The sequence below is a fragment of the Streptomyces sp. NPDC058052 genome (assembly GCF_042885515.1).
In the GTDB taxonomy this organism is placed as follows: domain Bacteria; phylum Actinomycetota; class Actinomycetes; order Streptomycetales; family Streptomycetaceae; genus Streptomyces.
Window position 1 is genome coordinate 57,418 of sequence record NZ_JBHVRX010000013.1, and the last position, 57,671, is coordinate 115,088.

General features: G+C 69.5%; 41 protein-coding genes, 1 pseudogene and 1 riboswitch (2 of these 43 only partly in view). Of the genes and pseudogenes, 8 read left to right on the top strand and 34 right to left on the bottom strand.

All coding sequences use genetic code 11. The features are described from left to right. From ACFVU3_RS19550 to ACFVU3_RS19630, 17 genes and pseudogenes are all read right to left on the bottom strand, one after another. Window positions 1-1,066, bottom strand: partial view of a DEAD/DEAH box helicase gene (locus ACFVU3_RS19550; RefSeq protein ID WP_390067674.1) — the start only. Its footprint begins 5,540 nt before the window's first position; only the first 1,066 of its 6,606 coding nucleotides appear in the window; its start codon is at window positions 1,064-1,066; its stop codon lies off the left edge, out of view. Between the two features lie 9 nt (window positions 1,067-1,075). Next, a complete protein-coding gene (locus ACFVU3_RS19555; protein WP_390067675.1) occupies window positions 1,076-5,992 on the bottom strand; it encodes an Eco57I restriction-modification methylase domain-containing protein in 4,917 nt (1,638 codons plus the stop codon). Then, on the bottom strand, window positions 5,989-8,925 hold the full coding sequence (locus tag ACFVU3_RS19560) for a helicase-related protein (protein WP_390067677.1): 2,937 nt from the start codon (window positions 8,923-8,925) through the stop codon (window positions 5,989-5,991). The genes ACFVU3_RS19555 and ACFVU3_RS19560 overlap by 4 nt, the downstream gene beginning before the upstream one ends. Before the next feature lie 74 nt (window positions 8,926-8,999). Further along, complete coding sequence (locus tag ACFVU3_RS19565; RefSeq protein WP_390067844.1) at window positions 9,000-10,070, bottom strand: serine/threonine-protein kinase; 1,071 nt, start codon at window positions 10,068-10,070, stop codon at window positions 9,000-9,002. Window positions 10,071-10,124: 54 nt separating this feature from the next. Continuing rightward, window positions 10,125-11,447: pseudogene (locus ACFVU3_RS19570) on the bottom strand (TIGR02679 family protein). Then, a complete protein-coding gene (locus ACFVU3_RS19575; protein ID WP_390067678.1) occupies window positions 11,444-15,763 on the bottom strand; it encodes a TIGR02680 family protein in 4,320 nt (1,439 codons plus the stop codon). The pseudogene ACFVU3_RS19570 and the gene ACFVU3_RS19575 overlap by 4 nt, the downstream one beginning before the upstream one ends. Continuing rightward, entirely contained in the window at window positions 15,760-17,187 is a 1,428-nt protein-coding gene (locus ACFVU3_RS19580; RefSeq protein WP_390067680.1) for a DUF2398 family protein, read from the bottom strand. The genes ACFVU3_RS19575 and ACFVU3_RS19580 overlap by 4 nt, the downstream gene beginning before the upstream one ends. Then, window positions 17,187-18,698 (bottom strand): TIGR02677 family protein, encoded by a 1,512-nt coding sequence (locus tag ACFVU3_RS19585; RefSeq protein WP_390067682.1) that lies wholly within the window; start codon window positions 18,696-18,698, stop codon window positions 17,187-17,189. Before ACFVU3_RS19585 ends, ACFVU3_RS19580 begins: the two co-directional genes overlap by 1 nt. A 378-nt stretch (window positions 18,699-19,076) precedes the next feature. Next, window positions 19,077-19,871, bottom strand: coding sequence for a phosphotransferase family protein (locus ACFVU3_RS19590; protein ID WP_390067684.1), 795 nt, complete (start codon window positions 19,869-19,871; stop codon window positions 19,077-19,079). A gap of 4 nt (window positions 19,872-19,875) precedes the next feature. Further along, window positions 19,876-20,355 (bottom strand): NUDIX domain-containing protein, encoded by a 480-nt coding sequence (locus ACFVU3_RS19595; protein ID WP_390067686.1) that lies wholly within the window; start codon window positions 20,353-20,355, stop codon window positions 19,876-19,878. A gap of 43 nt (window positions 20,356-20,398) precedes the next feature. Beyond that, window positions 20,399-21,997: a hypothetical protein gene (locus tag ACFVU3_RS19600; protein WP_390067688.1), complete on the bottom strand. Its 1,599-nt coding sequence runs from the start codon at window positions 21,995-21,997 to the stop codon at window positions 20,399-20,401. Then, window positions 21,994-23,010 (bottom strand): glycosyltransferase family 4 protein, encoded by a 1,017-nt coding sequence (locus ACFVU3_RS19605; RefSeq protein WP_390067690.1) that lies wholly within the window; start codon window positions 23,008-23,010, stop codon window positions 21,994-21,996. Before ACFVU3_RS19605 ends, ACFVU3_RS19600 begins: the two co-directional genes overlap by 4 nt. A 6-nt stretch (window positions 23,011-23,016) precedes the next feature. Further along, window positions 23,017-23,568 carry a hypothetical protein gene (locus ACFVU3_RS19610; RefSeq protein ID WP_390067692.1) on the bottom strand — a complete coding sequence of 184 codons (552 nt, stop codon included), beginning with the start codon at window positions 23,566-23,568 and terminating at the stop codon, window positions 23,017-23,019. Beyond that, complete coding sequence (locus tag ACFVU3_RS19615; protein WP_390067693.1) at window positions 23,565-24,650, bottom strand: ATP-binding protein; 1,086 nt, start codon at window positions 24,648-24,650, stop codon at window positions 23,565-23,567. Before ACFVU3_RS19615 ends, ACFVU3_RS19610 begins: the two co-directional genes overlap by 4 nt. Continuing rightward, the gene (locus ACFVU3_RS19620; protein WP_390067695.1) at window positions 24,647-26,071 is read right to left on the bottom strand and encodes a protoporphyrinogen/coproporphyrinogen oxidase; all 1,425 of its coding nucleotides are present in this window, start codon (window positions 26,069-26,071) and stop codon (window positions 24,647-24,649) included. The genes ACFVU3_RS19615 and ACFVU3_RS19620 overlap by 4 nt, the downstream gene beginning before the upstream one ends. A gap of 203 nt (window positions 26,072-26,274) precedes the next feature. Continuing rightward, a complete protein-coding gene (locus ACFVU3_RS19625) occupies window positions 26,275-26,529 on the bottom strand; it encodes a hypothetical protein (RefSeq protein WP_390067697.1) in 255 nt (84 codons plus the stop codon). 64 nt (window positions 26,530-26,593) lie between these two features. Further along, window positions 26,594-27,778: a helix-turn-helix domain-containing protein gene (locus tag ACFVU3_RS19630; RefSeq protein WP_390067699.1), complete on the bottom strand. Its 1,185-nt coding sequence runs from the start codon at window positions 27,776-27,778 to the stop codon at window positions 26,594-26,596. A gap of 120 nt (window positions 27,779-27,898) precedes the next feature. Here ACFVU3_RS19630 and ACFVU3_RS19635 point away from each other — a divergent pair, with 120 nt between their 5' ends. After that, complete coding sequence (locus ACFVU3_RS19635) at window positions 27,899-28,453, top strand: flavoprotein (protein ID WP_390067701.1); 555 nt, start codon at window positions 27,899-27,901, stop codon at window positions 28,451-28,453. 225 nt (window positions 28,454-28,678) lie between these two features. On the opposite strand, the gene ACFVU3_RS19640 is transcribed toward ACFVU3_RS19635, so the two are convergent. The 9 genes from ACFVU3_RS19640 to ACFVU3_RS19680 all read right to left on the bottom strand — a co-directional run bounded on the left by ACFVU3_RS19640 (window position 28,679) and on the right by ACFVU3_RS19680 (window position 38,644). Beyond that, window positions 28,679-29,011 carry an HAD family hydrolase gene (locus tag ACFVU3_RS19640; RefSeq protein ID WP_390067702.1) on the bottom strand — a complete coding sequence of 111 codons (333 nt, stop codon included), beginning with the start codon at window positions 29,009-29,011 and terminating at the stop codon, window positions 28,679-28,681. Window positions 29,012-29,378: 367 nt separating this feature from the next. Next, window positions 29,379-31,307: a hypothetical protein gene (locus ACFVU3_RS19645; protein WP_390067704.1), complete on the bottom strand. Its 1,929-nt coding sequence runs from the start codon at window positions 31,305-31,307 to the stop codon at window positions 29,379-29,381. After that, a complete protein-coding gene (locus ACFVU3_RS19650; RefSeq protein WP_390067706.1) occupies window positions 31,304-32,095 on the bottom strand; it encodes a class I SAM-dependent methyltransferase in 792 nt (263 codons plus the stop codon). Before ACFVU3_RS19650 ends, ACFVU3_RS19645 begins: the two co-directional genes overlap by 4 nt. After that, window positions 32,092-32,556, bottom strand: coding sequence for a hypothetical protein (locus ACFVU3_RS19655; RefSeq protein ID WP_390067708.1), 465 nt, complete (start codon window positions 32,554-32,556; stop codon window positions 32,092-32,094). Before ACFVU3_RS19655 ends, ACFVU3_RS19650 begins: the two co-directional genes overlap by 4 nt. Further along, on the bottom strand, window positions 32,549-34,066 hold the full coding sequence (locus ACFVU3_RS19660; protein ID WP_390067709.1) for a hypothetical protein: 1,518 nt from the start codon (window positions 34,064-34,066) through the stop codon (window positions 32,549-32,551). Before ACFVU3_RS19660 ends, ACFVU3_RS19655 begins: the two co-directional genes overlap by 8 nt. A gap of 46 nt (window positions 34,067-34,112) precedes the next feature. Further along, entirely contained in the window at window positions 34,113-34,985 is an 873-nt protein-coding gene (locus tag ACFVU3_RS19665) for a GNAT family N-acetyltransferase (RefSeq protein ID WP_390067711.1), read from the bottom strand. Window positions 34,986-35,277: 292 nt separating this feature from the next. Next, window positions 35,278-37,164, bottom strand: coding sequence for a glycoside hydrolase family 15 protein (locus tag ACFVU3_RS19670; RefSeq protein WP_390067713.1), 1,887 nt, complete (start codon window positions 37,162-37,164; stop codon window positions 35,278-35,280). Continuing rightward, the gene (locus ACFVU3_RS19675; protein ID WP_390067715.1) at window positions 37,161-37,358 is read right to left on the bottom strand and encodes a DUF5999 family protein; all 198 of its coding nucleotides are present in this window, start codon (window positions 37,356-37,358) and stop codon (window positions 37,161-37,163) included. The genes ACFVU3_RS19670 and ACFVU3_RS19675 overlap by 4 nt, the downstream gene beginning before the upstream one ends. A gap of 740 nt (window positions 37,359-38,098) precedes the next feature. Beyond that, complete coding sequence (locus ACFVU3_RS19680) at window positions 38,099-38,644, bottom strand: ATP-binding protein (protein WP_390067716.1); 546 nt, start codon at window positions 38,642-38,644, stop codon at window positions 38,099-38,101. A gap of 460 nt (window positions 38,645-39,104) precedes the next feature. Between ACFVU3_RS19680 and ACFVU3_RS19685 the strand changes: the two genes are divergently transcribed. Next, window positions 39,105-40,370 carry an XRE family transcriptional regulator gene (locus tag ACFVU3_RS19685; protein WP_390067718.1) on the top strand — a complete coding sequence of 422 codons (1,266 nt, stop codon included), beginning with the start codon at window positions 39,105-39,107 and terminating at the stop codon, window positions 40,368-40,370. Window positions 40,371-40,403: 33 nt separating this feature from the next. Beyond that, on the top strand, window positions 40,404-41,306 hold the full coding sequence (locus tag ACFVU3_RS19690; RefSeq protein WP_390067720.1) for a phosphotransferase family protein: 903 nt from the start codon (window positions 40,404-40,406) through the stop codon (window positions 41,304-41,306). Between the two features lie 191 nt (window positions 41,307-41,497). Here ACFVU3_RS19690 and ACFVU3_RS19695 read toward each other — a convergent pair whose 3' ends face one another. Further along, on the bottom strand, window positions 41,498-42,832 hold the full coding sequence (locus ACFVU3_RS19695; RefSeq protein WP_390067722.1) for a hypothetical protein: 1,335 nt from the start codon (window positions 42,830-42,832) through the stop codon (window positions 41,498-41,500). A gap of 756 nt (window positions 42,833-43,588) precedes the next feature. Here ACFVU3_RS19695 and ACFVU3_RS19700 point away from each other — a divergent pair. Both ACFVU3_RS19700 and xerC read left to right on the top strand, forming a co-directional pair. Continuing rightward, window positions 43,589-43,786 carry an AlpA family transcriptional regulator gene (locus tag ACFVU3_RS19700; RefSeq protein ID WP_073224270.1) on the top strand — a complete coding sequence of 66 codons (198 nt, stop codon included), beginning with the start codon at window positions 43,589-43,591 and terminating at the stop codon, window positions 43,784-43,786. After that, window positions 43,777-45,171 carry a tyrosine recombinase XerC gene (gene xerC, locus ACFVU3_RS19705; protein WP_390067724.1) on the top strand — a complete coding sequence of 465 codons (1,395 nt, stop codon included), beginning with the start codon at window positions 43,777-43,779 and terminating at the stop codon, window positions 45,169-45,171. The genes ACFVU3_RS19700 and xerC overlap by 10 nt, the downstream gene beginning before the upstream one ends. A gap of 172 nt (window positions 45,172-45,343) precedes the next feature. Here xerC and ACFVU3_RS19710 read toward each other — a convergent pair whose 3' ends face one another. Continuing rightward, window positions 45,344-46,867 carry an aldehyde dehydrogenase family protein gene (locus ACFVU3_RS19710; protein WP_390067726.1) on the bottom strand — a complete coding sequence of 508 codons (1,524 nt, stop codon included), beginning with the start codon at window positions 46,865-46,867 and terminating at the stop codon, window positions 45,344-45,346. 102 nt (window positions 46,868-46,969) lie between these two features. Continuing rightward, the gene (locus ACFVU3_RS19715) at window positions 46,970-48,274 is read right to left on the bottom strand and encodes a GAF domain-containing protein (RefSeq protein WP_390067728.1); all 1,305 of its coding nucleotides are present in this window, start codon (window positions 48,272-48,274) and stop codon (window positions 46,970-46,972) included. 530 nt (window positions 48,275-48,804) lie between these two features. Here ACFVU3_RS19715 and ACFVU3_RS19720 point away from each other — a divergent pair. The 3 genes from ACFVU3_RS19720 to ACFVU3_RS19730 all read left to right on the top strand — a co-directional run bounded on the left by ACFVU3_RS19720 (window position 48,805) and on the right by ACFVU3_RS19730 (window position 51,408). Then, a complete protein-coding gene (locus tag ACFVU3_RS19720; protein ID WP_390067730.1) occupies window positions 48,805-48,942 on the top strand; it encodes a hypothetical protein in 138 nt (45 codons plus the stop codon). Window positions 48,943-49,137: 195 nt separating this feature from the next. Then, window positions 49,138-49,614: an SRPBCC family protein gene (locus ACFVU3_RS19725; RefSeq protein ID WP_390067732.1), complete on the top strand. Its 477-nt coding sequence runs from the start codon at window positions 49,138-49,140 to the stop codon at window positions 49,612-49,614. A gap of 195 nt (window positions 49,615-49,809) precedes the next feature. Beyond that, window positions 49,810-51,408 (top strand): serine/threonine-protein kinase, encoded by a 1,599-nt coding sequence (locus ACFVU3_RS19730; RefSeq protein ID WP_390067733.1) that lies wholly within the window; start codon window positions 49,810-49,812, stop codon window positions 51,406-51,408. Here ACFVU3_RS19730 and ACFVU3_RS19735 read toward each other — a convergent pair whose 3' ends face one another. From ACFVU3_RS19735 to ACFVU3_RS19755, 5 genes are all read right to left on the bottom strand, one after another. Further along, window positions 51,409-52,221 carry an ABC transporter ATP-binding protein gene (locus ACFVU3_RS19735; RefSeq protein ID WP_390067735.1) on the bottom strand — a complete coding sequence of 271 codons (813 nt, stop codon included), beginning with the start codon at window positions 52,219-52,221 and terminating at the stop codon, window positions 51,409-51,411. Beyond that, window positions 52,218-53,222 carry a FecCD family ABC transporter permease gene (locus ACFVU3_RS19740; protein WP_390067846.1) on the bottom strand — a complete coding sequence of 335 codons (1,005 nt, stop codon included), beginning with the start codon at window positions 53,220-53,222 and terminating at the stop codon, window positions 52,218-52,220. The genes ACFVU3_RS19735 and ACFVU3_RS19740 overlap by 4 nt, the downstream gene beginning before the upstream one ends. Before the next feature lie 134 nt (window positions 53,223-53,356). Then, complete coding sequence (locus tag ACFVU3_RS19745; protein WP_390067737.1) at window positions 53,357-54,400, bottom strand: ABC transporter substrate-binding protein; 1,044 nt, start codon at window positions 54,398-54,400, stop codon at window positions 53,357-53,359. Window positions 54,401-54,489: 89 nt separating this feature from the next. Then, window positions 54,490-54,614: riboswitch (cobalamin riboswitch) on the bottom strand. An 88-nt stretch (window positions 54,615-54,702) separates the two neighbouring features. After that, window positions 54,703-55,365: a deoxynucleoside kinase gene (locus ACFVU3_RS19750; protein WP_390067738.1), complete on the bottom strand. Its 663-nt coding sequence runs from the start codon at window positions 55,363-55,365 to the stop codon at window positions 54,703-54,705. Between the two features lie 391 nt (window positions 55,366-55,756). Continuing rightward, on the bottom strand, window positions 55,757-57,671 hold the 3' portion of the coding sequence (locus ACFVU3_RS19755; protein WP_390067739.1) for a calcium-binding protein. It continues 80 nt past the right edge of the window; only the last 1,915 of its 1,995 coding nucleotides appear in the window; its start codon lies off the right edge, out of view — the gene reads right to left on this strand; its stop codon occupies window positions 55,757-55,759.

The window sequence follows — 57,671 nt, forward strand, 5'->3', positions numbered from 1 at the left end:
AGTCGGGGTCGGTGACGACCTCTCCGGGCAGCAGCCGGTTCTCGCCGATGAGCGCGGCGTCGGGAAACGGTGTCCCGAAGACCTTCTCCGCGAACTCACGCAACAGCTCCCGATCAGACCTCTCAGGCCCGTCCAGGGCCAGGGGCGAGGAGCCGCTGGGCATTCCCCCGCCGAGCGTCGCCGATGTCGCCACAGGTGTGATGTCGCCGAGGGGGCGTCCCTCGCGGGCTGCCCCGGTGGCTGCGCCCAGGCGGCGCAACAGCATCGCCACGTCGGTGCCCTGGGCGCCGTCGTAGGTGTGGAACTCGTCGAGGACGACGAAGGCGAGGGAGTCTGACTTCCAGAGCGGGGCATCCGGAACGCGCTGGAGCAGGAGGTCCAGCATCTTGTAGTTGGTGAGCAGGATGTCCGGCGGGTCGGCACGGATCGCGTCCCGATCGGTGATCAGGTGCTTGATGGTGGGATCGCCGGCGAGGGACGTTGCACCAGTGTCGCGGCCGTACGAGCCGGGCTCGTTCGAGTCTTCGTCCGATGCCGAGCGCGGTCCGGAGGCGCCGCCGATGTAGATGCCGGCGGTGACGTCCTTCAAGGCTGCCTCGGTACCGAGGAAGTCATCGATACGGCGGGCCTGGTCGTCGGCCAGGGCGTTCATGGGGTACAGCAGCAGGGCCTTTACACCCCGCTGTCCCGCGGCGCGAGAACGGGCGCAGTGGTCCAGGATCGGTACGAGGAACGACTCGGTCTTACCGGATCCGGTGCCGGTGGTGACGATGGTCGGCTCCGGCTGACGCCCCGCCTTTGAGGACAGCCGCTGCCATGCCGCGGCCTGGTGTGTGTACGGCGTGAAGTCCTTCGGGCACCAGTCGAGCGCGGCCCCCCACCCGGAGGACGCCTCCCGGAAGGGGGTGCGCACACGCAGATACGGCCCCCGGAACAGCCTGCTCTCCGGCCGCTCCAGGAACGCGTCGAGCTCATCGCGTACGTCGTCATCGGCGAGAGCGAAGCTCGTCGTCAGGTAGGTGGCGAGGGCGCGGCGAAGGTCCTCGGCGACCAGAGAGGGCAGCATGACGGCGTCTTACCTGCTTTCTGCCGGGACGTCGGCGAGGGCCTGATCGGCTTGGGCCGAGCCGAGGAGGTTGCCGTGATCCCCGTGCTCGGCGGCGTACGTGGCGTAGTCGCCGTACTCGCCAGCAAGCAGTCGCGCGGTGAAGTCCGCATGGGCCCGGGTCATCTCGGCCTCACGGTCGGGCTTCACCCAGCCCTCGGGGACTTCGGGCGTCGGGTCGCCGGCGCGGGCGGCTTTGACCCACGCCTTGACGTAGGCCGTTTCCTCGGGGGTCTGCCGGACTCCTACGTTGTGGGTGGCCGCACCGATCTTGTGGCCATCGGAGGCGTAGAACGCTTCCCATTCGTACTTGCGCAGCACGGCGAACTGCGAGCGATACATCGCGCACAGCTGCTCAGCGCTCAGCCCAAGCATCACCGCCGCCAGGGCGTCGATCTCCACGAGTGCCATCCGCCGGTCGTACTCGGTGCGCAGCGGGGTGGTCATGGACCAAGCCGCAACGACCTCATGCAACGCGGGGCGAGCGGAGGTGGTATCGGTCCACCGGTCCCTCTCCCAGGCCGACTCGAAGAGTTCCTCCCACAGGGGGGCGTACTCACGGGTGAGGCAGTTGAGACGCAGGGTACGAAGGAGGAGGGGAGTGGTAAGTGGATGAGAAAGTGGGCTAGGGAAGCTCCGTGCTAGCTCGATATTGACCTTGGAACTACCGGAAACTTTGACCAAGTAGTCGAAGGCAAGAGAAGACCAGAGGCCAGCGACGATCCCGGTGTCTCTGTTCGATGAAAGCGCAAGCGTAGGGACTGAATCGACGTGTGTCGGTCCGGGCACCATGAGGGCGGGTTGAAGCGAGCGCTCAGTATTCGACGTGATCATTCGACGCCACATGATCCTGAAGAATTCGCCCGATGACACCCCATCCCAAGACCGTCGCGCCGCTGCGAAGTCTTCCTTTGAGCACGCTCGTGCGTAGTTGGTGCGCGGCACCACTGCTTCGGGGAGCTCCGTCAGATCCCAGTAGGTGTAGTCCTTGTTGGACTTGCAGCCAGGATTTGGCTGCTTCGCGAAGGGAGTGGCGACTGAGAAATGCGGGCCCTGGATCACGGCCTCGTCCCAAGACTCTGGGATGGTGGTTCGCCGCTCAATGATCCCCTTCTCCTTAGCGCCCTTCTCGTCAAGATCACGAGACCACCAGTAATGGTGATCGTGAAGTCGCTCGGGGAAGGCTGCGAGGATGCGAAGTGCTTGGTTGTCGTCCACTGTTACTGCCCGCAGCACCCGGGCCCACTCGGCCGGGGTACCTGGCTCATCGATGACGGCGGCCCAGCTGGCGAGAACCTCCCGGTCCACCTGGACGATGCGGTGGCGATGCGGGCGCAGATCCCAGCCACCCTCGGGGAACTGGATTCCAGGCAGAGGCCCTTCACCACTGTGGGTGAAGGACCCATCCACCGTGGAGGGGTGCACGGCGCGGGCGATCTGGAGGAAGCCGATCTCGCGTGGCGGGCCGTAGACGCTAACCCCGAAGGGCTTGTTGTTGTCGACGTCTTCGAAGAGCAGGATGTTGTTGCCGTACTGGAAGTGCCGCCTGAGCCTGGCGTAGGTGGCGGCACGGAAGATCCCGCCTCGGGGCACCGAGAAATGGTTTTCCTCGTGGATCAGGGCCGCTGTTCCAGTGGCGCTCAGGTTGCGCCAAGACCGCTCCATGAAGTTCAAGTACAGGTTGGTCTGCATTCCGGCGAGCACTGGGTGATCGACTGCCGAGCCCAGGTGCGTGTCGCTACCGACCCAGGAGGAGACGTCGGCGAGATATGCCCGCAGGGCCTCGGGTTCGGTTAGCGCCGTCGCCCGCCTCTCGGCCTTGACCTCTTCGGACGCCTGCTTCTCAAGACCGAACCAGGCGTCGTGCTCCGCTACCGCGAGGTGATCCTTCCACTCGGACTTGAGCCAAGGCGGGTTCCCCACCTGTAGGTCGAATCCGCCCTGGAAAAAGACGTGAGCGAACTCCAGTTCCCAGTGGAAGAAACCCTCCCGGGTGCTGATCGCATCGACTTCGCTCAGCCAAGGGAAGCGCAGGGCAATTACGGGCATCTCGGCGCACTGGCTCATTAGCCGGTCGTTGGAGTCGTCCACGGCAAGTTGGTCGAAGTCGCCGGTGTCACCGAAGAGGCCGAAGAGGTCGTCGTGTCCTGCGGTGCTCGCCTTCTTGATCCCCTTTGCCTTGGCGGCCTTCGCTTTAGCTGGCGGCACACCTAGGACGGCCTCGCAGAACTCCAGCCATTCGCCCAGGTCCGGGGGCTCAGGTGTGTCGCGCTGGCCCACTGGCCAGAACCAGAGAGCGCACCAGGCGTCCATGACCAGCTTCAGTCGGCCCAGTGGGGCGCCAGGCTCCTTGAGGGCTGCCTCGATCCGCTCCCGTGAGACGGCCTCTGATGATCGGGGCAATGGCCGGTCCGGCTCCACCTCCCAAACGGCGATGTCACGGCGAATCTCTCTCTCGGAGATGACAAGCCGCCGCCTGGCCAGCTCCCAGAGACGCTCGACCCTGGTGGCCAGGGCAAGCAGCCGTTTGCCCTGGGCGACACTCAGGGTGGAGGCAGCTCGCTTACGCCACTCGGCAAGCTGATCCCGGTCCTCCTTGGCCAGTTCCTTAGCCTCGTCTGAGTCGGTGACCGCTCCCCATCCCTTTGCCGGGAGCAAGAAATGATGGATCTCCTCGCCGTCCCTGAAGGCACCTTCATCCGCGCCTTCCCTCAACGGGCGGTCGACTGGGGCTGCGGCCAGCCACGCCTTCTTCTTCAGCATCTCGGCCGGGTACACCGCGCGGCGTGCGCCGATAAGGGAGTTCCCGCGGCGCAGGTGGAGGCCGAACCAGGGGGCCTTGAGGCCCTCGTGCATCGCGTTCAGCCACAGCGACACCTCGGCCAGCTCGACTGCGGTGTGGTTGAGGTCTACGCCGTAGCAGTTGTGGAGGGCCAGGTACGCCTTGACCTTCTGCAGCTCTGCCTCGTACTGGTCCGGCGGCAGCTGCATGTCTTGGCCGCGCTCTACCGAGAGCTCACTCATACGGCGGCGCAGATACTCGGCGGCGAGCTGGTTGATGGCCTCGTTGAGGAACGCTCCCGAACCGAGGGCCGGCTCGCACACCACCAGGTCGAGGATGTCGCGAGCCCTAGTGGTCTTGCCATCCTGGTCGAGCAGCTCGGCCAGCGCGTGCATGACCGTGCTACGAGTGAGCACCTCGGGGGTGTAGTACGAGGCGGAGCGCTGTCGCTCGCGACCTGAGAGGCGGTAGACGAAGGAGCCCTTCTTGTGCTCGACCCGCCTGGGTACGCCCGTGATCTCGTCGGGGCGCTTGACGAAGACCTCGTCTTCGTAGCTGTCGGCTTCGCGCTGGGGGACGATCCAGGTGCCGGCCAGCCCTTCCGATTCAGGCTTGGCTACCTCGTACAGGTCCTCGGCAGCGAAGAAGCCGGTGTACGACATCAGGCCCTCGTACACCGCGCCGAGTTGGTTGATGCCGAGCTGGGCGTAGGAGATGAAGCCCTTGCCGGCGCCGTGGCTGAGCATGAGGCGGTTCAGCACCCGCCACAGCACCTTGTTGCGCAGTCGGGTGTCAACGCGCTGGCCGTCGATGCGTACCGATCCGATCAGCGGCGTGGCATTCGTGTGGAACAGGTCACTGCGCAGGGACTCGAAGCGGATGCCATCCGTGTCCAGTCCGATGTTGTTCTGATTCTTCTCTTCCAGTGCGCGGTGCCCCTGGTCGACGAGGCGGAACAGCAAATCCAGCGACTCGTGGAAGTGGAAGCCGTCTTGAGCCTCGTCCGGAAGGTCGTACGAGACGAGTTCACCGAGTCGGCTAAGCCCGTAACCGTCTTGGTAGGCGTCGTCCTTGCTGGGCAGAATGCCCAGCTCCGGTCGGGCTTCTGCGTACAACAGGAAGAGGATGCGATACAGGTACCGCAGCGATTCCCGGGTGAGCCGGTTGGCGAGTTCAGTGCTGCCGCCGAGTTCAGCGGGGTCGGCGTCCTGGTCGTGGATGCGGTCCAGGATCTCCTGGGCGATCAATTCGACGGACTGTCGCAGTCCCTCCCGTAGCTCCTTGGAGACGCCGACGGCGTGCTTGCGGCCCTTGTCGACGAGACTGTCCAGGAACCCGGCGGCTCCGCCTGCCGTCAGCAGGGACTCCGCACCGAACAGGGCTGAGACGGCTTCCAGTTCGCCGCCGTCGGCGGCCAGGTTGCGGTCGAGCGCGGCGTCGATGCTGACGCCCAGGAAGCGGCCCTCGTGCCATGCAGTGCGGTCGGCGAGCAGCACGGCACCGCCGGCGAGCAGGAGTACGAACCTGGGCGCGTAGGCGTCCTCGCTGCCGAAGAGGAAGGTAACGGCGTCCGCCGCGCCGGTGATCTCGTTTCTGCCGTCCAGGGCGATGGGGGCGAGCAGCTGCGCGCCGCCATCTTCGATTTCGGAGGCGACGAGTTCAGCGTCTGTGCTCCAGGTGACGTCCAGCGCGATCAGCTCGACACCCCCAGGCCCCTTCACTGCGAAGGCGACGGGGACTTCGCGGGGCTTGTCGCTGTGCATTACCTCGAAGACGCCCCGCCGGACCCTGGTGTGGGTGTCGTCCTCGCGCTCTGGCGGCTCGTCTCCACGAGGGACGTACGCGAGCGCGGCGAGCAGAGCGTCGTTGAGCTTGCGCAGCTCGGATCCGCCGAAGTCGTCCGTCTCGGTGATGCGGACCTTGGCCTTGAAGTAGTCGCGGCCCAGGTTCTTGATGCCAGACCGGGACGTGGGCGTTCCGGTCCGGTCCGCCACAGTCCAGCGTTTGCGCAGGTCAGAGAGATCCTTGGCGAGGAGCTCGGCGAGGTAGTGGGCGGAGATGTACTCACCGCGGTTGATGATCGCTTCGAATGCCACGGTGGTCACGCACCCTTCTGTTCACTGGTTGTGGCGGCGGGGACGAGGACCCCGACCAGGCGGATCATCGAGTCGCCCTGGGTGGCGAGCTGCTCGATCAGCTGCTCGACCTCTATTGCGGTGGTCTCCACCCGCTGTTCCTCATGCTCGCGTCGGATGCCGAGGGTGAGCTGCTCGAACGTCGACTGGCTCGCCTTGCGCCAGGCTGCCAGGCGCTTCTCGTACTCAGCCAGCTGCTCGATCAGCGGTTCTTCCTGGGTGCTACGCAGGGTGAGTAGGTGCTGCCGTGTGGCCTCGACCGCCTGTGGCACCAGGGCACGCAGGGCATCGATGTCCCCGGCGAAGGGCCGGTTCAGCATCTTCGGCTTCACGCCGGCCCGCTCCAGGACACCGACCAGATCGTCATCGAACACGGGGCTGCCGTGCTCCAGTCCGGTCACGCAGGACCAGGCGAGGACCGTCGGGTGGCCCTTGGCGTTGGAGTACATGCCCTGCATCAGGAACACCGGCCCGGGGACGTTGGCCGTGATGACGGGCGCGGCGTTGCGGGTGAGCCGGACCAGGACCTTGTCGGTGAGCCACTCCACCACCGGGTGCTGGTCGGTGAGGTAGCTGACGTCGGGCCAGCCGGACGTTTCGCGCCGCTCCTGCTTCGTGATCGCGCCCTTGGTCCTCTCGCCGCTGCGCTCGCGGGCGCGGTCCAGGCGCTGCTGAGCGAAACCGGGGTCGAAGGTGACCCTGAGCTTGTCGAGCACTCCGCGCTCGTCCAGGTAGGTCTGCGGAAGGACGAGGAGGCGTCGCTGTAGTTCGCGGTCCGGGGCGAAGGAGAGCATCTCGGGATGGTCCTTGTCCCACGCCTTCCCGATCTTCTCCTCGGGGTTGCCGTAGACCTCGTCGAGCGCCTCCTCGACGAAGGCTCGTGTCGAGGCGAACAGCTGCGGTACGCGGTAATGGGCCCCCGACCCGTCGACGGTGTGGTGCGCCATGAAGAGGTTGAAGGGGTCGATCGGCTGTGCGGGGACGATCTCGTCGAACATCCTCCCGTCCGCGAGTCCCGACTTGATCGCGGTCTCCTCCGCCTCCTCGTCGCGCAGCCCGAGGATGGAGGCGGCCTCACCGAGCGTGCGGTGGACCTCGTCCTCGCGCTCCAGCAGCCGCCGCGAGACCAGTCGGTCGGCGGAGGGCACGTCGGGGTCCTCGTCCTGGCGGACCAGAAGCAAGGCTCGGACCTCTGGGGACATCTGCTGGCCGTACCGGTCGATACGGCCGTTGCGCTGCTCGATGGTGATCAGCGACCAGGGCAAGTCGTAGTGGATCATCTGGTGGCACTGGCGGTGCAGGTTGACGCCCTCAGAAGCGATGTCACCCGTGAGCAGGACTCGCAGCTCGCTGTCCGCCAGGCCGAAGTCCTTCACGGTCCGCTGCTGCTCGTCATCGGGCCGGCCGCCGTGCAGCTGGCGGATAGCCCCGCGCCCCTTCTCGTCGCTCACCTCGAAGCCGAGTTCACCGGGCAGGGTCTCATGGAGCATCTGCAAGGTGGCCCGGCGCTCGGAGAAGACGACAACGCGCTGTTCGGACCCCGGCCCGATCCCCATGCCCTTCAGCTCGTCGACCAGGCGGCGGAACTTCGCCGCGTCCTCCACTGTGGCCTCGCCGGCGAGCTGGCCCAGCCGCGTCAGCGCCGATCGCTCTGCGGCGCGCTGCGCACCCTTTTCCGGGTGTTTCTGTGCGTCCTCGTCGATGCGCTCGATCCGGTTCTTCACCGTCTCGGCCAACGCCTTGTGCGAGGAGAGGAAGGCTTTCAGGAGCGTATATGGGAACAGCCTGGCGCCCTTGCCGCTCACCGGAGCCGACTGGCCCGCTTCCGGCCTGATCCAGACGTCGTATAGCTCTTCGAAAATCTTTTGTTCGACGGGGTTCGCAACGCAGTCGAAGGCCACGGGCGGCTTGCGGGTGGCCCACTTGTGGCCGATCTCCGCCGAGACGTCGGGGGACATCTTGTGCCTGCGGACGTACAGGTGGTCGAGCTGCGTCTCGTCGTAGTCGCTGGTGTCGGGGATGGCGGTCGGGTCGAGCAGGCTCAGCAGCTCACCGAACGACTCGCGCTGACCGTTGTGGGGTGTGGCGCTGGCCAGGATCAGGGCGTCGGTCCTCGGGGCGAGCAGCCCCGCGAGCCGGTTGTTCTTGGTCCCGGTGTTGATCAGCTTGTGTGACTCGTCGATGACGACGGCGTCCCAGGCGACCTGCATGAGGTGGCTGCGCCAGCGGTCAGAGCGCAGGGTGTCGATGGAGATGATCGCGCGCTTGTAGTACGAGAAAGGGTTGCGGCCGGCCGGGATGTTCTGGCGGATGCGCTCGATGCCGGTCGAGTCCAGGCGTACGAGGGGGATCGCGAAACGCGTCCACAGCTCGTGCTGGAACTGCTCCAGGATGTGCTTGGGCGTGACGACGAGGATGCGCTCGCCCCTGCCCCGGCGGACGAGCTCCGACAGCAGCAGCCCGATCTCCAGGGTCTTGCCCAGTCCGACTGCGTCGGCGATGAGCAACCTCGGGCGCAGACCGCGCAGGGCCGCTCTGGCGGGCTCGCGCTGGTAGGCGAGGTCGTCGAGGAGGTGTGTGCCGACGGTGGCGAGCCGTTGTTCGGACAGTGGAAGCGGGGTCTTGCGGATCAATGCGTCGATGAAAAGCCGGGAGCGGCGGCACTCCGGGGAGTCGTCGACGACGAGGTCCGTGTCCTCGGGCCGCAGAGGGGTGACCCGATCCAGGGATTCGTGGGCGAAGAAGACAGCTCGCTGGTCTCGCACGAGTGGGGAGATGCCGCGGACGTCCAGGCGCGTGCCGTCGTGCGAGGTCTCGGACACCTCGACGACCAGCCAGTCCTCGTCCCGTGCACGGACCTGCATGCCCGCGGCGAATTTGGCTGTGCCTGCGGAGCTGGTCACCGGGTTCCCTCTTTCGATCACTGTCTATTGCCTTGTCGTGCTCTACTACCTATCCCGCTGTGCACCCGGCGGAATCAGCCGCCGAAGTCAGATCGCCGGTCGCGGATTTTTCCGCGCCAACGGTCAGCCCAGGGGGCGCCCCCGCCACTGGATGCGCCGGCGACGGCAGGTTCCGCGGGCGATACCTCGTCCCCGAGCTCCGGACCCGCAAGACCCTCCGGAGCCGACACTGACTTAGGAGGATCCGGCGGCACCGGAGGCGCACCTTCCAGCTGCAGGACGTCCGTGAGGAACGCGCCAGGCAGCGGCGGGTAAAGCGGACCACTGATCGGCACGGCGTGCTCGAGCAGCCGGTCCATGGCTGCCTCCAGCACACTGTGGGCGGTCGGCCGGTCCTCCGGAGAGTAGGACAAGGCACTGACAATCAGTCCTCGCAAGCTCTCGGGCAGGCCCGAGAGATCGGGAGGAACGTCCAGTATCCGCTGTACTGGAATATCGGCGTAAAACGGGGGGTGCCCAGTCGCCGCATGCACGAGCGTCGCGCCCAGGCTGTACACGTCCGCGGCTTCGCTCGCCTTGCGGGAGTCCATGGCCTGCTCCGGCGCCATGTACACCAGGGTGCCGACCGGCACGTCGCCGGATGTGAGGCCGGTCGCACCTCCGACATGGCAGACGCCGAAGTCGATCACACGAGTGCCCTGTGTGGTGACCAGCACGTTGCTGGGCTTCAGGTCGCGGTGGAGAAGCCGGACAGAGTGAATGTGAATCAGAGCATCGGACAGACTTGCGGCCAGCCACCACGCCCCGAGCTCACTCACGGCGCCATGCTGGTTCAGCAGTACATCGAGCGAGGGCGCGTGGACGTACTCGGTGGCGATCCAGGGCTGCTCCGCGTCCGGGTCAGCGTCCACGAGCGCCGCGGTGTGGAATCCACCGACACGCCGGATCGCCTCCAGCTCCTGGGCGAACCGCTGACGGAAGTACGGCTGGTCTGCCAGCGCCGGCTTGATGACCTTGATCGCCACGGGGCGGGGGCTGCGGTATCCGAGGTAAACGACGCCCATGGCGCCCTGGCCGAGACGCTGGGTCAGTCGGAAGCCCGCGATTTCTCGGGGGTCGTTCTCCCGCAGCGGCTCGAACACCATCACCCCCCGTTCCGCGACCGGGCAGAGGAAGGCGAATGCGCCGGACGCGATGCGTCACACGTCAACAACGCTGAGGTTATCAGCGTCACGGGCTACCTCTTGTGCCTCGCTGGATCTTATCCGTGACTCATATGACCAATCGGCCAGGAGTGTGTCGGCGACCGCCTCCTCGTAGACAGCACGGTCCTCCCTTTCCATGACCTCTGCGAGCTCTGGCTCCCAGCAGGTGTCCTGCCGCCTTCCGCTCAGCTGGACATGATCGCTGTCGGCGCGAACACCGCTGAGGTAGTCCGCAGCACTCATTCGCCAGGGTTTGGCGTGATAGCGGATACGGAGCTGATTCGTCATGTCGATGCCGGGCTAGTCGAAGTCCCCGTGGTAGAGCAAGGTGCCACCGGCTTCGACGACCAACCGCGCCAGCCGGTGAAAGGCGGTCGAGGGGCGTCCCTCGGTGCAGATCAGCGGCGGGCTGCTGGCGCCGAGCTCACCAGCGGCGCGGCGGAGCACGGCCGGATTCTCGCAGACGTACACCGTTGGCAGGTTCACGGCGATCGGAAGGGTGATGAGCTGGTGGAGGGTGATGTGGAATGGAGTGCCGTAGTGGGCGGCGTCGGTGAGCCACTGGCCCAGCCCCTGGCCGGTCGCAGGGAGGTTCAGGACGAGGACACGGCTGGCCAGGTCGTCGACGATGACGTCGAAGGCATCCCACAAATCGCGCCGACTTTCGGCCCCTGATCCGAGTGGGACTCCGCGTGCCATGGCCAAGGCCCGCAGGACCAGTGTCGGCAGAGAGCCGCGGCCGGGGTTGAGGGCCTTGGTGTCTCCTGTGGTGGCGTCGGCCAAGACGGGCAGCATGATCGGTGGAGCGTCGCTTGGCCGGTTGTAGAGGTGTTCCAGGACGCGGACGGCCTGCCTGAAGAGGTGGGTGTCCTTCTTATTGATCAGTGCGGTGATCGTGCCGTCGGATGCGAGGCCGGCCAGCCACTGCCGGTACCAGGCATGCTCGGCATGCAGCGGGCTGGCCTCGCCCTCAGCAACGATCCTCTGCCGGGCCTGATCGAGTACGGTCCGCTCATCGGCCCGAAAACGCAGCTCGGGGCCGATCCGTTCCAGGACGTCGCGGAGCGAAATGCCCGTGACGTTGCGGACGCTCTCCTCCAATGCTCCGAGGGGGATGGTGATGCGGCGGACATCGGCTGACCGGTACGTACCGGTGATGCCGATGACGGCGGTGCGTTCGGCCGAGGTCGGGTTGGCCAGGCCGATGGAGCCCTTGACCTCGCCGCCGTTGCGCTCGAGCGAGCGCCGGGCAGCAGCCAGGAGCCGGCGGAACTCGGGGGCCCGGTAGCGCTCGTATGCCTCTGTCGACCCGGTCATTCTGTCTCCTCGACTTTGTCGTTCATCGGCTCGTCCTCGGAGATGTCCGTGAGCAGTCCTGCCCCCGCGGGAACGTGCCGGCGGGGCGTGAAGCCAAGGAGTTCGGCGGCAAGATCGTCGGATCCGGGGTACTCGAGGTCATCGAGGATCTGTTCGCCGTCCCAGACCAGCAGCATGGCGGAGACGGTGTGCGACGCCTCGTCGTGCTTCATGTCGTAGTGGGAGATCTGCGGTACGTCAGGGTAGGTGATCCACAGGTCGTAACCCGTCATGAAGAGGTCGAGGTCGAACTTGGCCGTGAGGGCGAGCAGGTCGGGGCGGTACTTCTCGTCGATGCCGGCGAAAGCCTCGTCGAGGGCGATCAGCCGCGGGCAGGTGGGGTATGCGGAGCTGTACTGCGCGTGGGCGGCTGCGAAGAGCGGCAGGTGGATGGAGGCGGACTTCTCGCCGCCGGACATCACGCTGTGCTTGGCCTTGGTGAGCAGTTCTCCCTTCTTCCGCTCCTCCTCGCTCATGCCCGGCCGGAACAGCCGGAGTTCGAACTTGCGCCAGGCGCGATAGTCCAGGACCTCCGCGATCACCTGCTGGTAGCTCCTCTTCTTGTCGGCAGCAGCCCTCGAGCGGATCTGACTGCGCAGGTGGGAGCGGAGCTCGGCCAGGCCGGCCGGGCCGAGACCGGAGGCGTCTTTGTCGAGCAGCTTGTTGACGGCCTGCTGGGAGTCGGTGAGCGCGTCGGAGGTGATCCAGTTGATGCCCACGGTCGTACCGGAGGACATCGGCTTGGAGCGGGTGTCGGCGTCCATGCTCTTGACCAGGTCGCGGGCGGCGACGGTGCGATCGTGGATCTGCTCGGCCAGCCCGGTCAGGAGCCCGTCTTCCAGGACGGTCCGTTCCTTGTCTTCCAGCAGCACGCTCTGATCGGCGAGCTGTTCGGCCAGGCGGCGGGCGAAGTCCGCTACGGGGGCGGGTCCTTCGCTGTCGGTGACCCGGGCCAGGATGATGTCGCCGGCCGGCTCCCACTCGAAGAGGTAGCCCTGATCGGACTCCAGCAGGGCTGCTTCCAGCGTGGTGATCGCGGTAGAGATCTTGGACGTGACCGTCTTCAGGAGGGTCGCGGTGATCGGCCGGCCTCGGGTCGCCTCGTCGAGCGTGTTGATCAAGGAAGCGACAGATGCGGGGACGACGTTCTGGGCGGCCTCCACGCCCGTGAGGGAAGTGTCGGGCGAGGTGAGGCTGTCCATGAGGGCCTGGACTGCCTGCTCGGGGCTCGGCCACATGTCGTGCGGCAGCCAGACGGTCTCGGCGTTCGCTTCGAGGAGGCCGAGGAGATCGGGCCGGGCATAGGGCTCCAGCGTGAGCGTGGTGCTCACCTGCTCCGCCACGGCCGTGGCGAGTGATGTACGGCCGAACTCCAGGGCGTGGTCAGCCTTCAAAAGCCGGTCTCGATGCTCCTCCGCGTCCTTCTTCGCGCGGTCGTACGTCTTCTGAGCCGCGGTGAGCTGCTCCTCCGCGTCCGCGATCTGCTGCAGAATCTCTTGCAGAGGGGCTTCGAGCGTCGCTTCCTGGGTACGCAGACGTTCCTCCTGGACGGCGAACTCATCCCTACGGGCCTGTAGAGCCTCAGCCTGTTCTGAGCAGGACTCGGTCTGCGTTTCGATGATCTCCTTGCGGCCGGCGATGTCGCGCTCGGCCGCATCGGCCTGCTCGCGACAGGTGGAGAGCGCCTTGCCGGCGTCGGCGAAGTCGTCGATGGCCTGCGCGACGTTGTCCAGTTCCTCACGAAGCGTGGGCAGCCGTGCGGCCGTGGCAGCATGCCGAAGCTGCCGGTTCTTCTCATGGGTGCGCGCAATCGCCCCGTCGAGCCGCTTGCGGGCTTCGGTGAGGCGCCGGCGGGCGCTGGCGGCCTTCTCCGCCACCACCGCCACTTGACCCACCGCCTGGATGATCGGTTGGGTGCGCGGGAGCTCATGCCGGGCGCGGTCGAAGTCGTCGAATGCTTCCTGCGCGTACCTCTGCTGCTCCTCGATGCCGGCGAGCTGAGCTTCCAGGACGGTGATGGATTCTTCGAGCAGACGCAGCCGTTCGCGTCGGCGGGCGGCTCGTGCGGTGGCCCCGATGTACTCCGGCTGACCCTTGGGATGCGCACCAACCTGGATGCCGAGGCAGAAGTGCGAGCCGGTCGTGACCGCAGGAGCGCGCAGCGCGCCGTCCGTCGCAGGGACGTCGTCCGTTACGGCGATGGATGCCAGGACGGCCTGTACGGCCGCGGCGGTGACGAGCTGCTGATCTTCGACGACCAGTACGTCGGCCAGGGTGCGTCCGGTCGGCCGCTGCCCGGGAGGCAGGGGGCGCAGATAGGCGTCGGCGACCTTGTCGTGCAGTGCCTGGGCGGTCAGCGAAGGGTCGGGGTGCAGCCAGGCGGTGAGCAGGCCGGCCGCGTGCAGGGCGCCCTCCACCGCAGCCGCGTGATCGTTGGGAACGTCCTCGGCGAACCGTACAAGCTGCCACAACGGCGCACCGGGTCGCGCATCGCGGCTGGCGGGGCGCAGGTCACTGGGCGGGGGCGCGTCGTCGCCTTCCGCTGCTACGGTGTCGCGTTCTGCCCGCCTGGCTCGCAGAGCGTCCGCGATGTCGCTGCACTCTCGCTTCAAGGTCTCGACGCGGGTCAGAGCACTGGTCCGGCGCTGGTCGGTGAGGGAACGGAACTCCTCCGGCAGCGAGGCCGCTTCGGGTTCCCCCGCCACGGCGATGGCGGTACGCAGCACGTCACCGTCGGCGGCGACCAAGACCGCGGTGTCGTCACCGCTGCTCCAGCGGCTGATGAACTCCTCCAGCTCCTGGCCGGCCGTGGCGCGGGCGATCTCGAGCTTCTCAGCTGCTGCGGCGGATTGCCGCTCGGTCTCGGTAAGGTCACCGCTCGCCGCGTCAGCGTGCTCCTGCTCGCGCTCCTGGTCTTTCGCGGCGTTCTCGGACGCGCTGAGGTGGGCGCGTACGTCCTCCACTTCGCTGCGACGCGCGGCAACCCGGCCGGCAACGTCCGTGTCCAGATCGGCACCGATATCCAGTGTGTCGTTGTCGTGCAGGATGCCGCAGCGGTGCGCCGCGTCCATGAGACTGTGGGTGTGCCGGGAAGCGGCCTTGCGCAGCTCATCGTGTCTCAGGAGAGCACGCTCAGCCTCCCCTTTGAGGGCGGTCAGGCCCTCCTGGGCCCGGTTAAGGTGGCGGCCGCTCTCGGCGATGCCCTGGCGCTCATTGCGTACGCGGTCGCGCAGCTCCTTGAGACCGTCCTGCTTCTTGATGGCGTCGTGGTTCTTGTACTCGGCCAGGCTCGCGCTGAGCTCTCTGCACCGGCGTTCGGCGGTATCCCGCTCGTGCTGTGAGGAGGCCAGCTGCCGCTCGGCGGTGCGGCGGTCCTCCGCCGCCTCCATGATCGTCTCGCACTGGGCGGCTGTGTCCTGAATGCGCCCGGTGACATGGTCCACGCGGTCACGGGCATGGGCGCGCAGATAACTGGTGTATTCGCGCAGGAAGGTGCGGACCGCGGTGTCCGCCCCCGTCAGGGCGTTGAGGAGCGCTTGGATTTCGGCGAGGTTCTCGAAATCGCGGGCGGCCTGCAGGATGAGGTCCTCGTCGACGGGGCGCAGGCCGGCGGTGAGGGTGTCGGACACCTTGACCGGGTCGAGGTCCTTGGCCAGCAGAGGGCGCCGCAGCTGGAGTAGAAGGTTGACCAGCTGGTTGTAGCGCTCGCGGCCCAGCCCGAACAGCCGGTCATCGATCGCCTCCCGGTACGCCTCCGCCGTAGCGTAGGTGGCTCCTTCACCCAGGAGCTTCTTCAGGGCGTTCTCTCGCAGCGGGCGCGAGGCGGCGTCCAGCAGGCCGAAGTCGATGCCGACTCGGCCGTCGGTGACGAAGAAGAAGCGGGCCGGCGTGGACATCGGCTTGGTCACCCGCATGCCGATCCCTACGGTGACGGCTTCGAGGACCTCACCGTCGGGTGCGGTGCGGGCGAACTCCATCCACACGTAGCCGTATGCGGACTCCTGCCCTTTGTAGAGCAGGTTCGACTTCATGGTGCGCTCCTCGCCGCTGAACGGGTCGAGACGCCGCGCGTCGAGGACACCGTCCAGGACCAGGGGGAAGAGAACCTCCAGGGCCTTGGTCTTGCCGGAACCGTTGTGCCCGCGCAGGACCAGGCGGCCGTCGGCGAAGACGAACTCCTCGTCGGTGTAGTCCCATAGGCCGATCACTCCGGCGCGGGTGGGCTTGAAGCGGACCTCTGACTGGTCAGCGGTGCGGGAGTGAGGGATGAGCGTCATCGAGAGGTTTCCTCAGTGGGGAAGTCAAGAGCGAACTGGCCGTCGTGCGCGGGGCGCGGTAGGACGGCGGTGATATTGCGGTAGCGGCCGGCCGCGGGCCGGACCAGAATCCCGCCGGGGACGATGTGGACCAGGCGCAGGTCCGCCAGGAGCGCGACCGCCTCCGTCAGTAGCCCGCCGGGATCGGCCTGCCACTTGTTGGTGAAGGACGAGGGGCCGAACTCTTCATAGAGCTCGGTGATCATCTGCTCCAGCGTGCCGTCTTCCACGAAGGGCAAGCCCGTCTGCCCCTCATGTTCCGGGGCGTCCGGATCGGCCTCGGCCTCGGCCGCATGCTCGCCAGCGTCCGCGTGCGGGTCGTGGGCCAAGGCTTCGAGCATGCCCGCCTGCGGCAGGGCCATATCGATGCGGCTGAGCAGGTCTGCGTGTTCCTCTTCTGGAGTGGTGGGCAGCAGGTAGTGAAGGCTGCTGGCCCGGTCCGGGTCTTCCCGCAGGTCCGCGATCTTCGCGAGTATCAGCCCGGCAGTCCGGTTGACGGCTCCGCCGCGGCCGGGGAACCGCTTGTCCGTAAAGTGCCCTGTGGTGTCGACGAGCATGATCCCCTCGGCCCGGCGCTCGACAGGCAACCCGGTCAGCCGTGCGATGTCCTCGGCCAGGGTGGGCTGGCGCAGCGCTGTCGCGGTCTCCGCGTCGGTGTCGCTGAAGTAGACCACCGGGTACTCGATCAGCAGCCGACGGGCTCGCTGGGCTGCAAAGCGTCGACGGGGGTCGCGCCCGGTGCCGGCGGTCGGAGTGTCCAACAGCCCAGTAGCGCTGACCAGGTGCTGCAGCGGTTTGTTCGGCCGGAAAAGCGCCGCGCAGGTGTCGTGGTCGATGTCGAACAACGCGTCCCCGCGGTCGTGGTCACGGGCCCAGTCCTCCATGGAGCCATCGGAGATCCGCAGCGCACCCCGGTCGACGAGCCAGTCCATCACGTCAACGACTGCGTCCTTGTGGCCTGGTGCGGTCGCATCGAAGCCCAAGTGCTCGATCGCGTTCGCGGACGGCGTGAGCAGTTTGACGAGATCGGCGAGGTTGATCTCGATGCGTGACCTGTGCAGGCATGCCAGGATCAGGCAGAGGTAGGCCAGCCGCCGCCGGTCGAACGGTCTCTTGCTCTTCACCGTGAGGAACGCCTGGCTGGCGTCGAAGGCGTCCAGCCGCCGCAGCAGCCGTGCGTGGCGGGCACTGGTCTGCAGGGAGTAGCCGAACAGGTCACGGAAGTCCTTGGCCAGTTCGTCGGCCCATTGCAGCACCAGCGCAAGCGCCTTGGCCCGCGGGTAGCTCTCGGTGACGACTCCGTGCAGCAGCATGAGCCGGGCCGCTTGCTGGTACGAGCCAAGGTCTGCGGTCTCCACGGAGGCGGCTACGCGATGGGCGGGCATCAGGACTTCTTCGTTCGGCGTCGGCGCATCGCACCATGGGGCTTGATCTCCAGGGCGAAGCCGGGCAGGTGCAGCGTGCCGGTCTCGGTCCGCAGCTGGCTGCCGCGCTCGTTCGGGACCAGGCGCAGCGTCAGGACGTCGCTGCTGCCGGTGCCGGTACGCAGTCGGCCCGCGACGACCGTTCGCACCTGCAGGGCACGGGTCAGCAGCTTGAGCACGGCACGGGTCTCCGCCTCGTTCAGCACCCGGTCGTGCGGCCCGTGGTCCAGAAGATCCTTCGCGGCCTCACGGTCCGCGGCCCGATCCGCCAACTGCTGCTCACGCAGCCGGGCATGGGCGCCACGGCGTGTGCGGACCGGTTGCGGGCCACCCGGTGCCGGCCGCTTGCCATGTCGGAACAGGCTGATGCTGACCTCCACGCCAGGCGCATCCCACCACGTCGTCCGCGGCGAGATCTGGTCATCGTCGTCGTGGGCACCCGACAGATGACGTATCGAGCGCAGGTCGAAGGCGGCGGACACAAGGGCGTTCGCAGCCTGCTCATCCGGCGCTGCCGCTGCCCAGGCGGCAAGATGCCGGAGCTGGGTGGTCCGGCTCACTCCTCCTCGACGTGACTCCGTCACCTGCCGCAGCAGGGCGATGACCCCCGAAATAGCCGTGCGCGTAGCGCCTTGTAGATGGGCGGCCTTGGTCTCCACGGGGCCGTCCGCCAAGAACCATTGGCGCAGCCCGATCCAGCGCCGCCGCCAGTCCTCCAGTCGTGCGGACGGCCGCATCATGGGCCGCTCATCCACTGCGGCGGCCCGCTCCAGCAGGGTCTCGACCCCGGTGTCTTCCACTTCGTACACGGCCTCGGCCAGGCGTGGCGCGTAGCGCTCCAGTTCCGCTGTGAACTCACTCATGTGTGCCAGCAGCGCGTGCTTGTAGCGCAGGAACGTCTCGGGAGAGACATCCGTCGTGCGCGCCACGTCGTTCAGGGTCAGATAGAAGCGCGCCGCCCGCTGGGTCATGTCCTCCAGCACGCTGTCGAGGCGTGCGAGCTTGCGGTATACCTCGTCCCGGTCGCCCTCCCGGTTCGCTGCTGCCAGCGCCTTGAAGTCCGTCAGGATGTCCGCGAAGACCAGCCGCGACAGGTTCGCGTCCTGCACGCGGGAGCCGATGACCTCCTCCACCGCGCGGTAGACGCGGTAGCCGATCTCCGTGAACTGGTAGACCGACTGCCGGTTCCGGTACGCAGCAAGGTTGCCGCACCGCAACGGATCTTCCACTCGATAGAGGACCTGCTCGTCGTCCGAGGAGAGGTTGTCGAGCATGCCCCGCAGGTTCAGATCCGCAGCGGACGGTACCTCGTCATGCTCTGCGGCGAGCTCCTTCAACGCGTTCGCCACGTCGTCAGGGTGAACCTGTAACTGGTGTACGGCCCGCAGCACGTTCATCGCCCGCAGCACCCACAGATAGACGACGGGATCATCGCGCTGCGTGAAATTGAACAGTCGCAGGCGGTCGCTCACCGTCAATGAATCAAGATCGAATGACTCGGAGACTCCAGAGTCATCACGCTGGAACACTTACGCCGCCCCTCGTCTCGCCACGCATTGCGCATACCCTGACAGACACCACTGACAATCGAGGCCGGAAGAGACGCACCTTCCGCCCTTTTCAGAGCTCTCGGCGGAATCGAACAGCCTCGCCCCCTTCGACCGCTCCGCCGCCCCGACTCGCTGCCGCCACCCTCGCAAATCTCGGCAGCGCCCTCGCCCGCGAGCCCGTGCGCCTGAAATGGGGCGGCTGAAACCAACTTCCTGGCCGCCGATCTTCCAGAACTGCTGGATATGCCGAGTCGCCGCGCAGTGGCGGTGAACAGCGAGGGGCCTGCGACAGGTCGTGGTTCACGAGGGAAGGAGTGGGTACAGCTCTCGCCCCAGGCGAGCCCGACCGCGTTGCCGTACGTCCGGATCGGTGCTGAGGGCTGCGTCGGCGAGCTGATGAATGCGCCAGTACACCTGGACTCTGTGGACGGCGTTCGGAGCGGGCTGGTGGGCGACCTGAAGCACGTCGGTGGGGTCGGTCAGGTCGAGACGGACGGCGAGGCGGGCGAGGTCGGACAGCGGGTCGCCGAAGGCGGCGAGTTCCCAGTCGAGCAGCAGTACCCCGTCGGCCGCGGGCCTGACGAGGTGGCCCGGCTGCAGGTCGTGGTGCAGCAGTCTGGGCTCGATGTCCAGGTCCGTGGTGTCAAGCTGGCGGCGGAGAGCTGCCGCGGCGGGCGCGAGGTCGGGTGCGGCAGTCGTGTACGTGTCGAGACGGCCGTGAAGGTAGTGGTGCCAGGTCCGGTACTGCCGGGCTCCGGCTAGCCGACCGGTATGGGGGCCCGTGATGCGGTGGATGGCGGCGAGGGGGCCGGCCAGCTCGTGAAGGAGCTGGCCGGCGGGCACAGGCTCAGCGTGGACCGCGGTCTGCGCGGTCCACGCCGGTCTGTCCCCGGGGCCGGCCCCGAGGAGCTCGGGAGCCGGGGCGCCGTGCGTGGTGAGGAGGGCCAGGGCGGCGGCCTCGTTGGCGGCGCGGTTCGGGTCGCTGTAGTGCTTGAGTACATACGGCACTGGGCCGTCGACGTACCAGACGCGGTTGGCCTGTCCGGTCGTGATCTCTCGGGCACCGTCAGGGACCCTGCCGTCTATCGCCGCCACGGGTTCAGGCGACGTCGCCGAGATAGCCGGATGAGGGCTGGCCCGTGGCGAGGGCGGCGATTGGCTGCCGGAGGGCGTGGGGCAGCAGGTTCAGACCGGGAACCTTCTCCAGTTCCACCCATTCCAGACCGGTCTGCACGTCGTCTTCGGCGTGTCCGCCGAGGCGGCCGGGGTCGTCTTCGGGGGTGCAGTGGAAGATCGCTTCGATGCGGTGGGTGCCGGCCTCGGTGTCGGCGTGGTCATGGTTGGCGCCGATGTACTCGCGCAGCCACAGAAGCTTGTCCACGGTGACGGTCAGGCCGGTTTCCTCGTGGACCTCGCGGCGGGCGGTCTGGTTGAGGGGTTCGCCGGGGTTCTGGCCGCCGCCGGGCAGGAAGTAGCAGTCCTGGCCCTCCCAGTTGGCTCGTTGGAGCAGGACCTGACCATCGTGGACGACGACGGCTTTGGCGGAGGTGCGGATGGTAGGCGTGACAGGCTCGGCCACGAGTGGGCTCCAACTCTGCTTCGGTGGTGGGTGGGAAGGGTTGTCAGCGTTCAGTCTTGCCGAAACCGCGGTGGCGTCCGGCCGCCTTCGCGAAGATCAGCTGCCAGGGTCCGGCCAGTCGTACGAATGGCTGGAACGGGCTGGCTGCCACCAGCGATGCAAGGTGTGCCGGGGACGTCCGGGGCAGGGCGGCGAGACCGGGCGGTGGGATGACGGCCGCGTGCAGGGCCGGGGCGAGGGCCAGTAGCCGGGCGGTGGCCACGGGGCCGTGCAGTAGCACACCGGCCGTTGCGGCGACCGTCCAGACGGGCCCGGCCCACCAGGCGGACAGGACGGCCGCCGCCATCAGCGGGGCGCCGAGCAGCCAGGCGGCCTCGTCCGCCCATTCCCGGGCCACCAGGACCATCTTGGCTGGGCGGGAGAGGGTGGTGGGAAGGTGCGCGACGGCGGCAGCGTGGCGGTCCGGGCGGGCGGAGGCGGTGAAGGCCAGCGCGTGGAGGTTGGCCAGTCCGGAGGGTTCGGTGTAGGGCTCGTCGAGGACGGCGACGGTGGAGGCGGTGAGGTCGGCGCCGAGCAGGGACAGCCGGTGCCCGGTGCCGAGGTCTTCCATCGGTTCGGGGAAGCCGCCGAGCGCTCGGACGGCAGGGAGATGGACGGCCATGCCGCAGCCCACCCCGTACACCATGGGCCGCAGCCACACCCGGACCGCCTCCGGCAGACTGGAGGCGGCCAGGAAGCGGTGGAGGCGGACGCGGGCGAGTTCGATGCCGAGGGAGCGCCGCAGCTGGTAGGCCCATTCCCCCTCCAGTAGCAGACCGACGGGGCCGGCCGGGAAGGGGCGGCGGGCCAGCAGCGGCAGCCGCTGCTGCTGGATGAGGGCCGGGGCGTGCCGGGTGCGGGTCCGGTGCGCGGTGGCCTCGGTGGCGAACGCCTGAAGGGTGCGGTGGTCGGGGGCCGCGTCGGCGTCGTAGACCACTGCGTACGTGTCGTCTGCGTGCTCGTCCTCCCTCCACCCGAGCGGGCCGAGAACCCGCTGCAGGCGGTCGAGGGCGAAGTTGAGCTGTCCGGCCTTGCGTCCGCCGATATCGGGCTGGTGGAGGTGCACCAGCGGCAGCCCTCCGTCCGGCAGGCGGGCGGCGAGGGCCGTCACGATGTCGGCGGTGGTCGGCTCGGTGTCGAACAGTTCGGTCAGCACCCGTAGCCGGTCGGCTGGTCGTTCGGCGTTGACCGTCTCGGCGACCTTGCGGCAGCGGGCGGCCGGGAACAGGCCCCGCAACTGCCCTGCCTCCAGCGGGGCGTGGGCTGCCAGGGCCGCAAGCCGGTCGCGGTGTCCGGCGCGTGCGGAGACTTCGCGTTCGGTGGTGATGACCACGACGGCGGCGCGGTCGCGCGGGTAGTCCAGTGCCCTGAATGCGGTCACCGTCTCCTCCGCGATGGTCTGCTCGCGCAGCATCGGCAGTAGCACCACCAGCCACGGCACCGCGTCCTTCCCCGCCTGCGTCCCAGTGGGTGTGCTATCGGCGGAGGCGAGGAGCCATCTCGCGCATACCTCGACCGCGATCAAGGCCCACAGCGCGCGGGCCAGCAGCAGTGTCAGCAGGACGGGCACGGTGGCCTGCAGCCACATCTCGGCCGTGGTCACCGTGCTTCCTCCATCAGTCGGTAGACGCTGCGCATTTGGTCGGCGACGAGGGGCCAGGCGAACTGTTCCGCCCGTTCGCGGGCGGAGGCCCGCCTGGCGGCGTGCGCGGCGGTGCCGGTCTCGGCGAGGACCTTCTCCACCGCCTCCGTCGCCGCGACGGCGTTGCCGGGTGGGGGGAGCTGGGCTGCCTCTCCCGTGTAGTGGCGGATGCCGCCGACGTCGGTGGCGACGACCGGCGTGCCGCAGGCCATCGCCTCCAGGAGCGCGTTGTTGGCGGTCGCGTCGAGTAGCGGCAGCAGCATTACGGCTGCCTGCCGGTACAGCGCGACCAGGGTCTGCTCGGCGACTCCTTCGAGGACGCGAGCAGCCGGGTGCCAGGCCCGGGTACGGGCCTGGCGGGTGACGACGACCAGCTCGACGCCGTCGCTGTAGCGGCGGTGCAGCCGGTCGTGGACCGCATCCAGGACGGTCCAGTCCCGCAGCCACCAGCCGACAGTCAGCACCAGCGGCCGGTCCGACGGTGGCGGTGCGGGCGCCGGAGTGAAGGCGGTGGTGTCGATCCCGTGGGGTACCAGGTGTACGCGGTCGGCGGGCACCAGGTCGGCGAAGAACGTCTGCTGGTGCGGGTCGAGGACGACGATGCGTTCGGCAGTCGGCGCGAGCTTTCGCCACGTGCGGGCCGGCAGGTGCTGCTGGAGGTGTGTGGGCGGCTGGTGATAGGTGACGGCGGTCGGGCCGAGGCGGCGGCGGGAGAACCAGTATTGCTCGTCCCCGTACAGCACGTGGGCGGCCGAGCGAGAGGCCAGCAGGTGCAGGTCGGTGGCGAAGTGCTCGGCCGGGTAGAAGGGCAGCGGGCAGCTTCGGGCGAGCAGGCGGTGGGCCTGACCGGCCGCCCTGGTGGCGAGCGGTCCGGACGGTGGGGTGATGCGGCGGACTTCGGGGAGGTGGTCGAGAAGGCGGTCGTAGCCGCCGTGGGCGGTGTGCCAGGGGACGCGTACGACGGAGGCGATCACGGCGGCTCACGCCTCCTTCGGGGCGAGTAGACCGAGGGACCGCAGTCGGCCGGTGACGGCGTGGGGGCGGTTGAGGTGGACGACGGGCTGGCCGTCGGCCTGGTCCGGGCGGAGATGTTCGGCCCAGCGGCGGCGGTGCCGGCGGTGGTGGGCCGGGCCCCACCACAGGATCGAGTCGCGGGCGAGCAGGTGGCTGAAGGTCTCCCGGTTGCCGGCGAACAACTCCTGCTGGGTGCCGGCCCGCCGGAGCGAGCGGCGGATCAGCCGGGGCAGGCAGACCCTCAGCGGCAGGTCGAGCCAGATGACGAGTTCGGCGCGGGCCAGCAGCCTCTCGCCGACTTCGCCGCCGTAGTTGCCGTCGGCGATCCAGATGTCCGAGGCCAGGGCGTCTCGGACGCGGGCGTGGAAGAGCTCTGGGCCGACAGGGGTCCACCTCGGTCCCCAGAACAGCTCGTCCAGGTCGAGGTGGGGCAGTCCGGTGTGGGCGGCGATGGCGGTGGCGAGGGTGGACTTCCCGGAGGCCACCGGGCCGACCAGCGCGATGCGCTTGGGTATCACGGGAGCCTCCTTGTGACGGCGTCTGCGATCCGTTCCAGCAGGTGAGGGGTGCGCACACCGGCGGTCACCTGCATCGCTGGCACTCGGGCGACCAGGTCGTCCATGACGTCGGCGGCCTGCCGGGCCAGTTCGCCCTCGGGACGGGTGCGGTCGGCGAACCACGGGTGCAGCCAGTCCTCGTCGTGCGGGGTGCAGCACACGGCGGTGAGCGCGGCGCGAGCCGCCGTCGCGCCCGGGAAGGCGATGCTGATGTCCCGGTCGTCGTCATGGAGCTGCGGGAGCACGACGAGCCGCAGCGGGGCGCTTTCCCTCACACGGACGGTGAAGGCGCCAGCGAAGTCGTGCGGGGTGTACGAGGCTTTGCGGGACGTGCCGAAGTCGGTTGGCAGCACGCTGTGCGGCGGCAGGCTGCTGTTCGGGGCTAGCGCGGACAGGGTGCCGCCGGCGATCCGGACCGAGATCGGTACCCCGACCACTTTCGCGGCCGACTCGGTGACCAGTACGCGGTCAGAGCCGACGAGGTCGGCGCGATGGTGGGCGGCCAGGGCCGTGAGCAGGGTCGTCTTGCCGGCCCCGGATGGGCCGACGATCAGTACCCCGTGGTCGTCGACCGTGGCGGCTGCGGCGTGGAAGGCGGTCCAGCCCCGGTGTTCGGCACAGCGCAGGACGACCTCGCGGATCACCCGCAGGGCATACCGCTCGCCGCGGTCGGTCCCTGGGTGCAGCACGATGTGCAGCCGACCCGTCGCGTCGCGGGCGAACAGGTGATCTGCCGGCAGGTGCGAGGCGGGGTCGGGCCTCCACCAGCGGACCTGCCCGAGCCGTGAGGACAGGTACGGCTCGCCGCGGAACGGCAACACCTCCAGCGACTGTGCACCGGCCAGACGGGCCCCATGGTCGCGAAAGAGGTCTTCGCTGTGGTGTATGCGTATCTGCGTGAGCTGCCCGCACAGCGGTGCTGGCGAGGTCTCGGGGGAGAAGTTCAGCAGGTGGATGCTCTGGTCAGCGTGGAAGGTCTCGTCGGTGCGGACGTCGAAGCAGTGCCCGGCGAAGGCGACCGTCCCGTTGCTGCGGCTGCTCACCTCCGTCCCCCCGCTGTCGCCATGGCGTCGGGTGCCTGCATGAGGAGTTCTTCAGTGGTGCCGTGCACCAGGCGTCGGGCGATGTCGATGCCCATCTTCACGGCGTGGTCCATGTTGCCGATCTCGTACCGCCACGTCCCGAACCGGCCTCGTGAGTAGATCCCTTGGGACTCCATCCACGGCACCACTGTGTCCAGGGCCTCATCACGGTCGAGGGTGGGTATCGGGTAGGCGTAGTCGATCAGTTCCAGGTGGGTACTGGCCAGCGGCGCGTCCTCGGGCACGAGGCCGTGACGCCGCAGGGCCTGGTCGCAGTCGCGTATGAGCCGGTGGCGGTCCAGCCGGGTCCCCGGCAGCAGAGAGGTCTCGGTCATCCACGCGCTGAACGCCGTTGTGTCGGCGCCGGGGACGTTGGCGGGCGCGTACTTGCTGAAGTTCGTGGCCCGGTAGAACGGCACTTCAGGCTGGGGGAAGTACAGCCAGGACCGTTCGTCGGTGGTGGGGGCCTCGTAGCCGAGGCCGACCATGGCCACCGTGGTGTGCCGCAGCCGTCCGGCTGCCGCTCGCACCGTGCCCGGGGCGCCGGCCGTGATGGCGGAGAGCTGGTCAAGTGGACCGGTGGCCACCAGGTGGTCGAAGCCGATGAGCTCGCCGTCGGAGAGCGTGACGGTGCGGGCGGCCGGGTCGACGGCGACCGCGCGGACTGACGTCCGCAGGCCGACGTCGAGCCGTGCGGCCAGGCGGCGCCAGATCTCTCCGGTGCCGCCGCGGGCGGGGAAGGCGAAGGTGGCGTTGGGTCCCCACCGGAGGGCCGGCGGGGCGGTCCCCGAGAAGGCAGCCAGGATTTCACTGGGATCGACCGGGGCGACGCGTTCGGCGACCCAGGACGAGGCCATCTGCTCAGGAGGCATCGCCCAGACCTTGGAGTTGTACGGGCCGAAGAACCGCTCCACCAGGCCCGATCCGTACATCGCCTGCAGCCACGTGGCGAAGTCCATACCCGCGGCCATTCCCTCCTCGCGCCGTTGGCAGGCGCGAAGGAGATCGTGCACACACGCCTCGGCGTCCTCGGCCGGGAGGCGATGGAGGTACTGCTGGAAGGGGTAGGGCACCCACCGGTCGCGGAAGCGGATGTAGGAGGACCGGTCGTGATGCAGCAACTCGTCGGGGGCGAACAGCTCGGCAAGCAGCTTGTCGAACTCGCCGAAGTGGGAGAAGACGACGTGCCCGCCCAGGTCCCAGGTGAAGCCGGCCGGATCGACCACGGACGAGGCAAGTCCGCCGGGCAGAGGGGCCGCCTCCAGCAGCGTCCAGGAACGGTGACCCAGCCGCTTCAACTCGTCCGCACAGGCCAGGCCACAAGGGCCGGCGCCGAGAATGACAATCCTCTCGGAGGGTAAGGCGTGCGGTGAATCGGGCATGAAGCCTCCTTCGATCGGCAGGCGGTAAGGCTCTGGCCCGCGTCCGGCGGGCGGCGGTGACAGTACGGGGGGCGGGGTGGCCCCACTGCCGATGCACGGGGAAGCGGCGGGGACACCCCGCTCGGCGTCGGCTTCGACCACGAGGGGTTGGTGCGTGAGCGCGGGCCGCCGACAGGGTTCGGCCGGCGCAAGCCGGAGGAGCCTTAGGTCGCCGACCCCTCGGTGTCCGGGTCCACGTGTGCGTTGTGGATGTGGAAGTAGGCCACCTCCACCTGCTCCTCGAAGCCCTTGTCGTCCGCGAGCGCCTGGAACATCGTCTCGCTGACGGACCGGCAGTAGTCGCAGGTCTCCACGTCAGCGGGTCCCTCGCGGCGCGCCATGGCCGCACGGGCCTGCTCCACTGCTTCGGGAGACAGCCCGTCCAACAATTCCTCGGTCAGGTCCGTGTCATCGCTCACGCCGCCATCGTGGCCACTGAGGACCCTGGAAACTCTTTCACTTGAGCGAGAGTCCCAGCTGCCCCTACATGCCGATCCAGCCCGCCATGTTCCGCAGAGGCTCCGGTGTCCGGCGGGAGAGGTGAACGAGCCCGCGGATCGTCTCCCTGGCACCAGGGTGATAGCGGGTCTGCTCCGGCGCCGCCCGCCGCGCCGCCCAGAGCGACCTCAACGACGGCTCTGCTTTGCCCAGTTCCATCTCAATGCGGGCCCGGTCGATGAAGAAGTGCGCGCGGCGGGACGTCGCGATCGAGGCCGGCAGCTTGATCGCCTTGGCTTGCCGCAGCGCCTCGTCGTACTGACGCATCTCCATCGCCACGGTCATTTCGTGCAAGGCCACGTTCGCTGGGCCGAAATTGAGCCAGTGCACCTTGCTGGCGTCGCCGACCCGCCCCGCGTACTCGCGGGCCCGTGCGATGTGGTCGGCGGCCGCGCTCGCGTCCTCCGCCCGCGCCGCCAGCACGGAACCGCCGAGATGAAGCTGGCCAGCGACGGTGAGGGCTTCGCGGGTCGAGTTGCCTGGGTCGAGCAGTCTGTGGCCGGAGCCGACCAGGCGCAGGCCGATGCCGTACTCCCCTTCGCGGAAGTAGACCAGCCCCCGGAAGTACTGCCGCATGGCCGCCAGGCAGGGATCCGAGGCCCGCTCCGCGGCCCAGCCGAGCCGGTCGAGGGCGACGCTGGCGAGATCGAAGTACCCCAGCTTCACCGTGACGTCGTGCGCGGTGCGGTAGGCGGAACCCAGGGCCCGCCATAGCTCCGTCGTCGGCGAGCGCCAGCACAGGACGGTCAGCTCCGTGATGACGTCGGGAAGGGCTGCCGCCGCCGCGTGTAGGTGGGTGGCGCGGACATGGGCACACAGCACCTCGGTGGCAGTGACGAGCTCCTCGGCCGTGCGCGTGGTGACCTGGGGATCGTCGCCGAGGTCGTACAGGTCGAGGGACTCGCGAATCGGCCGGATGAGCTCCGCCAGCCGGTCCTCCTGCATCTGGGTTATGTACGGCTGACCCGTCAACACCGTGACATCGATCCGCAGCGCTCGCGCGACGGCCGCGACGAAGTCCGAGGACGCCGGCCGGGCTCCGCACTCGACCTGGGTGAGCCAGCTGTACGAGTACGGAATCCGGTCCGACAGCTCCCGCTGCGTCAGCCCCGCCAGCCTCCGTTGCTCCTTGATCCGCGTACCGGTGTGGTTCCCGTCCCGCGTCGGCATACCGGACTCCCGTCTCTGACCCGTCACCCGGAACGCTACGCGCTGCTCTCTGCCGCGAGAGGCGGATTCACAAGGGACTCCGCCGAGTTGGCGGCCACCTGGCTGTGATCGGATACCCTCATGACCACTCCGACCCTGTACCTGTTCAGCAGCGCGGCCCCGCCCGTTTTCGACGTCGCTCGCGTTATCGAGGAGGCGCAGGCAGACGGCTGGGACGTATGCCTCGGTCTCACCCCGACGGCCGCCCGCTGGCTCGCCGATTCCCTCGACGGCCTCGCCGCTCTCACCGGCCACCCCGTCCGCTGGGACTACCGTCTCCCCGGACAGCCGGACGTGTGGCCGAAGCCGGACGCCGTCATCGTCGCGCCGGCGACCTTCAACACGATCAATCAGTGGGCGCTCGGGATCACGGACAAGTGGCTCGTCGGCGTAGTTGCCGAGGGCATCGGCAAGGGCATCCCCATGGCGATGATGCCGTGCGTGAACCGGGCATACGTCGCGCACCCGCAGTTCGAGCGCTCGATCGACGCCCTACGGAGCGCCGGGGTCCGGGTGCTGTACGGCGAAGGCGGCTTCATCCCGAACGAACCGGGCCAGGGCAATCCCGCCACGTACCCGTGGCGGGCCGCCCTGGACGCCGTCGCCGACAAGCTCGGCCCGACCTCCATCGCCTAGGGTCCTTCCCACCGCGCCGGAACGGAGTCCACGGGCAAGGCCCTGGCCCTTGCGACCCGCGGGACGCAGAGCGGCCGGGTCCGCCCCCACCTCACCCAGGCCCTCCTTTTGCTCCCCGTGAGGACGAGGCCCTGGAACGGATCAGGGGTGCTTGAGGCTGGGAATCGGCCATGAGATTGAAGGCCCCAGCGCGGGTCGCTCCGTCCAGATGGTGCGACCCCGGCGTTACGCGCTGCCGCCTACTGCCGGGCGAGGGCCTGGTTCATCTGGGTCATGATGCCGAAGGCCGTTCCGATGGCCGCCACGATGCCAGACACGGCACCATGAGGCGAGCTCGGCCGCTGTGTCGAGGACGAGGTTAGGACCGGCGGCGGTGAGGTCGTCAGCGTCGGCGTATCCGTAGCTGACGGCGACGGCCTGCAGGTCGGCGGCGTGGGCGTGACGGACGTCGCTGCCGGTGTCGCCGACGTAGGCAGTCGCACCGTATTGCCGGTGTACCAGCTGGAGTTTGAGCGCCTTGCTACCGGCCTCGTCTCGTGAGAGCAGCACCTGCGGCATCGCGTCCTCGTCGAGGTTCCTTCGCAGCAGGCGCTCGACCGTGGTGCGGTGGCTGCCGGTGACGATGCCGTACCGGGACCGCTCGCGAGTTCGCCGAGGATGCCGACAAGGTCGGGGATGACACCGCGCTCTTCCTCGCCGGCGGTGAGGTCGGCCAGCCGTGCGTGCCGCTGCCAGAAACGCTCGGCCGTCTCGTACGGGATCCAGCGGGTCAGCGACTGGCTGAGCACGCCCCGGTAGATCAGCGGCAGCTCCTCCGGGCCGGCCAGGTCTGGCAGCTCCCACAACTCCATCTCCCCTCGGACGGTCTGGTAGGCGCTCCAGGCCCGTTCGCGGGAGTCGTGCAGGACGCCGTCGAAGTCGAAGATCAGCACGTTTCCTCCAGCTGGACGAGGGGCACGCCGCACCAGGCGAGCAGGTGGGGGTGGGGGAGCCGGGCGGCGAGGTCACCGAGCGCGGCGGTGGCGTGCTGCCAGGTCGAGGCAGGTTCGAGCGGTGCCAGCAGCAGGGAGCCGTCCTCCAGCACCGGCTCGAACCGGCCCTCGGCCCACTGGGTGACCGCTTCCTCGACGCTCCGGGTATCGATCTGCGGAGCCTTGGGCGCGGGACGGCCTCGGAAGGGCAGCATGGGCTGGAGCAGAGCCGCGGGCTGGTGCCGCCACCGGCGAAGTACGGGCGTCCTGACGCTGACGGGGATGTGAAGGGCTTCCTGCAGGACGAGCGCGGCATCGATCATGGCCCGCTGGAGACGGTGCGCCTCTCGCGCCGTGGCTGCAGCTCGCTCCGGGTTGTAGGTGCGGGGCAGTTGTTCTCCCCGGGCGGTGCCGTAGCAGAGCATGGCCGTCGCGAGAGCCGGCAGGCAGGATTCATCGTCGGACAGGTGCCGGTCGACGGCGGCGGCCACCGTCTTCAGGTCAGTGCCGAAGGCGACGACGATCGCGGCCAGGTCGATGAGCGGGGTGAGCAGTTCGTTGTCGCGGCGATAGGCGTGGGTGAGGTGGCCGGTCTTGCGCAGGCCGCCTTCGGCGTTGATGAGCCACTTCTCTGCCTCGCACCGGCCATCCGGCACCGAGGACCCTATCGACATCACCCAACGGTGCAGCCGGGGCAGGACCATCCCTGGGTTGCCGCTGGTGAGCGCGGTGGCGACCGTCTTCAAGGCCGCCGGGATGGGAGCGGGAGCGCGCAGGCTCATCGCAACAGGGAGCTGGACGGAGCGGTCCAGCGCATAGCCGACTGCGTCGTCGAGCCAGAAGTCCCCACGCGGGGTCAGTTGGGTGGACGCGCTCAGATCTTCGCTGATCACCATGGCCGGTGCGACGCCCACCGTGGCTGGCGTCAGAGCGCTCGACAACGCGGTGGCCGTCGCGCGGGCCGCGTCACCGAAGATGCCGGGCGGAACCCAGGACGCCACCACCTGCTGTCGGCCGTGCTGGGTCGACAGCGTGAAGGCGGATCGGGCGGGCGAGCGGTGCCGCAGGCCCGGCCACGGGGCCAGCGCGGAGTTCTCCCGCCCTGGGCGGAAGCCGACCAGGCTCACTGGAGCTTCGGTGCCGCTCGTCCACGTGACCTCCGTGGTCAGGTAGGTGCCGAAGGCCCTGAGGGCGAGGCGGCGGGTGGAGGCCCAGCAGGAACGCGGCAGGACGGTAACCGAGATGCCGGCGTCCCGCAGCGGTTGGACGTCGTCGTCACGGAAGGCTGGCACCAGGACGTCGGTGCTGCCGCGCTCGGCCAGGCGCTGAGCGAGGGACACCAAGGTCCGGCCCGTCAGCGGCGGGTCGTCCACCAGCAGGACCCTGCGCCGGCCCGGCGTGATTCGCTCGCCCGGTCGCACGGAGGCGAGGTGGACGTCGAGCCCTTCGCGGGCGAGGCGGGCGGCGACGAGAGGAGCGAGATAGGCCCCGCCCGTCCGCACGCCCACCACCGCGACCGGCCATCCGTCCGACCGGGCTGACAGCCACCTCTCGGAGAGCTGGACGATGTCGGGCCACTCCACGCCCTGGACGGCCAGGGACGCCGGGAGACGCACGATCGACTCGTCGCTGGTCAGCTCACGTGGCACGAGATCTGCGTCTGGGGCCGCCACCTGCATCTCGCCGCAGATGAGCCGCCCGGCAGCGCGCAGGGTGGAGGCCCGCAGCCGCTCGGCCGTCGGCAGACGACGGTCTTCGGACCGGACCCAGAGTGCTGCGAGCGTCTCGTAGCAGCGCAGGGCGCTGACCGCCTGGCGCGCGTTCGCGACGAGGTCGCGAGCGAGGGCGCCGACGGTCAGCGGCCTGACAGGAACCGTGGTCATGCGGTGACCTCGCGGCGGGCGACCGCGTGCACGAGACGGCCGAGCTCCCGGTAGGGGCTGCGGATGGAGGCGGCCCACTCCACCGCCAGCGCCTTCTGGAAGACGTCCTCCTCCGGCTGCCAATCCTTTCCGAGGTGGTCGTGGAAGATGCGCACACCCTGCCAGGGCAGCGGCGTCAGACCGTTGTCGCTGGCGAGCTGGTTCAGGCGGTAGGGGGCATCGCCGCGCGTGATGATGCCAAGGTTGCCCATGCTCGCGGCCTGGGCTGTCTCGATCTGCGCCAGCGCCGAGTCGTACTCGCCGCGCAGCGCCTCGCGCACTCCGACAGCGAGGGTGTTCTTGGTGAGAACGCTGAGGATGCCGCCGGGGGCGACAAGCCGGGCGAGATTGGCGATGGGCTCGGCGGAGTCGGGCAGGTACATCACGACGCCGTGGCAGCACACCGCGTCGAAGACCTCGCCCTCGAAGGGCAGGTCGTAGATGTCGGCCTCGACGAGCCTCACGCGGTCAGTCAGGCAGGCCGCGGCCAGCTTCTCCTCGGCGCGCTTGACCATGTCGGAGGAGACCTCGGCCCCGGTGACGTGATGCCCTGCGGCGGCCAGGCGCAGCACCATCTCGCCGTCGCCGCAGCCGACGTCCAGGACACGGGCGGGCTTGCCGCCGAGCTCTTCCAGGACGCGGCGCGCCACGATCTCGTGCCGCAGTCGGCCGCGCCCGCCCTCGGAATAGGCGGCGTAGTCGGTGCCGACGGCGCCGAAGTCGGTGGATCCGGTGGATTCGGTGTTCATGCGGAGAACTCCTTCTTGATCTGGGCCCAGTGCTCGACGAAGAATCGGAACGAGGGGTAACGGCCGCCCGCCAGCGCGGCGCCGGCCTCCCCCGAGAGGGTGAACGCGCCGGCACGCAGGGCCTGGCGGATGCGGACCAGACGAGGTATTCGGCCGGCCAGCTGCGGCACACGCGCGCGGGTTTCGGCGTACGGGAGCCACGCGGCGAGCTGGGCGGGACTCATCTCCTCCCACACCACGACGTCGAGCAGCCGCTGCCCGAGGCGCAGGGTGACCAGGTGCGGCACGGCGGTCTTCCCCGGCCCCGCGCCCCGGTGTCCCAGCGGCGTGACCCGCCCGGGGAAGCCGGCGCGCAGGTTGGTCAAGTGCTGGGCGAACGCGGCACCCAGGTGACAGGACAGGCAGGGGCAGACCGACTCGACCCGGGCCAGGTCGTCGAGGGTGAAGATCCGCTCAGCCATGTCCGCTCCTCGTCGCCGTGGTGACGGCGGGGCCGTACAGCTGGTAGTAGGCGTCGACGATCCCGGATTCGGCCAGGATCTCGTTGGTGGCGACGAGGTTGTGTCCGGGCTGCAGCCGTTCGTCTTCGTGGGCCACCGCGACCGCGCCGACGGCGAGCCCGGCCATCACCAGGTCCACGTACCTGTTGGACAGGCTCTCGGCGAAGTGGAAGTTGATGGGCATGCCATGGCCCACGACGACGATCTCCGACCCGTCGGGGAGCAGGTAGCCGGTGCCGAGCACGCCCCGGTCCGTCACCGCCTTGCTGCCCTCGCGCAGCTCGTCCAGCGCGAACTCGTAGTTCCGGCTCGTGGTGCTGACCAGGAACGAACGAGGGGGCAGGAGCCTGGCGTGCTCCAGACCGAAGCTGCGGCTGCCGACGCAGCCGATGACCAGCCGCGGTTGGTGGGAGTTCACCAGCTCGGTCAGCGACCGGCCGGTGAGGAAGCCTTCCTCGTGTGCGGCGACCAGGCGGGTGATGTCGGCGTCGAACACCGCCACTCGCATCCGCCGGCTGTCCAGGACGCGGGCGACCTCGCGGCCGATCCGGCCGAAGCCGAGCACGAGCGCGGCCTGGCCCTCGAACTTCTCGTCCGGCAGCAGCCGCAGGGTGTTGCGGACCGCGGCGTCGGCGATGCCGTAGGACTCGATCATGCCCTTCATGTCGCTCTCGGCCACGCTGAACAGCGGGAGTGGCAGGTTGAGCCCGGCCACCTTCCGGATGCCGGAGGTGGTCTGCTCCACGAGACCGATGAAGTGCCCGGCGCTCTCGGGAAGTTCCCGCAGCACCGTCGGCAGGACGTATCCGCCGTCGTCCATGACGATGCTGCGCTTGCCGGCCGCGGTCACCCGCGACACATGGTCCTCCAGCCCCGCGCGCAGGTCCTGGTAGCGCCGCACCGTGATCCCGAGCAGCTGCACGAGGTGGGCGTCGACACGACGGGAGTGGGCGTACGGGTACTCCTTGTCGATCACCGTCATGTGCGCCGGATCGACGCCGAGCTCGACCAGGCTGTTGACCAGGACGAGGAAGTCCCGCATGTGGTGGATGGTCAGGACCAGCCCGACGTCGGCGAGCGGCTTGTCCGGCCAGCGTTCCGGCAGCGTGCTCGTCAAGGGCAGCTCCGAGGTGACGGCGGCCATCTCGGAGTCGGTGAACGGCAGATGGGTGACGGTCTTGAAGAAGAAGGCTTGGTCGGCGAGGCAGCCCTTCTCGAAGGTCGCCACGATCCGGTGGGTCCGGTCCGCGACCGCGGCGGGATCGGCCGGCGCGGCCAGCGCCAGACGCCCCCGCCCGCCCTCGGCGAGCATGCACACCCACGATCCCTGCTCGTCGTCGAAACGCACCTCGCGTACGAAGGGAGCGGCACGCAGGCGCTCGACAAGCACTTCGGTCAGCTGCTGGGCCTCGGCCCTCCGGCCGACGAAGTCGACCGAGTGGACCACGGGCGGCTCCAGACAAAGCGACATGGAATTCCCCTTAATTCAGGCGAGGTCGATGGTGAAGACCCGGTGTTTAGCGGTCGCCGGGTGGTGTGAAGATCAGGCAGCGGCCCCCGACGGTCATGCCGCAGGCGATGAACGGCGCTGGATCGTCACGGGTCACCGCGCGTACGACCTCCAGGCCCTGGTGGGCAGCCAGTGTGCGCGCGGCCTGGATCAGCGGTCGGCGTGCGGCGGGTTCCGCCCACACCTCCGCCAGGAGCAGCTCGCTGCCGGCTTCGCTGTGCTGGGCGAGGGCCAGCAGCAGCGATCCGGTCGGCGGGTCGAGCAGCAGGTGCTCGGGCCGGAAACGTGGGTCGTCCCGCCACCGCCGGAGCGTCGCCTCAGCGAACCCAGCCGGGTACCCGCCGAACCGGCGCGCCGCCGCAGCGACGTAATCCTCCAGGTCGGCGAACCCGGCGCCGTTGGTGGTGGTCGTCGTATCCCGCAGGACCGGGACGCTGCGCAGGACGGTGACCTCGTGCAGCACGCGCCACTCCGCTCTGGCGAAGAACTCGGCGGCGCCCGGCCGGTCCACCGGCACATCCGTGGTCACCAGCGGCCACACGACCAGTCCGGTGACCTCTCGCAGCAGCCGCGAACCCAGACCGGACCGGCGTACGCGCGGATCGACGACCGGCCCCCACAAACGGGCGCGAGCCTCGTGCGGTTCGGGGTGCCGGACCGCGCACCACCCGACCAGCTCCTCGCCGGCCCTGGCGAGCACGAGTACCGGAGGCGCGCCGGTCAGCGCGTTCGTCAGCCTCGACCGCACCAGCGAGGCACTGACCGGGCGGTCGTCGCTGAACCCCGCGATGCCCTGCTGTCCGACGACCGCGAGCTGCTCACACAGCACGTCCGGCAGGGCGCCCGCATGCACGGCGATGTCGATGGAATCGGTGCTCATACCGCCGCCCCGGGTTCTGCGAGGCCAACCGAGCGGGCCGTGAGGTCGGATGCTGCCGTGGCGTTGGCCGTCGTCGTGGACGGCTGCTCTTCGGCAGAAGCCATGTCTGGGACCGTCACCGCTGCTTCAAAATCGCGGGAGTCGTGGGACTGCTCAGCGACCACACAGCCGACCAACGTAAGGCCGATCAGGTTCGCCCCGATCAGGACGAGGCCGGAGGTCCGGCCGTGCGGAGCCCGGTGTCGCCCCCGGGTCTGGCTCAGCCCACCCGCCGGTAACGAAGAACAAGCGCTCACCGCCCGATCACCCCCGCAGCGATCCGGCGCCCCTGAGCGGCGCGGGCGGTTGCGACGGCCCGGATCGCCTGAATGACAGCGATGTGGGAGAACCCCTGCGGGAAGTTGCCCAGTTGGCGCTGGTGCTGGACGTCCCACTCCTCGGCGAGCAGGCCGAGGTCGCTGCGGACCCGGAGCAGGCTCTCCAGGTGGATCTCGGCTTCGTCGACGCGGCCGATGGCGCAGAGCGCCACGATCAACCACCCCGAGCCGATGAGGAAGGTGCCCTCGTTGCCGGCCAGGCCGTCGACGCCCGGCACCTCGCCCCCGGTGCGGTAGCGCAGCAGGAACCCGCCTGTCGTGGACAGCTCCTGCTGGATCGCCTCGACCGTGCCGATGACCCGCTTGTCGTCTGGTGGCAGGAACCCCGTCGTCACGATCTGCAACAGGGAGACGTCCAGCTCCGTCGAACCGTACGACTGCGTGAACGTGTTGCGCTCCTCTTCGTACCCGCGCTCGCACACCTGCTGGTGGATCGCGTCGCGCAGCTCACGCCACCTCGGCAGTGGCCCGTCGGCACGGCCGCCCTCGATGAGCCTGACCGCACGGTCGACCGCGCACCAGGCCATCACCTTGGAGTGCACGAAGTGTCGGCGCGGACCACGGACCTCCCAGATTCCCTCGTCCGGCTGCTCCCAAAGGATCTCCAGGCACGCGACGAGGTCCGTGATGATCGGGGCTACGACAGGAGCCAGCTCCGGATCGTGCTCCTGGGCCGCGTACAGGGCGCCGACGATCTCGCCGTACACGTCGAGCTGTAGCTGCTTCGCGGCTCCGTTCCCGATGCGGACCGGGGCGGAGTTCTCGAAGCCAGGCAGCCAGCTGAGCTCGGCCTCGGTCAGCTCTCGGCTGCCATCGACGCGGTAGATGGCCTGCAGGTTCTCGGGCCGGCCGCCGATGGCTGTTCGCAACCAGCCGATCCAGGCCCGTGCCTCCTCCGAGTAGCCGCAGCTGAGAAGGGCCTCGACCGTCATGGCGGAGTCACGAGGCCAGCAGTAGCGGTAGTCCCAGTTGCGCTCGCCGCCGATTTCCTCGGGCAGCGAGGTGGTCGGAGCGGCCACGAATCCGCCGGTCGGTCTGTACTGGAGCGCCTTCAACGTGATGAGAGAGCGCTCGGCCGCCTCCCAGTGGGGGCCGGAGTACGTGGACTTGGCCGTCCAGCCCGCCCAGAAGTCCTCGCTCTGCTTCAGCAGCCCTCCCGGTGCGGGAAGCGGCGGCGGCTCGTGGCCTCCGGGCTGCCATGCGAGTGTGAAGGCCAGTTGCTCGTCCTTCGCGACGCTGAACTCGGAGATCAGGTCGCCGCCGGATGCGCGGGTGCGAGCGTCGGTGTCGAGCCACAGGCGGCCCTCGCCCAGGCCGACGTTTGCCCGGCGGCCGGCGATGTCGAGCCGCGGAACAGCCCGGCCGTAACCGGGGCGGGCCCGCAGGATGGACCGCATCGGGACCCGGCCGCTGACGCCCTTGACGATCCGGACCAGCTGCGTCACGTCGTCCTCTTCGGCGAAGGGCATGAAGTCGAGAAGCTGGATGGTGCCGGAGGGAGTGATCCACGTGGATTCCAGGATCAGCGTGCCGTCGAGATAGCGCTGCCCGTCGGCGGCGGGCGCGGTGCCGTGCGGCCCGGCGGGCCCGATGAGCCACATGCCGTGGTTCTCGCTGCCCAGCAGCGCGGTGAACGCGGCTGCGGAGTCGAAGCGCGGCAGACACATCCAGTCGATGTTGCCGTCGCGGTCGACCAGCGCGCTGGTGCGCCCGTTGCCGACGAGGCCGTGGTCCTCGATCCGGCCCGCCCGCCGCGGATGGTGGGGAATCTCCGCGGGGGGACGCGGGGAAGGGAGCTTCACGCTGCCACCGCCGTCGGCAGAGCACGGTGAGGGGCGACGATCTGGCCGTCGGGGAGCAGTTCGCCGGTGTCATCGAAGAGTAAGACGCCGTTGCACAGAAGGCTCCACCCCTGCTCGGGGTAATGAGCCGAGAGACGGGCCGCCTCACGATCTGCGGAATCGGCGCTCGGGCACGGGGGTTGATGCTGGCACATGGTGGGAGTCCTTGTGGGTACGGCAGGAGACGGGAGCGGTAGACGAGCAAGTCAGCGGCTTCCGGTGGCCAGTTCCCAGGGGCGGGCACCCGAGCGGAGGTTGCGGAGCGCTCGGAGGCCGGGAGAGGCTAGGGGAGCCAGACGGACGTTCGCTCTACTCCGTTCGTCGTGCGGCTAGCAGTGGCAGGAATGAGCCGTGGGAGGCTCGCTGGCGTACGGATGCGGCGCGTGCGGAAATCGCTCAGTTCTAGGGGAGCCGGCGAATGCGTGCAGAATCTCCGCGATGCACTCGGCCATGGGCTGTCGGGTGTCCACGACGATCTTCGGAGCCAGAATCGAACCCGCGCACCGGGCATCTCCCGGGGGCCCTTCAGCGTCCTGGTGGGCCTTTTGAGCGGGTGGAACCTCCGACACAGGGGCTGTGCGGACGCATTCAATGACGTGAAGGCGGTGGCCGATACCGCCGGCGAGATGCCCGAGCGCTCGCACATCGCGGGCCCGTGTGAGGGGATGAGCGTCGAGGACTACCGGGGAAGTGGGGTGCTGGTGGAGATTCCACACCGCGGCCTGCAACAGCCACTCGTAGAGGCGGGCCGCTTGCTCGTGCGACGTGGTGCGGGACGTAGGAAACAGCACGGTTCGCAGTTGGGCGAGGTCGGGCAGGACCCCGCCGATGACGATCGCGAGATGCCCGGCCAATTCCGACTTGCCCGTACGCGGCCGACCGCCGATGGAGACGATCACCGCGCCTCCACAGCCGTGCATCCGATCGAGGCGACCTTGCGCTTACGAGCGGGTACCTCCGCCTCGCCCGGCCAGCGGAAGAAGGCCCACACTCCCTTGCCGATAACCTCTCCGTCACGTGTCGCGGGAGCAGCCGTCCAGTGGTCGGCAATCGCGGAGACGAGCCGGAGACCGCGCCCACCGTCCGCGGTGTCGGGTCGGAACACCGGTGCGGGAACCTTCGGCGAGTTGTCGGTCACCAGGATGCCGAGTGCCGCGCCGGGTTTGACGGAGAGCGACAGCCCGAGCGTCTCGGTCTCGCCCATCGGCCGAGTTCGACCATGAAGCACGGAGTTCGTCACCAGCTCGCTGGCCACGAGAAGGACGCGGTCCATCAGCTCGTCCTTGCGGCTGAATCCCCAGCCGATGAGCTTTTCCTGGAGGAACTGCCGCGACTGGGGCACGGCCTGTTCCGAGTTCGCGAGCCGGATCGTAGTCAGTTCCGTCTCGACATCGTGCGCCAGGGCAGCGAGGAACTGCCCGGTCTTCCGAGTCGTCGTCATTGAGCGCACCCCCAATCCTGGATGGCGGGTGCCGCCGGCCGATATCCGGAGCACGGCGGCACCCGCGGGCTCACGAGCCAGGACCGTCAGGTGCCGTGGCTGGCGAGCGGCTTGTGGTCTCGGGAAGCCCGAGGAGGGCAAGAGTTGCCCTCGTGGACCAAGAGCGGCAACCGTGACGGTTCACGTAAACGTGACGGGCTTACGTGACGCTTCACGTATTTTCAGGGCCGTACTTGGCGGAGCCGCGTTTTCTTGTCACAGAGCGGACAGCATGTCAGTACGCTGGTCGGCGAGTTCGAAGGGAATCAACTCCATGCGACGTGGTCCTGGACCTCATCGTCCGTCCTGTGCAAAGCGGTTACGTGAGAGCGGTGCCGAACGAGGACAGTCAACCGACGAGATCGCCCGCACGATTCAGGCGCACTGCTCCGTCTCCCCCTTGCGCGCACAGCGTCTGGCCATGGGCCTCACCCTGACCGAGGCAGCGGACCAGATCCGCGAGCTCGTCTCTGACCTGGACAGGGCCCCCCGGGTCACCGTGGAACAGCTGCGGCTCTGGGAAACGGGAGGGCATCAACCGCTTCGTTCCACCGTGCTCGTGCTCGCCGCCTTCTATGGCTGCTCGCCCGGGGATCTGGGTCTGGACGACACCGAGGCGGTCGCCGGCGCCGTCCTCCGGGCAGGCTCCCGGCATGGGCACCGCGCCGAGGTCACCCCCATGTCCGCCATCGGCGAGCGGATCCCGACGGCTGCCGAGCACCTCTCGCACAGGGTCGACGCCGCGCGGCGTGCGGTGGACCGTACCCTGGCCTCCGCGACGGTCAACTCCAGCCAGCTGGACCACATCGACGAGATGGTCCTTTGGGCCAGCCAGGAGTACATCTCCACCCCGCCGGCCCCGATGCTCACCCGCCTCTTGGACCTGCTTGCCGAGGTCGAGGAGCTTGCTGCAAGCCGACAGCCGGCTGCCGTCCAAGTCCGGCTCTCTGAGCTGACGGCGATGCTTTCCACCCTGATTGCCGATGCGCTCATGAAGCTCGGCGACCTTCCGCGGTCGCGATCCTGGTACGCCACAGCGCGTACAGCCGCCGACGACAGCGGTAACTCCGAGCTTCGAGCGAGAGTCAGGGCTCAGGCCGCGATGCTGCCCTTCTACTACGGCCCGATCGCCAATGCGGTGAACCTCTGCCGGGAGGCCAGGGTCATCAGCAGATCACGGGCCAGTGTCAGCGCCACACACGCCTTCGCGGCGGCAGCAGAAGCCCGAGCCCTGGCCAAGCTGGGTGCCACTGAGGAAGCCGAAGCCGCACTTCGCTACGCGGCGAAGGTGTTCGAGCAGTTCGGCGGGGATGTGGCGGATGATGCCTTCGCGTTCCCGGAGCGCCGCTTCCTGCTCTACAAGAGCGGGACGCTGACGGCTCTCGGACACACGCGCGAGGCACGCCAGGTACAGGAGGAGGCGCTCGTCCTCTACCGGGACACGACAGGGATCGATCCCGCGCTTCTCCGGCTTGAAGCAGCCATCTGCTACGCGCGGGACCGAAGCCCTGATGAAGCGTGTCAGCTGGCCGGCGCCACCTTCCTGCGAATGGACCCCGCCCACCGCACACCCATCGTAGAGGAGAGGGCCCGCGAGGTTGTACAGGTCCTTCCGTCGGTGATACGGACAGGCCGGGCAGCACGCGAGCTTCTTGAGATCATCGAGCTGCCGCCAGGCCGGATGTGACAGGACGGGCTCTCGTCGGTAAGCCTGTGCGACATGACAATCACGCCGACCCCGGGTGGGTTCGACGAGTTCGAGATGTACCAGGTACTAGAGCGGGCCTGTACGAAGGCCGGGCTCGACAGCCGTGATGCGCGTCTCCTGCGCGGTCACACCAACGCGGTTCTCCTCCTGGAGAAAGAGCAGGTGGTGGCCAAGATCGCTCGGAAGGGAACGGACGCCGAGAGCGTTGCGCGCACAGTTACCTTCGTGCGCTGGCTCGTCGAAGCAGGCTTTCCTACTGTCTCTCTGCACCCCTGCGATCAGCCGTTGATCGTCGATGGGCACGCCGTCACCTTCTGGACATACCTGCCACAACCCGAGCACCCGGTGGCGGCCGGGCAGCTGGCCGGGCCCCTTAAGGCGCTCCACTCGCTGCCCCCGCCCCCGATTGCCCTTGCCGAGCACGACAACGTCCGAGCGATCCGCCGCTCTCTGAACGTGATCACATGTCTTCCTGCCGCAGCCATCCGATACATGGAGGAGGAGGCGGACCGACTCGAGGGGGAACTGCGGGACGTTCAATTCGCGCTTGCCCCCGGGCTGATACAGGGCGACCCACAGCACCGAAACGCGTTGCACACCGCCGACGGATCTGCGGTGCTATGCGACTGGGACACGGTCGCCCATGGCCAGCCGGAATGGGATCTCGTCACGGTCGAAGTCCACTGCCGGCGGTTCGGCTACGGCCAAGCTCACTACCAAACGTTCGCGAGCGCCTACGGGTGGGACGTAACGAAATGCGCTGGCTACTCGGTTTTGCGTGATATTCGGGAGCTGCGCATGATCACCACTAACGCGCGAAAAGTTCGACATGCTCCTGAGTCTTTGAGCGAGATCCAGCGGCGAGTCGACGGGCTCAGAAGGAGGGACGGGCAGCTCCCCTGGAACATCCTCTAACGGTCCGCCTGGACCCATGCAGCCCCGGTTGTTCAACGAGAACCCGGCCACGGTCAAGATGGTGACCGGCTCGTTCGAGGCCGCCTGGGAACGGGCCATCCCGCACGAGGGGTTCGCGGTCTAGCCTCACTGTCCCACCCTCACCGGACTCCAGCATGCCGTCTCAACGCCGTCCTACCGCCTCGGCCGGCTCACGGCGTCCACAGAGGGGAAACCCTGTGCGGCGTCGACGAGTCGGCCAGCAGCGACGTCACGCCCTGGGGAACACCGAGCTGCCCCAGAGCCCAGTCGAGCGCATCAGCTTCGGCATCGCACATTCTGGCTATCAGGCCGGTTTGTTCAGGCAGGAGGATTCGCCGGGGGATCACGATCGTCTCCCGGACCCGGTCGAGGGGCAGCCCCCGCTGGAAACCCTGTGCAGCGGGGCGAAGCGCGTCCTCGTCGGGCGGAAGCGGCAGGCGCCGACGGGCTGCATTCGAGACGACGATCCCGGCAACATGGACGTACTCCGCCAGCAGTGGCCCCAACAGGTCTGCGAGTGCATCGGTCTTGGCGGCGAGCGACATCCCCGCGAAGGGCGTCGGGACGTGGAAGAGGCCGCTGTGGTCCTCCACCCAGATCCACGCAGTGCCCGCCCCCGCCGTCTTGACGCACTTGCCACGCACCTTGCCCAGGAGCCGCCTGCCCTGGTCGCTCTCCACCGTGTCACCGGTCAGAGTGGTGCACTGGGGCGCCGTGCCAGGGTGGACGGTCAGCCGCCTGCCGGCGTTGCTGAGAACATCGACCGCGGCCCCCGAGGCAGCGCACTGTTGGGCGGCCTCCTCGGTCCGCTTCTTCCATGCCTCGAAGGCGTCGCCGTTGAGGAGTTCGGGGAGGTCGCCTTCCCAGTAGATGTCACGGCCCCTGTCCAGAGTGAAGAGGTGAGCCTGGAGGTTCTGGCGGAACCTCTCGTGGTCCTGGCTCTTCTGGTCCTCGGCGAGGGTGACGACCTCGATGAAGACGGGGCCGACACGGACGTCGCCGGGACCACCGCTGGCTTTCGCCGGCTCCAGCTCGACCGGGAGTCCGCGGGCCGCCCCCATGAGCGCGAGCCGGGCCTGTGTCTGGGAGTGCAGGAACCGGGACAGGGTGACGTCGCGGCGTGCATCCCGCTTGACCGAGGCAATGCCGGGCACCCCGGCTTTCTCCAGATAGGCGTACGCGGCCCACCACCGCACCGCCTCCACCCATGCTCCCGGCGCGGCTCCGTTCATGAACTGGAGCACTGGGGCGTGTCGGCCCAGACCGACGAAGGTGTCGCTGGCCTGACCCCGGGCGGGGGAGGGGACCACGGCCTTGGGCAGCCAGCGGCTGTTGAAGAACGCGGTGAGGCCAGCCACGGCGCGTGCGGTCACCTCGTGACCTGCGGGGGAGAGATAGTCGGCGCCCTCCGGACAACCGAACCACGCCTCCCAGTCGATCGTCCTGAGGCCCTGGTCGATCGCCCGCCATATCTCTTTGTCACGAGGGTGCATGCCCGTGATCATGACGCATCCGTAGACGAGGATGCGGGGGTTTTCCCGAACGTCCGGCGCTTCCTCCCAGCCCGCCCTGGACGAGTCCCCCGTCCGGTCCACACCACAGCAATAGCGGACAGCCACCGCGGATCGCACGACGGTGACCCTCGCGTGCCTATTTGCCGGGCAGTTCTTATCGCGTCCGAAGTTGTCGACTTCCCGGCGGATTGATAGTGGGCATTCGCTCACGGCAGACGAGAGTTGGCGGCAAAAGACTGGAACCTCGGCTGGGGCCATGTCAATGTACAACGTCCCGAAAATGCAAGGTGGGACGAGGAGCTGCTCGACGGGCAGGGGCGGAGAGATGGCAATCCCAGACTTGTGTGATTGGTGGTCTGAGCAGTTCCTGTTTAGGAGGTTCGTGTGTCTGATCCCGCCATTCGATCTGTTCGCTTCACGTCCCCTGTCCTCTTTTCTCGGCGGATTGAGCGCATGGTCCGGAAGAATGTCTGGTGGCTAAGGCGCGGTCACTGCCGACTGTGCGTCTGCGCCTGCGCGGCTGGCCTATTTGGTGATCCAAGGTGTTGCGAGCTCATCGGCGTGGGGCGCGCAACATAGCCCACGATCGCCGGTTGGGCAAACCGGCGATCCTCGCGACCATTGATGTTCGTCCGCATCGGCCGTGCTTGGTAGTGGAGCCGGCGGATGCACTGTCCCGGGGCTACGCAGTGCTTCCTTGTGATTTGCGCCTGTGTAGCCCTTCCTGTCCCCGACTGAAAGGAAGAAATGGCTCGTCCCCCTGCGCTGAAGCTCGCTGAGGTCCTGGCGGAGATCCGCATGAGTCCGTCGGCGTTTTACCGTCTGCGTGCCCGCAACCAGGCTCCTCGAATGATCAAGCTGCCGAACGGCGAACTCCGCTGCCGTCGTGCCGACCTTGACGCCTGGTGGCAGGCGTGCGAAAGGGATACGCCTGAATGGCGATGAGTTACAAGGTCCGCTTCTGGGACATCCGGGAGCGGCCGAAGCGTCGCAAGCCGTTCGAGGTCCGATGGACGGTCAACGGCCGCGAGCGGTCGGAGTCCTTCATCACCAAGGGACTGGCCGAGAGCCGACGAGCGAAGCTCATGACGGCCGCGCGTGACGGTGAGGCGTTCGACGAGCAGACTGGTCTGCCGGCCTCCGAGATCCGCGCCATTCGGCAGCGGACCACCTGGTACGACCTGGCTCATGCCTACATCGATGAGCGATGGGACCGAACGCCTGGCAACACCCGTCGTACCCTCGCTGATGCACTCGCCACCATCACGCCCGCGCTGGTGAGGCGCGAAGCGCGCTACTCGGAGCCGAGGGTTCTGCGGCGCGCGCTGTATTCATGGGCGTTCAACAAGCGCGCCTGGGAGAGCAAGCCGTCCGCCGAATGGCAGCATGCCCTCGACTGGATGCAGCGGCACTCCCTGCCCGTCAGTGAGCTGATGGAACCAGACGTCGTGCGCAGGGCGTTGGACGCGCTCGGCCGGAAGATCGACGGAGAGTCCGCCGCGGCGAAGACCGCCCTGCGGAAGCGATCGGCCTTCAGCGAGGTCCTCGGAACTGCCGTCGACAAGGGATACTTCGCGGAGAATCCGCTCGCAAGGGTCAAGTGGCAGGCTCCTGGGGTGAGCGAGGAAGTGGACCCTGCCTGTGTGCCGAACCCGACCCAGGTTGCTCGCCTGCTGACGGCTGTTGGCAAACAACAGGGCCGCGGCCCGCACCTTGAGGCGTTCTTCGGCTGCATGTACTACGCGGCCATGCGTCCGGCGGAGGCCATCCACCTACAGATCTCGCAATGCCATCTGCCGAAGAGCGGCTGGGGCATGCTCAACCTGAGCGGAGGTGTCGTCACGGCCGGCAAGGAGTGGACGGACGATGGCTCGGTCCACGAAGTGCACTCTTTGAAGCGGCGAGCCGTCAAGGCCACACGTCCCGTGCCGATACCGCCGTCGTTCGTGCACACACTGCGAAAACACGTCGATCGCTTCGGCGTTGCGCCCGATGGCCGAGTGTTTCGCAATGAGGCCGGCGGCTACGTTGATGCAGCGGCCTACGGCAAGACATGGGAGCGGGCTCGTAAGAAGGTCCTGGCTCCCAACGAGCAGCCGACGCTGCTCGCCAAGAGGCCCTATGACCTCCGGCACGCCGGGATCTCGTTCTGGCTGCACTCCGGCGTGGATCCTGCCGAATGCGCGCGCCGGGCTGGTCAGAGCATCCAAGTGCTCTTCCAGTACTACGCCAAGTTCCTGGACGGTCTTCAGGAGCATTCCAACCGGCTCATCGAGGAGTCGATGCAGGAGTGGAGCCGGCGCAGCGAGGACAGCAGCCTCAGGGGCTGAGCCGCAATCTGGCCCGTGTCTGGCCCGGAACTGCTGGTCAGGACTGGGATACGGGTGGGATGAACTGGAAGAAGGGGCGTATTTCGACGCCTCCCCCATGGGGAGGCTCGGGCACTTCAAAAAGGCGCCTGACCCGGGCAAAACCCCAGGTCAGGCGCCTTCTTCCGTTCCGTTAGAAGAAGCCCAGCTTCTTCGGCGAGTAGCTCACCAGCAGATTCTTCGTCTGCTGGTAGTGGTCCAGCATCATGCGGTGGTTCTCGCGGCCGATGCCCGACTGCTTGTAGCCGCCGAAGGCGGCGTGGGCCGGGTAGGCGTGGTAGCAGTTCGTCCAGACGCGGCCCGCCTGGATCGCGCGGCCGGCGCGATAGGCGGTGTTGGCGTCGCGGGTCCAGACGCCGGCGCCCAGGCCGTAGAGGGTGTCGTTCGCGGTGCGGATCGCGTCGTCGAAGTCGGTGAAGGACGTCACCGCCACGACCGGGCCGAAGATCTCCTCCTGGAAGATCCGCATGCGGTTGTCGCCCTCGAAGATCGTCGGCTGGATGTAGTAGCCGCCTTCGAGGTCGCCGCCGTGGCCGACCTGCTGACCTCCCGTCAGGATCTTCGCGCCCTCCTGCTGGCCGATCTCCAGGTACGAGAGGATCTTCTTCAGCTGCTCCGCCGACGCCTGGGCGCCGATCATCGTCTCCGGGTCCAGCGGGTGGCCCGCGACGATCGCCTCCGTGCGGACGACCGCCGCCTCCAGGAACTCGCCGTAGTGGCCGCGCTGCACCAGCGCCCGCGAGGGACAGGTGCAGACCTCGCCCTGGTTGAGGGCGAACATCGTGAAGCCCTCCAGCGCCTTGTCGCGGAAGTCGTCGTCCGCCGCCCACACGTCGTCGAAGAAGATGTTCGGCGACTTGCCGCCCAGCTCCAGCGTCACCGGCTTCAGGTTCTCGGTGGCGTACCCCATGATGAGGCGGCCCGTCGATGTCTCGCCGGTGAAGGCGATCTTCGCCACGCGCGGGGAGGAGGCGAGCGGCTTGCCGGCCTCCTCGCCGAAGCCGTTGACGATGTTCAGGACGCCCGGCGGCAGCAGGTCCGCGACCAGGCTCAGCCAGTAGTGCACCGACGCCGGCGTCTGCTCGGCCGGCTTCAGCACGATCGCGTTGCCCGCCGCCAGCGCCGGTGCCAGCTTCCACACGGCCATCAGGATCGGGAAGTTCCAGGGGATGATCTGCGCCACGACCCCGAGCGGCTCGTGGTAGTGGTACGCCACGGTGTCCTCGTCGAGCTGGCTGAGCGAGCCCTCCTGCGCGCGCAGCGCCCCCGCGAAGTAGCGGAAGTGGTCGATGGCGAGCGGGATGTCGGCCGCCAGCGTCTCCCGTACCGGCTTGCCGTTGTCCCAGGTCTCCGCGACCGCGAGCGCCTCCAGGTTCGCCTCCATTCGGTCGGCGATCTTCAGCAGTACCCCCGCCCGCTCGGCCGGCGCCGTGCGGCCCCAGGCCGGGGCGGCCGCGTGCGCCGCGTCCAGCGCGCGCTCGACGTCGTCGGCCGAGCCCCGCGCGATCTCGGTGAACGGCTTGCCGTCGACCGGGCTCGGGTTCTCGAAGTACCGGCCGTCGGCCGGGGCGACGTACTCGCCGCCGATCCAGTGGTCGTAGCGCGGCTGGTACGACATCAGCGCGCCCTCGGTGCCGGGCGAGGCGTAGCGGGTCATGGGCGGACCTCCCTGCGGGTCGGACGGATCCGGGCGGCCCGGACCCACCGGAGGGCGGGGACGGGCGGCCGGACGGTGCGCGCCCGTCGTCCCGACCGGCGCTCACCGCCGAGTGTGCGGAAGCGGACGTTGCAACCCCGTTGCACCGGCCGACAGTTCCTCCTCCAGGGCGTCGAGCCGGGCGCGTACGGGCGGAAGTTGTGCCGCCGGCACCGCCGCGCACAGCGCCCGCCACACCTCCACGTCCTCCTCGCCCCACGCGCTGTACGCCCAGTCCGCGAGGAGCCGGGGATCCGCCCGCGCCACCAGCGCCGCCCGCAGGCGGTCCGCGAGCCGTTCCCTCAGGCGGACGACGCCGGGTGCGGCCGAGCCCGGCAGCAGTGGGCCCGCGTAGTCCCCGGCGGCCGCCGCCACCGCCCCCGAGGCGAGCCGGCGGTCCACCGCCGCGAAGTCCGCGTCCACCGGCACGGCGAGCCGGTACGGCCGTGAGCGCAGCAGCTCCGGGCCGAGCAGGGCCCGCAGCCGGGACAGCTCGGCGCGCAGCGTCACGGGCGTGACCGACTCGTCCTCGTAGAGGAGGGCCAGCAGCTGGTCGCCCGTCACCCCTTCCGGACGGTGTGCGAGGACCACCAGGATCTCGCTGTGCCGCCGGCTCAGCCGCAGCCGCCGTCCGCCGACCGTGAGCAGTGCCTCGTCCCGGCCGAGCGCCGTCAGCCGCGGCCGTCCCGGCGGCGGGGGAGGGGCCAGCAGCGCCAGCTGGGCCTCCGCCGCCCGCGCCACCGCCCGTACCAGGCCGAGGCTGTGCGGGTGGGCGAGGCGCTCGCCGCCCGTGAGGTCGACGGCGCCGAGCAGCCGTCCGCTGCGCGGATCGTGCAGCGGGGCCGCCGCGCACGTCCAGTCCCGCACGGGCGGCCGGAAGTGTTCCGCCGACACCACCTGGACGGGACGGCCGACGGCGAGCGCCGTTCCCGGCGCGTTGGTCCCCGCCGCGGCCTCGGCCCAGCCGGCACCGGCGACGAAGTTCATCCGCCGGGCCTGCCGCAGCGTCGCCGGGTCCCCCTCCACCCACAGCAGCCGCCCGCCCGCGTCGCACACCGCGAGCAGGTGCCCGCCGTCGAGGGCGTCCGCGCCGAGCAGTTCCCGGATCACCGGCATCGCGGCGGCGAGCGGATGCCCTTCCCGGTACGCGGCCACCTCCTCCTCGTCCAGTTCGGTCGCCGCCGCCCCGTCCCGGCTGACCCGGGCCCGCTCGGACCGCCGCCACGACTCCGCGACCAGCTCCCGGGCCGTGGCCCGCTCCTCCGGCCGTGGCTCCGGCCCGGGCTCGCGCGCCCCGCTCCTCCGCCTCGTCGTCGCCTCGCTCAACTCGGCCTCCCCATCGAGGACGTACGCCTTCCAGGCGCACATCGTCGTGGCCGCGCCCGCCGCCCACAAGCACCCGGTAGGGGGCGCATATGCCACCTGTCCGGGAGCCGCCGGTCCGGGCGAAGGGAGAGGCGGCCCGGGGTGCTTCCGGGCGGGCCGGGACCGGGGCGGCGGCCCGGGGACCGAGGCCCCGCGGGCCCGGCACCGACGGCCCGGCCCTCACCATCACCCCCGGCGTCCACGGCCCCGGCGGAGGCGGGCACGGTGACGTATGGGACGGTCGGGGGCATGGCGGAGACGGCGCGTGGGCACGGGTGGGGGACCGGCTTGGCCGATGCCTCGTCTCCTTCGTGGGAACGACGCGCGCGTGCCGGGCAGGACCTCGCCTCCTTCGCCGGAGTCCCCGAGGTGGCGGACGCGCTGGGCAGGCTCCTGCTGGACGCCGAGAACACGGCGGTCACCCGCTGGACGGCGGAGGCCCTGGCCGGGCTGGGCACGGTGGAAGCCGTCCGGCTGATCGCCCTCGCGGTCGCGGAAGCCGACGACAACCGGCCGACTGGCTCCGGACCGGTGTGGACGACGCGCTCGTGGACACCGAGGGCGGGCGGGACGTCGCGGTGGCCTGCGGGAAGCTCGCCCACGACCCGGCGGAGGCCGTCCGGCGGGGCGCCTCCGAGATCGCGGCGTGGGTGGACGGTACGGGCGGCTGACCCGCGGCGGCCGGCCGGTGCGTGGGGCATGGCGCACCAGGGGTGGCGTGACAGCGTCGGAGCTGGATTCCTCGTCGCCGGGCGAACCCGGGGCGCGACACACGGTCCGCCGTGCGTGCCGGGAGGGCGGGGTGCGGCTAGCGTCGGCCGAGGCTACGGACGCCGCTCCCCACGGACAGAAAGAAGGCGGTCGCAGTGTCCCGGAATCGCCGTTTGATCCTGAGCCCGCCGTCCCGGGTGTGGAACCTGCTGTCCGACGGCCTTCGCTACGGCGAATGGGTCTCGGGGACGCAGCAGGTCATCGCCGCCGACCCGCACTGGCCCGAGGTGGGCGCCCGCCTCCGGGTCCGTGTGGGCGTCGGCCCGGTCACCCTGGACGACACCTGCGTCGTGCGGATCTGCGAACCCGAGCGCCGCCTGGAACTGGAGGCGAAGGCGGACCCCTTCGGCGCGGCCCGCATCGCCATGAACCTGATCCCCTGGGGCGAGAACACCCTCTTCCTCCTCGAATGGCATCCGCTGCGAGGCCCCGGCACCCGCATGCACGGCCTCCCGGTCGACTACCTCGTCTCCATCCGCAACGGCATGATGCTGACGAAGCTCGCCCGGATCGCCGTCCGCGAGCGCCGGGCCGAAGCCACGCCGGCGCCGACGGCACGAGGCACCTCCTGACGGACGCCGTGGCCGGCGCGGACGGCGGGCACGGGCGTCCTGCGCGGGGCGCCGCCGGACGAGCGGGAGCATTCCGCGCCGCGCCCCGATGACTCAACCCTGTGACAGATGCGGCTGGTTGGCACAGACGTCCGGATGGCGGTCCCGCCGGCGGCTACCCTCGGCGTTGCGTCGTGCAGGGAGGGGAGCAGGGGCATGTGGGACCTGGAGGAGGGCGACCCGGCGGAGATCGGGTCGTTCCGGCTCGTCGCGCGGCTGGGGAGCGGCGGCATGGGGACGGTCTACCTCGCCACGCAGGAGGGGGCGGACGGCCATGTCGCCGTCAAGACGATCAGGAGCGAGTACGCGCGGGAGGAGGGCTTCCGGCGGCGGTTCACCCGGGAGGCGACGGCGGCGAGTTCGGTCAGGAGCCCGCACACGGTACGCGTCGTCGGCTTCGACACCCGGGCGCGCGAGCCGTGGCTCGCCACCGAGTACGTGGACGGGCCGTCACTCCGGGACCACGTGCAGACCCACGGGCCCCTGTCGCTGCCCGCCGCCGTGGACCTCGCCCTCGGCCTCTCCTTCGGGCTCGCCTCCATCCACAAGGCCGGCCTGGTGCACCGGGACCTCAAGCCCGGCAACGTGCTGCTGACGGAGAACGGCCCGAAGATCATCGACTTCGGGCTCGCGTACGCCACCGACTTCAGTCACGCCACGCACACCGGGGCCGTGCTCGGCACCCCCGGCTACTTCTCCCCGGAGCAGGTCCAGGCGCGGCCCGTCAGCGCGGCCTCGGACATCTTCGCGCTGGGAGCCGTCCTCACGTTCGCCTCCTCCGGCGACCACGCCTTCCGTGGCGTCACCCCCGTCACCGCCCAGTACCACGTCGTCCACGAGGAACCGCAGCTCGCCGAAGTCCCCGACGAGCTGCGGGAGATGATCGCCGCGTGCATGCGGAAGGACCCGCGGGAACGGCCGCCGGTGAGCGCCCTCCTGTCCCATCTGACGGCACTGCGCGCCTACGGCCACAAGAAGTCGGCCGCCGGCTTCCGCCGGGCCTCGCCGGCGGACGGGGAGAAGGCCGGGGCCCGGGCGGACCCGCCCACCACCGTCCCGGTCGGCAGCGCCGGGGGCCGGCGGGGCCGTTGGGCCGTTCTCACCGCGGTGGCCGCGGCGTCGGTGGCCCTCGGAGCGGCGGCGGGACCCTGGCTCCTGCCCGTCTACGGCAGGACGGCCGAGGCCCCCCTGGCCGGCTCGGGCACCACGCCGACGGACGACCCCGCTTCACCGTTCTACGAACCGAGGACCACACCTCCGCCCGGGGCGACGGAGGCGGCGCCGTCGGCCGGCGCGGTGGACCCGCGTACCGAGGTGCTCCTCGACTCGTTGACGTACAACCCCGTGCGGGACAGGTGCGTCGTCGAGGGCGACGGCCTGGCGGACGGGGGCATGGTGGTGTCGAACCCGACCGACTACCGGATCTCCGTGGACTCCCTGCAGTACGGGGACCGGATCCTCACGAAGGCCGTGATCACGGTGCGGGCCCTGAACGAGCCGCTCCAGGGCGAGCCCGTCGTGGTCCACCTGAAGCTGCCCAAGGGGCAGGGCGTGGCGCTCCCGGTGCCGGTGGGGAGGACCGAGTGGTCCTTCCGGTGGCCCGACGTCCTGAGGACGGTCGAGCTCTCGGAGCCGTACGACACCAGTGAGCCGGCGACGCTCATGGGCTCCTACACGATCACGGTCGTCCACGGCACCGTCCGGTCGTGCGTGGGGTTCGAGGGCAACCCCCGCTCCGCGTCCCTCGGCGACTGATCAGCGGTCCCCGAGCGCGGTCCCCAGGAAGCGGATGTGCGGGCGTTCCCCCGGGCCGGGATACGTCACCGAGGCGCGGACGCCGTAGACGTCGGCGACGAGCCGTTCGGTGAGGACCTCGGCCACCGGGCCGGCGGCCACCACGCGGCCCTCGCGCAGGACCACCACGTGGTCGCAGTACATCGCCGCGAGGTTGAGGTCGTGCAGCGCCATGACGCAGGTGAGGCGCAGGCCCGAGATCAGGGCCATGAGGTCGAGCTGGTGCTGGACGTCGAGGTGGTTCGTCGGCTCGTCCAGCAGGAGTTCGCGGGGTTCCTGGGCGAGGGCCCGGGCGATCTGGACGCGCTGGCGCTCGCCGCCGGACAGGGTGCGCCAGGTGCGATGCGCGCGGTCGGTGAGGCCGGTGCGGGCGAGCGCGGACCGTACCGCGTCCTCGTCCGCGGCCGTCGGGGGCGACCACGCCCGGCGGTGCGGGACGCGGCCGAGGCGTACGGCGTCGGCCACGGTGAGGTCGACCTGGGTGTCGGCGTGCTGCTCCACGACGGCCACCCGCCGGGCGAGCGCGCGGCGGGGGAGGGCGCCCAGACGGTCGCCGTCCAGGGTCACGACCCCGGCGTCCGGCGCCAGGACGCCCGCCAGGACGCGCAGGAGGGTCGACTTGCCGGAGCCGTTCGGGCCCAGCAGCCCGGTGAGCGTGCCGGGCGCAGGCGTGATGCTCACGCCGTCGAGGACGAGCGCCCCGCCCGCGGTCCGGGAGACGTGCGCGGCGCGCAGCCCGGCGCCGCCGTCGGTGATCGGTGGCGTCCGGGTCATCGCGTGCTCCTGGTGCGGTAGAGGACGACGACGAACGCCGGGACGCCGATGAGCGACGTCACCACGCCGACCGGGACCTCCTGGGGGTCGAGGACCGTACGGGCGAGGGTGTCGGCCCAGACCAGGAAGACCGCGCCGGCCAGCGCGGTCAGGGGCAGCAGCCGGGCGTGGCCGGGGCCCGCGAGGGCGCGCACCGCGTGCGGCAGGACCAGGCCGACGAAGCCGATCGCGCCCGCGGCGGCGACCAGGACGGCGGTGAGCAGGGCGGTGACCGAGAGGAGGACCAGCCGGGTCCGCGCCACGGCCACGCCGAGCGTCGCCGCCGCGTCCTCGCCGAACGCGAAGGCGTCCAGCGTCCGGGCGTGTCCGCCGCAGACCAGCAGCCCGACGGCCAGGACCGCCGCGCAGACGCCGACGTCGGTCCAGCCCGCGCCGCTGAGCGAGCCGAGCAGCCAGAAGAGGACGCCCCGGGTGGTCTCGGCGTCGGCGGCGGTCATCACCACGAACGACGTCAGGGCGGAGAAGAGCTGCATCGCCGCCACGCCCGCCAGGACGACGCGGTCCGTCGAACCGCCCAGGGTGTGGCTGAGCAGCAGGACCAGGCCGAACGAACAGAGCGCGCCGAGGAACGCCCCTCCGGCGACGGAGACCGCACCCCCGCCCACGCCCAGGACGACGACGGCGACCGCTCCGGTCGAGGCGCCGGAGGAGACGCCGAGCACGAAGGGGTCGGCGAGCGGGTTGCGCAGCAGGGACTGCATCACCGCGCCGCACACCGCGAGTCCGGCACCGCAGACGGCCGCGAGCAGGGTGCGCGGCAGCCGCAGGTCCCACACGATGCCGTCGCGGATCGGGCTCAGCCCGGACGGGTTCCCGCCGAGGCGGGAGGCGACGACGGACCAGGCGTCCGCGACGCGGATGTCCGCCGGACCGATGGTGAGGGCCAGGGCGACGGAGGCGCACAGAAGGAGGATCCCGGCGGCCCCGGCGACGGGCGGCAGCGCCCGGGAGGCACGGAGGACGGTCCGTCCGGAGCCTTCCGTCGTACGGGAGTCGTCGGCCGTCCGTCCGGAGCGTGCCGTCGTGCGGGAGCCGTCGGCCGTCCGTCCGGAGTCTCCCGCCGTACGGGACCGGGTCACTTCGCGAGCCCGTACGTCCGCAGCGCGGCGGCCACCTGCTCGATGCCCTCGACGGTGCGGATCGTGGGGTTCATGGCCTGGCCGCTGAGGATCACGTACCGCTTCTTCCGCACCGCCGTCATGTTCCGGGTGACGGGGTGGGACTCCAGGAACTCGATCTTCTTCGCGGCGCTCTCGGCCGACTGGGCCTTGCGGGTCAGATCGGCGATCACCAGCACGTCGGGGTCGCGGTCGGCGACGGTCTCCCAGTTGATCTGCGGCCACTCCTCCTTCGTGTCGTCGAAGACGTTCTTCACGCCGAGCACCCCGCTGACGATCCCCGGCGCGCCGCAGCATCCGGCCATGTAGGGCCCCTGGGAGTCCGAGAACCAGTAGAGGACGGAGGCGCCGGCGAAGTCGGCGCCGGCCGTGGCCTTCGTGACGCGGGCGCGGAGTTCGCCGACGAGCTTCTCGCCGCGCTCCGGGACGCCGAAGATTCTGGCCAGGTCGCGGACCTCGCCGTACACGGTGTCCATGGTCAGCGGCGCGGTCCGGACGCCGTCGCCGTCGCCGCTGTTGTCCTTGCCGACGCAGTCGGTGGGGGAGAGGTAGGTGGGAACGCCGAGCCGCGTGAACCGCTCCCTGGGCGCCACACCGCCCTTGCCCAGCGTGTAGAGGAAGGAAGCGCTGACGAAGTCGGGTTCGGTGTCGAGCACCTTCTCGAACGACGGGTAGCGCTCGGCGAGCCGGGGGACGGTGGCGTTCGCCTTCTCCAGGCCCTTCAGGACGGGATCCGTCCAGGTGGCCGTGCCCACCATGCGGTCGGCGAGGCCGAGCGAGAAGAGGATCTCGGCCGAGCCCTGGTCGAGGGCGACGGCGCGGCGCGGCGTGTGGGCGACCTCGACCCGCTGCCCGCAGTTGTCGAGGGCGACGGGGCCCGGTCCGGAGGCCGGCCCCTTCCCTCCGGCCGGGGCCGCGGGGGCGCCGGCGCCGCAGCCGGCCACGAGAACGGCGCCGGCCACGAGCAGCACGGCGGAACGGACGGGAGGTGCGAAGGGCACGGTGGGGAGTCCTCTGCGTCACGGCTCATGCGCGGAGCCTGTCGTACGGTGCTCCCCGGACGGCGACCCGCGCCCCCCGGGGCGCCAGCAGGTCTTCGGACTCGGGATCGTCCGGACGGGACGCCTTCCCAGACCCCTCGGGGGTCCAGTGGCCGATGTCCCGCCCGTCACCCTCACCGCTGCGCGTCAGCTCCGGATTCCCACCGGATTCCCTGACCCGTGCACGTACCGCGTCGGTGCGTACAGAGGTGCGACTGGCCCGGGCAAGCTACCACAGAGGGATCTTGGTGCCGCCCCGCGGGTCAGGCGCGGTGCGCGACCGCCGCCAGGGCGTTCCTGACCTCCTGGGCCACGCGGGCCGCGTCGTCGGGGTTGTTCACGACGTCCGTGTGGTTCATGTCGACGACGAGGACGTCGCTGGCGGAGTAGTGCTGGTGCACCCACTCGTCGTAACCGGTCCACAGCGTGCGGTAGTACTCGACGAGGCTCTCGTCCTGCTCGAAGTCGCGTCCGCGCAGCCCGATCCGGTGCAGCACCGTCTCGAAGTCCGCCTTGAGGTAGACCATGAGGTCGGGCGCCTTGCGGTACGGCAGGCCCTCGATCTCGCGCATCATCTCGTCGAGCAGGCCCTCGTAGACCTGCATCTCCAGGGAGCTGATCCGGCCGAGGTCGTGGTTGACCTTGGCGAAGTACCAGTCCTCGTAGATCGACCGGTCGAGCACGCTGTCGTCCTGCTTGTACGCCTCCTTGATCGCGGCGAACCGCGTCTGCAGGAAGTACAGCTGGAGCAGGAAGGGGTAGCGCTTCGCCTGGATCTCCTCGGGGCTCGCCGAGTAGAACAGCGGGAGGATCGGGTTGTCGTCCACGCTCTCGTAGAAGACCTCGGTGCCCAGCTCCTTCGCGAGCAGCTCGGCCACACTCGTCTTGCCGATCCCGATCATGCCTCCGACGCAGATCACCGGCATACCTCACTTCTCCCTGGGGGTCTTCTGTACGTGGACGGGGAGATGGGCCTCCCGTACCACTGAGACGCGCGCCGGTGGTCAGGCGATTCCCCGGGCTTTCGTGATCAACGTCATGTGGTCCTTCGGGGCCGGGACCCCTCCCTGGACCGGATCGCTCTCCTCGACCGGTGGGCCGGCCGTTCCGCGACCACCGCTCGTCGCGGCAGGTCGCGGCCCCGCAGCCGCGTTGAATTTTAGATGACGATCCGGCGCGGGCGAGCCGCCGCTTCCGGGCGGCCGGGTTCGGGCCGCCGGCCCGTGCCGGAGCCCGGCCGGCGGCGCGGTGTCCTGCGCGCCGCCGGCCGGGCGGGGGGCCTGGCCCGCTCCGGTCGCGGGCCCCGGCAGGGAGGGGTCAGGGGCAGCTGATGCGGGTGTCGGAGGGGTCCGTGGTGCAGGTGTCCGTGTTGAGGCCGCCGTTCGCGGTGTCGTTGCCGGCCACGCCGTCCACCGTGTTCAGGGTGTCGTTGCCGTAGTCGCCGAGGAGGGTGTCGGAACCCGGACCGCCGATCAGGGTGTCGTTGTGGTAGCTGCCGTCCGCCCGGTCGTTGCCCGGCCCGGCGTGGACGGTGTCGTTGCCGAAGCCCGCGTTGACGGTGTCGTTGCCGCTGAGCGCGCAGATCACATCACCGGCGTACGTGCCGTTCAGGGTGTCGGCGCCGCTGGTCCCGATGATCGTGCAGCCACGGCTGTTGTCCACCGTGGTGGCGCGGGTCGCGGTGTTGTTGCCCGGCGTCGGGTCGGACTGGGCGGCGCTGACCGTCGCGGTGTCCGTGAGGGTGCCCGTACGCGAGGGCTCGGCGACGATCGTCACCGTGGCCGTCGTGCCGGAGGGGCTGCCCGCGGGGTGGAGCGTGCCGACGGCGCAGGTCACCCGGCCGGGGACGGTCGTGCACGTGCCGCGGTCGGTGGTGGCCGACAGGATCGTGGCGGTGCCCGTCAGGGTGTCGGTGAGCTGCACGTTCGTCGCCGCGGTCGTGGTGCTGTTGTTCGTCAGGCGCACGGTGTACGTGGCGGTGTCGCCGATGCCGACCGTGCTCGGACCCGTCTTCGTCACCGACACGTCCACACCGGCCGGCGGCTCGATGCCGCCCCCGCCCAGGTAGCGCGCCAGGCCGCGGTGGGCCTCCACGCTGTTCGGGGTGCCGGCGAGCCCGGCGGTGACGATCTTGCCGTCGGTCTGCAGCGCGACGCGCGCGGCGGCGTCGCCGGTGCCGCCGAAGTCGGTCGTCACCCGCCCGTCGCCACCGAAGTCCGGGTCCAGGCTGCCGCCGGTGTTGTACCGGGCCAGCGCGAAGTCGCCGCCGTAGGAGCCGGCCGCGACGATCCGGCCGTCGGACTGCAGGGCCACGTCCGCGGCTCCGCCGTCCCCCGGGCCGAAGCTCGTGGTGAGGCGCCCGTCGCCGTCGAAGCTCGGGTCAGGGGCGCCGCCGGTGGTGAACCTCGACACCAGGAACGCGTTGCCGTCCTTGCCCGCGACGACGATCCTGCCGTCCGGCTGCAGCGCCACCCCCTCGCCCGACCCGGTGCCGGTGGTGACCCGCCCGTCGCCGTCGAAGCTCGTGTCGAGACTGCCATCCGCGTGGTACCGGGTCAGGGTGAGGCCGTCGGCGTGCCCCGCGGCGACGATCTTGCCGTCGGGCTGCGGCACCAGGTCGCCGACCCCGTGGCAGCAGCCGGTGCCGAAGGTCGTGGTCACCCGCCCGTCCCCGCTGAAGGACGGGTCCGGGACACCGGAGGCGTCCCAGCGCACCAGCGACCACATGCCGTTGCTCGACCCGCCGGCGACGAGTCTGCCGTCGGGCAGCACCACGACCGATTCGGCGATCTCGATCGCGTCGACGTCGATCTCGGTGAGCACCTTGCCGCCTTCGCCGAAGGTGGTGTCGAGGCTGCCGTCGGCGAGGTACCGGGCCGCCGCCCACGCGCCGTTGCCGCCCCAGTCGGTGGATCCGCCGACCGCGACGATCTTGCCGTCGGGCTGCAGGGCCACCCCGCGGCCCTCGTCGTTGTTGGCGCCGACGAAGTCGGTGGTGACGATGCCGTCGCCGCCGAAGGTCGTGTCCAGGCTGCCGTCGGGGTGGTACCGCGTCAGCGTGAAGTCGCCCGAGGTCTCGGCCGAGTAGCCGTAACCGATCGTGACGATCTTCCCGTCGGGCTGGACGGCCATGCCCTCGGCGCCCGCGTAGCCGCCCAGGTCCGTCACGACCCTGCCGTCGCCGTCGAAGGCGGGGTCCAGATCACCGGGGGCGGCCGTCGCCACGGCGGGC

Coding starts and splice junctions, on each gene's coding strand:
- ACFVU3_RS19750 (WP_390067738.1), bottom strand. CDS start 55,365: ATGCCGGTGATCTGCGTCGGAGGCATGATCGGGATCGGCAAGACGAGT.
- ACFVU3_RS19735 (WP_390067735.1), bottom strand. CDS start 52,221: ATGACCCGGACGCCACCGATCACCGACGGCGGCGCCGGGCTGCGCGCC.
- ACFVU3_RS19635 (WP_390067701.1), top strand. CDS start 27,899: ATGACCACTCCGACCCTGTACCTGTTCAGCAGCGCGGCCCCGCCCGTT.
- ACFVU3_RS19700 (WP_073224270.1), top strand. CDS start 43,589: ATGGCTCGTCCCCCTGCGCTGAAGCTCGCTGAGGTCCTGGCGGAGATC.
- ACFVU3_RS19580 (WP_390067680.1), bottom strand. CDS start 17,187: ATGCCCGCCCATCGCGTAGCCGCCTCCGTGGAGACCGCAGACCTTGGC.
- ACFVU3_RS19665 (WP_390067711.1), bottom strand. CDS start 34,985: ATGAGCACCGATTCCATCGACATCGCCGTGCATGCGGGCGCCCTGCCG.
- ACFVU3_RS19645 (WP_390067704.1), bottom strand. CDS start 31,307: ATGACCACGGTTCCTGTCAGGCCGCTGACCGTCGGCGCCCTCGCTCGC.
- ACFVU3_RS19730 (WP_390067733.1), top strand. CDS start 49,810: ATGTGGGACCTGGAGGAGGGCGACCCGGCGGAGATCGGGTCGTTCCGG.
- ACFVU3_RS19575 (WP_390067678.1), bottom strand. CDS start 15,763: ATGACGCTCATCCCTCACTCCCGCACCGCTGACCAGTCAGAGGTCCGC.
- ACFVU3_RS19565 (WP_390067844.1), bottom strand. CDS start 10,070: ATGGTGTTCGAGCCGCTGCGGGAGAACGACCCCCGAGAAATCGCGGGC.
- ACFVU3_RS19650 (WP_390067706.1), bottom strand. CDS start 32,095: ATGAACACCGAATCCACCGGATCCACCGACTTCGGCGCCGTCGGCACC.
- ACFVU3_RS19695 (WP_390067722.1), bottom strand. CDS start 42,832: ATGATCACGGGCATGCACCCTCGTGACAAAGAGATATGGCGGGCGATC.
- ACFVU3_RS19630 (WP_390067699.1), bottom strand. CDS start 27,778: ATGCCGACGCGGGACGGGAACCACACCGGTACGCGGATCAAGGAGCAA.
- ACFVU3_RS19640 (WP_390067702.1), bottom strand. CDS start 29,011: ATGCCGCAGGTGCTGCTCTCACGAGACGAGGCCGGTAGCAAGGCGCTC.
- xerC (WP_390067724.1), top strand. CDS start 43,777: ATGGCGATGAGTTACAAGGTCCGCTTCTGGGACATCCGGGAGCGGCCG.
- ACFVU3_RS19685 (WP_390067718.1), top strand. CDS start 39,105: ATGGGCCTCACCCTGACCGAGGCAGCGGACCAGATCCGCGAGCTCGTC.
- ACFVU3_RS19675 (WP_390067715.1), bottom strand. CDS start 37,358: ATGTGCCAGCATCAACCCCCGTGCCCGAGCGCCGATTCCGCAGATCGT.
- ACFVU3_RS19710 (WP_390067726.1), bottom strand. CDS start 46,867: ATGACCCGCTACGCCTCGCCCGGCACCGAGGGCGCGCTGATGTCGTAC.
- ACFVU3_RS19660 (WP_390067709.1), bottom strand. CDS start 34,066: ATGTCGCTTTGTCTGGAGCCGCCCGTGGTCCACTCGGTCGACTTCGTC.
- ACFVU3_RS19715 (WP_390067728.1), bottom strand. CDS start 48,274: ATGTGCGCCTGGAAGGCGTACGTCCTCGATGGGGAGGCCGAGTTGAGC.
- ACFVU3_RS19655 (WP_390067708.1), bottom strand. CDS start 32,556: ATGGCTGAGCGGATCTTCACCCTCGACGACCTGGCCCGGGTCGAGTCG.
- ACFVU3_RS19680 (WP_390067716.1), bottom strand. CDS start 38,644: ATGACGACGACTCGGAAGACCGGGCAGTTCCTCGCTGCCCTGGCGCAC.
- ACFVU3_RS19690 (WP_390067720.1), top strand. CDS start 40,404: ATGACAATCACGCCGACCCCGGGTGGGTTCGACGAGTTCGAGATGTAC.
- ACFVU3_RS19620 (WP_390067695.1), bottom strand. CDS start 26,071: ATGCCCGATTCACCGCACGCCTTACCCTCCGAGAGGATTGTCATTCTC.